The organism is Burkholderia sp. AU32262 (assembly GCF_020419985.1).
Lineage (GTDB): Bacteria > Pseudomonadota > Gammaproteobacteria > Burkholderiales > Burkholderiaceae > Burkholderia > Burkholderia semiarida.
Genome location: NZ_JAIZRS010000018.1, coordinates 115,344 through 168,656 on the forward strand (window position 1 = coordinate 115,344; position 53,313 = coordinate 168,656).

The 53,313-nt window shown below is 65.7% G+C and carries 48 protein-coding genes, 1 tRNA gene and 2 pseudogenes (1 of these 51 cut by a window edge); 38 read left to right on the forward strand and 13 right to left on the reverse strand.

The features are described from left to right. The 8 genes from lolD to ftsB form a co-directional block, all read left to right on the forward strand. On the forward strand, positions 1 to 389 hold the 3' portion of the coding sequence (lolD, locus tag LGN10_RS21945; protein ID WP_059583336.1) for a lipoprotein-releasing ABC transporter ATP-binding protein LolD. It extends 307 nt beyond the left edge of the window; 389 of the gene's 696 nt are visible here — the last part of the coding sequence; its start codon lies beyond the left edge, outside the window; it ends in the stop codon at positions 387 to 389. Positions 390 to 461: 72 nt separating this feature from the next. Next, a complete protein-coding gene (locus LGN10_RS21950; protein WP_099316558.1) occupies positions 462 to 1,250 on the forward strand; it encodes a TatD family hydrolase in 789 nt (262 codons plus the stop codon). Between the two features lie 57 nt (positions 1,251 to 1,307). Then, the gene (locus LGN10_RS21955; protein WP_226225019.1) at positions 1,308 to 3,815 is read left to right on the forward strand and encodes a DNA internalization-related competence protein ComEC/Rec2; all 2,508 of its coding nucleotides are present in this window, start codon (positions 1,308 to 1,310) and stop codon (positions 3,813 to 3,815) included. A gap of 191 nt (positions 3,816 to 4,006) precedes the next feature. Next, positions 4,007 to 4,864, forward strand: a complete 858-nt coding sequence (locus tag LGN10_RS21960) for an alpha/beta fold hydrolase (protein ID WP_226225020.1) — start codon at positions 4,007 to 4,009, stop codon at positions 4,862 to 4,864. Between the two features lie 178 nt (positions 4,865 to 5,042). Next, positions 5,043 to 6,701 carry a CTP synthase gene (locus LGN10_RS21965; protein WP_034207739.1) on the forward strand — a complete coding sequence of 553 codons (1,659 nt, stop codon included), beginning with the start codon at positions 5,043 to 5,045 and terminating at the stop codon, positions 6,699 to 6,701. After that, positions 6,698 to 7,552, forward strand: a complete 855-nt coding sequence (gene kdsA / locus LGN10_RS21970; protein WP_226225021.1) for a 3-deoxy-8-phosphooctulonate synthase — start codon at positions 6,698 to 6,700, stop codon at positions 7,550 to 7,552. The genes LGN10_RS21965 and kdsA overlap by 4 nt, the downstream gene beginning before the upstream one ends. 106 nt (positions 7,553 to 7,658) lie before the next feature. Beyond that, positions 7,659 to 8,942: a phosphopyruvate hydratase gene (gene eno, locus LGN10_RS21975; protein WP_006478406.1), complete on the forward strand. Its 1,284-nt coding sequence runs from the start codon at positions 7,659 to 7,661 to the stop codon at positions 8,940 to 8,942. Positions 8,943 to 9,023: 81 nt separating this feature from the next. Continuing rightward, entirely contained in the window at positions 9,024 to 9,449 is a 426-nt protein-coding gene (gene ftsB / locus LGN10_RS21980) for a cell division protein FtsB (protein WP_226225022.1), read from the forward strand. Positions 9,450 to 9,538: 89 nt separating this feature from the next. Here ftsB and LGN10_RS21985 read toward each other — a convergent pair whose 3' ends face one another. The 3 genes from LGN10_RS21985 to LGN10_RS21995 form a co-directional block, all read right to left on the reverse strand. After that, positions 9,539 to 9,904 (reverse strand): hypothetical protein, encoded by a 366-nt coding sequence (locus LGN10_RS21985; protein ID WP_226225023.1) that lies wholly within the window; start codon positions 9,902 to 9,904, stop codon positions 9,539 to 9,541. A 148-nt stretch (positions 9,905 to 10,052) separates the two neighbouring features. Beyond that, a complete protein-coding gene (hslO, locus tag LGN10_RS21990) occupies positions 10,053 to 11,003 on the reverse strand; it encodes an Hsp33 family molecular chaperone HslO (protein WP_226225024.1) in 951 nt (316 codons plus the stop codon). 25 nt (positions 11,004 to 11,028) lie between these two features. Continuing rightward, positions 11,029 to 11,553: a gamma carbonic anhydrase family protein gene (locus LGN10_RS21995; protein ID WP_034183575.1), complete on the reverse strand. Its 525-nt coding sequence runs from the start codon at positions 11,551 to 11,553 to the stop codon at positions 11,029 to 11,031. Positions 11,554 to 11,698: 145 nt separating this feature from the next. Here LGN10_RS21995 and LGN10_RS22000 point away from each other — a divergent pair, with 145 nt between their 5' ends. The 10 genes and pseudogenes from LGN10_RS22000 to LGN10_RS22045 all read left to right on the forward strand — a co-directional run bounded on the left by LGN10_RS22000 (position 11,699) and on the right by LGN10_RS22045 (position 20,760). Then, complete coding sequence (locus LGN10_RS22000) at positions 11,699 to 12,556, forward strand: ferritin-like domain-containing protein (RefSeq protein WP_226225025.1); 858 nt, start codon at positions 11,699 to 11,701, stop codon at positions 12,554 to 12,556. Between the two features lie 178 nt (positions 12,557 to 12,734). Continuing rightward, positions 12,735 to 13,625 carry an alpha/beta fold hydrolase gene (locus LGN10_RS22005; protein WP_059583355.1) on the forward strand — a complete coding sequence of 297 codons (891 nt, stop codon included), beginning with the start codon at positions 12,735 to 12,737 and terminating at the stop codon, positions 13,623 to 13,625. Positions 13,626 to 13,707: 82 nt separating this feature from the next. After that, a pseudogene (locus LGN10_RS22010) lies at positions 13,708 to 14,536 on the forward strand (3',5'-nucleoside bisphosphate phosphatase). 72 nt (positions 14,537 to 14,608) lie between these two features. Further along, complete coding sequence (locus LGN10_RS22015) at positions 14,609 to 15,241, forward strand: L-threonylcarbamoyladenylate synthase (RefSeq protein ID WP_226225026.1); 633 nt, start codon at positions 14,609 to 14,611, stop codon at positions 15,239 to 15,241. A 47-nt stretch (positions 15,242 to 15,288) separates the two neighbouring features. After that, on the forward strand, positions 15,289 to 15,951 hold the full coding sequence (locus tag LGN10_RS22020; RefSeq protein ID WP_059583358.1) for a site-2 protease family protein: 663 nt from the start codon (positions 15,289 to 15,291) through the stop codon (positions 15,949 to 15,951). Positions 15,952 to 15,959: 8 nt separating this feature from the next. Then, positions 15,960 to 17,162, forward strand: a complete 1,203-nt coding sequence (locus LGN10_RS22025) for a tryptophan--tRNA ligase (protein ID WP_006487046.1) — start codon at positions 15,960 to 15,962, stop codon at positions 17,160 to 17,162. An 8-nt stretch (positions 17,163 to 17,170) separates the two neighbouring features. After that, positions 17,171 to 17,773 (forward strand): class I SAM-dependent methyltransferase, encoded by a 603-nt coding sequence (locus LGN10_RS22030; RefSeq protein ID WP_226225027.1) that lies wholly within the window; start codon positions 17,171 to 17,173, stop codon positions 17,771 to 17,773. Positions 17,774 to 17,819: 46 nt separating this feature from the next. Continuing rightward, entirely contained in the window at positions 17,820 to 18,722 is a 903-nt protein-coding gene (gene dapA / locus LGN10_RS22035) for a 4-hydroxy-tetrahydrodipicolinate synthase (protein WP_059583362.1), read from the forward strand. 111 nt (positions 18,723 to 18,833) lie between these two features. Then, on the forward strand, positions 18,834 to 19,979 hold the full coding sequence (gene bamC, locus LGN10_RS22040; RefSeq protein WP_059643943.1) for an outer membrane protein assembly factor BamC: 1,146 nt from the start codon (positions 18,834 to 18,836) through the stop codon (positions 19,977 to 19,979). A 4-nt stretch (positions 19,980 to 19,983) separates the two neighbouring features. After that, a complete protein-coding gene (locus LGN10_RS22045; RefSeq protein ID WP_059583365.1) occupies positions 19,984 to 20,760 on the forward strand; it encodes an MBL fold metallo-hydrolase in 777 nt (258 codons plus the stop codon). Positions 20,761 to 21,067: 307 nt separating this feature from the next. On the opposite strand, the pseudogene LGN10_RS33735 reads toward LGN10_RS22045, so the two are convergent. Together LGN10_RS33735 and LGN10_RS22050 are read right to left on the reverse strand one after the other, a co-directional pair. Next, positions 21,068 to 21,314, reverse strand: a pseudogene (locus LGN10_RS33735) (hypothetical protein). Positions 21,315 to 21,370: 56 nt separating this feature from the next. Next, positions 21,371 to 22,483 (reverse strand): JmjC domain-containing protein, encoded by a 1,113-nt coding sequence (locus tag LGN10_RS22050; protein ID WP_413227157.1) that lies wholly within the window; start codon positions 22,481 to 22,483, stop codon positions 21,371 to 21,373. A gap of 145 nt (positions 22,484 to 22,628) precedes the next feature. Here LGN10_RS22050 and LGN10_RS22055 point away from each other — a divergent pair, with 145 nt between their 5' ends. Next, the gene (locus LGN10_RS22055) at positions 22,629 to 23,171 is read left to right on the forward strand and encodes an FKBP-type peptidyl-prolyl cis-trans isomerase (RefSeq protein ID WP_059643952.1); all 543 of its coding nucleotides are present in this window, start codon (positions 22,629 to 22,631) and stop codon (positions 23,169 to 23,171) included. Here the strand turns inward: LGN10_RS22055 and LGN10_RS22060 are convergent. From LGN10_RS22060 to LGN10_RS22075, 4 genes are all read right to left on the reverse strand, one after another. Beyond that, positions 23,151 to 24,422, reverse strand: a complete 1,272-nt coding sequence (locus LGN10_RS22060; RefSeq protein ID WP_226225028.1) for a hypothetical protein — start codon at positions 24,420 to 24,422, stop codon at positions 23,151 to 23,153. The two genes, LGN10_RS22055 and LGN10_RS22060, sit on opposite strands and share 21 nt — an antisense overlap. Then, entirely contained in the window at positions 24,403 to 27,060 is a 2,658-nt protein-coding gene (gene mutS, locus LGN10_RS22065; RefSeq protein WP_226225029.1) for a DNA mismatch repair protein MutS, read from the reverse strand. The genes LGN10_RS22060 and mutS overlap by 20 nt, the downstream gene beginning before the upstream one ends. A gap of 273 nt (positions 27,061 to 27,333) precedes the next feature. Next, positions 27,334 to 28,956, reverse strand: coding sequence for an NAD(P)/FAD-dependent oxidoreductase (locus LGN10_RS22070; RefSeq protein ID WP_226225030.1), 1,623 nt, complete (start codon positions 28,954 to 28,956; stop codon positions 27,334 to 27,336). A 304-nt stretch (positions 28,957 to 29,260) separates the two neighbouring features. Beyond that, positions 29,261 to 30,064, reverse strand: coding sequence for an inositol monophosphatase family protein (locus LGN10_RS22075; protein ID WP_059608913.1), 804 nt, complete (start codon positions 30,062 to 30,064; stop codon positions 29,261 to 29,263). A 281-nt stretch (positions 30,065 to 30,345) separates the two neighbouring features. Here LGN10_RS22075 and LGN10_RS22080 point away from each other — a divergent pair, with 281 nt between their 5' ends. Both LGN10_RS22080 and cysE read left to right on the forward strand, forming a co-directional pair. Beyond that, the gene (locus LGN10_RS22080; RefSeq protein WP_226225031.1) at positions 30,346 to 31,170 is read left to right on the forward strand and encodes an RNA methyltransferase; all 825 of its coding nucleotides are present in this window, start codon (positions 30,346 to 30,348) and stop codon (positions 31,168 to 31,170) included. A 283-nt stretch (positions 31,171 to 31,453) separates the two neighbouring features. Continuing rightward, positions 31,454 to 32,227 (forward strand): serine O-acetyltransferase, encoded by a 774-nt coding sequence (gene cysE, locus LGN10_RS22085; protein ID WP_059583378.1) that lies wholly within the window; start codon positions 31,454 to 31,456, stop codon positions 32,225 to 32,227. Between the two features lie 51 nt (positions 32,228 to 32,278). Here the strand turns inward: cysE and LGN10_RS22090 are convergent, their stop codons facing one another. The 4 genes from LGN10_RS22090 to LGN10_RS22105 form a co-directional block, all read right to left on the reverse strand. Beyond that, positions 32,279 to 33,079, reverse strand: a complete 801-nt coding sequence (locus tag LGN10_RS22090) for a UDP-2,3-diacylglucosamine diphosphatase (protein ID WP_226225032.1) — start codon at positions 33,077 to 33,079, stop codon at positions 32,279 to 32,281. A gap of 27 nt (positions 33,080 to 33,106) precedes the next feature. Beyond that, the gene (locus tag LGN10_RS22095) at positions 33,107 to 33,598 is read right to left on the reverse strand and encodes a peptidylprolyl isomerase (RefSeq protein WP_006483987.1); all 492 of its coding nucleotides are present in this window, start codon (positions 33,596 to 33,598) and stop codon (positions 33,107 to 33,109) included. An 88-nt stretch (positions 33,599 to 33,686) separates the two neighbouring features. After that, the gene (locus LGN10_RS22100; protein WP_059583382.1) at positions 33,687 to 34,262 is read right to left on the reverse strand and encodes a peptidylprolyl isomerase; all 576 of its coding nucleotides are present in this window, start codon (positions 34,260 to 34,262) and stop codon (positions 33,687 to 33,689) included. A 39-nt stretch (positions 34,263 to 34,301) separates the two neighbouring features. Then, entirely contained in the window at positions 34,302 to 35,024 is a 723-nt protein-coding gene (locus LGN10_RS22105) for a tetratricopeptide repeat protein (RefSeq protein ID WP_226225033.1), read from the reverse strand. A gap of 234 nt (positions 35,025 to 35,258) precedes the next feature. Between LGN10_RS22105 and cysS the strand changes: the two genes are divergently transcribed. The 17 genes from cysS (at position 35,259) to cyoD (ending at position 53,124) form a co-directional block, all read left to right on the forward strand. Then, on the forward strand, positions 35,259 to 36,656 hold the full coding sequence (cysS, locus tag LGN10_RS22110; protein WP_124864412.1) for a cysteine--tRNA ligase: 1,398 nt from the start codon (positions 35,259 to 35,261) through the stop codon (positions 36,654 to 36,656). Positions 36,657 to 36,699: 43 nt separating this feature from the next. Then, the gene (locus LGN10_RS22115) at positions 36,700 to 37,527 is read left to right on the forward strand and encodes a DNA-3-methyladenine glycosylase family protein (RefSeq protein ID WP_226225034.1); all 828 of its coding nucleotides are present in this window, start codon (positions 36,700 to 36,702) and stop codon (positions 37,525 to 37,527) included. 103 nt (positions 37,528 to 37,630) lie between these two features. Next, positions 37,631 to 38,602, forward strand: coding sequence for an acetyl-CoA carboxylase carboxyltransferase subunit alpha (locus LGN10_RS22120; RefSeq protein WP_006401892.1), 972 nt, complete (start codon positions 37,631 to 37,633; stop codon positions 38,600 to 38,602). 46 nt (positions 38,603 to 38,648) lie between these two features. After that, complete coding sequence (tilS, locus tag LGN10_RS22125) at positions 38,649 to 40,070, forward strand: tRNA lysidine(34) synthetase TilS (RefSeq protein WP_226225035.1); 1,422 nt, start codon at positions 38,649 to 38,651, stop codon at positions 40,068 to 40,070. A 342-nt stretch (positions 40,071 to 40,412) separates the two neighbouring features. Continuing rightward, positions 40,413 to 41,666: an aspartate kinase gene (locus LGN10_RS22130; RefSeq protein ID WP_012492698.1), complete on the forward strand. Its 1,254-nt coding sequence runs from the start codon at positions 40,413 to 40,415 to the stop codon at positions 41,664 to 41,666. Positions 41,667 to 41,776: 110 nt separating this feature from the next. Beyond that, positions 41,777 to 41,870, forward strand: a tRNA-Ser gene (locus tag LGN10_RS22135). A gap of 333 nt (positions 41,871 to 42,203) precedes the next feature. Next, entirely contained in the window at positions 42,204 to 42,518 is a 315-nt protein-coding gene (locus LGN10_RS22140; protein ID WP_413227159.1) for an IS30 family transposase, read from the forward strand. Between the two features lie 657 nt (positions 42,519 to 43,175). After that, positions 43,176 to 43,508, forward strand: a complete 333-nt coding sequence (locus LGN10_RS22145; protein ID WP_226225036.1) for a hypothetical protein — start codon at positions 43,176 to 43,178, stop codon at positions 43,506 to 43,508. Between the two features lie 244 nt (positions 43,509 to 43,752). Beyond that, positions 43,753 to 44,223: a hypothetical protein gene (locus LGN10_RS22150; protein WP_226225037.1), complete on the forward strand. Its 471-nt coding sequence runs from the start codon at positions 43,753 to 43,755 to the stop codon at positions 44,221 to 44,223. Between the two features lie 257 nt (positions 44,224 to 44,480). Then, the gene (locus LGN10_RS33820; protein ID WP_413227158.1) at positions 44,481 to 44,756 is read left to right on the forward strand and encodes a DNA/RNA non-specific endonuclease; all 276 of its coding nucleotides are present in this window, start codon (positions 44,481 to 44,483) and stop codon (positions 44,754 to 44,756) included. Further along, positions 44,737 to 45,057, forward strand: a complete 321-nt coding sequence (locus tag LGN10_RS22160; protein WP_226225038.1) for a hypothetical protein — start codon at positions 44,737 to 44,739, stop codon at positions 45,055 to 45,057. The genes LGN10_RS33820 and LGN10_RS22160 overlap by 20 nt, the downstream gene beginning before the upstream one ends. Before the next feature lie 65 nt (positions 45,058 to 45,122). Beyond that, complete coding sequence (locus LGN10_RS22165) at positions 45,123 to 46,874, forward strand: ShlB/FhaC/HecB family hemolysin secretion/activation protein (RefSeq protein WP_413227160.1); 1,752 nt, start codon at positions 45,123 to 45,125, stop codon at positions 46,872 to 46,874. Between the two features lie 595 nt (positions 46,875 to 47,469). Continuing rightward, positions 47,470 to 48,999: a complex I subunit 4 family protein gene (locus LGN10_RS22170; protein WP_226225040.1), complete on the forward strand. Its 1,530-nt coding sequence runs from the start codon at positions 47,470 to 47,472 to the stop codon at positions 48,997 to 48,999. A 286-nt stretch (positions 49,000 to 49,285) separates the two neighbouring features. Next, positions 49,286 to 50,173, forward strand: coding sequence for a ubiquinol oxidase subunit II (cyoA, locus tag LGN10_RS22175; RefSeq protein ID WP_226225041.1), 888 nt, complete (start codon positions 49,286 to 49,288; stop codon positions 50,171 to 50,173). A gap of 3 nt (positions 50,174 to 50,176) precedes the next feature. Further along, complete coding sequence (gene cyoB / locus LGN10_RS22180; protein WP_099316544.1) at positions 50,177 to 52,183, forward strand: cytochrome o ubiquinol oxidase subunit I; 2,007 nt, start codon at positions 50,177 to 50,179, stop codon at positions 52,181 to 52,183. Further along, complete coding sequence (gene cyoC / locus LGN10_RS22185; RefSeq protein WP_059573657.1) at positions 52,183 to 52,791, forward strand: cytochrome o ubiquinol oxidase subunit III; 609 nt, start codon at positions 52,183 to 52,185, stop codon at positions 52,789 to 52,791. The genes cyoB and cyoC overlap by 1 nt, the downstream gene beginning before the upstream one ends. Further along, complete coding sequence (cyoD, locus tag LGN10_RS22190; RefSeq protein ID WP_226225042.1) at positions 52,792 to 53,124, forward strand: cytochrome o ubiquinol oxidase subunit IV; 333 nt, start codon at positions 52,792 to 52,794, stop codon at positions 53,122 to 53,124. It begins immediately after the preceding gene. The last annotated feature ends 189 nt before the right edge of the window (positions 53,125 to 53,313 follow it).

The window sequence follows — 53,313 nt, forward strand, 5'->3', positions numbered from 1 at the left end:
CGGCGCTCGACAACGTCGCGATGCCGCTGCGCATCCGCCGGATGACGACCGAGGACGCACGCGGGCAGGCACAGGCGATGCTCGAACGCGTCGGTCTCGGCCCGCGTGCGAAGCACCGGCCGGGCGAGTTGTCGGGCGGCGAACGGCAGCGCGTCGCGATTGCGCGTGCGCTGGTCACGAAGCCCGCGTGCGTGCTCGCCGACGAGCCGACCGGCAACCTCGACGGCACGACGGCCGACACGGTGTTCAACCTGATGCTCGAACTGTCCGAGACGCTCGAAACGAGTTTCGTGATCGTCACGCACGACCCCGATCTCGCCGCGCGCTGCGACCGCATCATGCGGCTGCGCGACGGCGTGTTGCACGAGGAGCCGGCGCTGCCGGTGTAAAAAAGCCACGCCATTGGCCGTGCCGGCTCGCCGCGGCACGGCGCAACGGCGCAACGGCGCAGGACCGCTGCCATGTGGATCGACACGCATTGCCATCTCGATGCCGCCGAATTCGACGCCGACCGCGACGCGGTCGCGCACGCCGCGCGCGCGGCCGGCGTGTCGCGCGTCGTGATTCCGAGCATCGGGCGCGACAACTTCACGACGGTGCGCGAACTCGCGCAGCGCACGCCCGGCGCGGCGTACGCGCTCGGCATCCATCCGATGTATACGCCGCAGGCGCGCGACGCGGATCTCGACCGGCTGCGCATGGAGATCGAGGCGAGTCTCGACGATCCGCGTTTCGTCGCGATCGGCGAGATCGGGCTCGATTATTTCGTGCCGGGGCTCGATGAAGAGCGCCAACAGTTCTTCTACCAGGGCCAGCTCAGGCTCGCGCGGGAATTCGACTTGCCGGTGCTGTGTCACGTGCGCAAGTCGCAGGACCGCGTGCTGGCCGGGCTGCGCCGTTTCGGCGTGCGGCGCGGCATCGCGCATGCGTTCAACGGCAGTTTCCAGCAGGCCGAAGCGTATCTGGCGCAAGGCCTGCATCTCGGCTTCGGCGGCAACGTGACCTTCACGCGCGCGCGGCAGATCCGCCGGCTCGCCACCGAGTTGCCGCTCGACGCGCTCGTCGTCGAAACCGACGCGCCCGACATCGCGCCCGAATGGGCATACAAATCCCGCAACACACCCGACCAGGTGCCGCGCATCGGCGGCGTGCTCGCCGAATTGCGCGGGCTCGATACTGGCGAACTGGCCGTATGCACTTCGGCTAACGCGCTCGCCGCGCTGCCGCGACTCGCACTTTCGTCCGCATAATCGTTGCCGGAAGGCGCCGCCCGGGCAGGGCTGGCGCCGGGTCGACGAGGAGGCGGAATGCGCGTGTGGTGGATCGCGTTCGCGCTCGGCGTCGTCGTGCTGCAGCGGCAGGCGGCGTTGCCGGGGGCGATCGCATGGACGGTCGGAGCAGCCGTGCTCGCGGGCTGCGCGGCGCTGGGCGCGTGGTGCATGCGTCGACGGCGCACGCGTACGGTCGTGGCATGCGGCTGGATGCTGTGTGTGTTCGCGGCCTGCGTCGCGGGGTTCGGCTATGCGGCCGCGCGGGCCGAGTGGCGGCTCGACGACAGCCTCCCGCCGGAGTGGGAAGGGCGCGACATCGTCGTCACGGGTGTGATCCGCGGATTGCCGGTCGTCGACGAGACGGGGGCGCGGCTGCTGTTCGCGGTCGAATCGAACGATGCGGGGCTCGCCCGTTTTCCGCCATTGATCCGCTTGTCGTGGCGCGCATACGGCGCACCCGCGACACGCGATGCGCTTCCCGATTTGCGGGCGGCCCAGCGCTGGCGTTTCGTCGTGCGTCTCAAGCGTCCGCATGCCGAGGCCAATCCCGGCGTGCGCGACAGCGAGGCGACGTGGCTCGCGGCAGGCATTCGCGCGATCGGCTATGTCAGCGCGCCGCGTCGGGCCGTATTGCTCGATGCGCGCGCGGCGGGATGGCGCGCATCGATCGACCGGGTGCGCGACGCGCTGCGGGCACGCATCGGCGAGGTGCTCGGCACCGATGCGGCGCACCGCGGCATCGTCGCCGCGTTGGCGATCGGCGACCAGTCGGGCATCGGCGACGACGACTGGCGCGTCCTGCGCAATACGGGCACGAGCCATCTGGTCGCGATTTCGGGTCTCCATGTCGGGCTGGTCGGCGCGATTGCCGGCTGGCTCGTCTCGCTGGTCTGGCGCCGCGTGCGCTGGCGCGCGCGGGCCGCGACGCTCGTGTTGCCGGCGCCGTACGCGGCCGCGCTCGCCGCGCTGGCGGCCGCGGCGGGCTATGCCGCGCTCGCCGGCTTCAACGTACCGGCACAGCGCGCGTGGTGGATGATCGCGGGCGGCGGCATCGCGTATCTGGCCGGCCGCAGCGTGCCGACTTCCGCGGTGCTGTGTGCGGCGCTCGGCGGCGTGCTGCTCGCCGATCCGTGGGCCGTGCTGTCGGCCGGGTTCTGGCTGTCGTTCGGCGCGGTCGCCGTGATCCTGCTGGCCGTCGCCGGCTGGCGCGCGGTGCGGGAACTCGATGAGAACGACGGGATCGACGAGAACGACGAAACGGGCGCGGAAAGCCGCACGGCCGACTTGCGCAGGCGATTGCGCGAGTGGGCGACGCGCTGCCGGCGCCGCATCGCCGAGGCCACGCGCGTGCAGTACGCGGTGACGATCGGTCTCGCGCCGCTTACCGCCGCATGGTTCGCGCAGGTTTCCCTGTCGGGCCCGTTCGGCAATGCGTTCGCGATTCCGTGGGTCAGCTCGGTCGTCACGCCCGTCGTGCTGGCCGGCATCGCGTTGCCGGCGCCGTTCGATGCCGGTGCGTTCATGCTCGCCCATGCGGCGCTCGCACCGATGATGACGCTGCTCGGGCACTTGGCCGACTGGCCGGCCGGCGTGCTCTGGCTGCGCATGCCCGAGTGGCCGGTACTGGCGCTGGCATGCGTGGGCGTCGCGTGGGCGCTGATGCCGCGCGGCTGGCCGTTGCGCTGGGCGGCGCCGCTCACGTGGCTGCCGCTCGTCGCGCCGGCGCCCGACGCGCCGCCGGCGGGCGGCTTCCGGCTGACCGTGCTCGACGTCGGGCAGGGCGCGGCGGTGCTGGTCGAAACCGCGCGGCGGACCTTGCTGTTCGATGCGGGGCCCGGCGCGGAATCGACGCATGCCGGTACGCGGATCGTCGCGCCGGCGTTGCGGGCGCGCGGCATCGCGGCGATCGATTCGCTCGTGCTCAGTCATGCGGATGCCGATCATGCAGGCGGTGCTTCGGCCGTCTATGCGGCGACCGACGTGCGCCAGCTGCTGGCCGGCATCGCGCCGCGGCACCGGTTGTGGCGCGAGGCGCAGGCGGCCGGCGTGGCCGATCGGCTGCCGTGCGCGGCCGGGCAGCGCTGGACCTGGGACGGCGTCGTCTTTACGATGCTGTGGCCGCCGGACGGGGTGGGCACGGGTTCGTCGAACGGGCAATCGTGCGTACTGCGCATCGACGCGGGCGGCACGTCGGCCCTGTTGACGGGCGACATCGAGGCGGCCGCCGAGCGCCGGCTGGTGGCCGATGCGCGCGATGCGCTGCCCGCGCAGATCCTGGTCGTTCCGCATCACGGCAGCCGCACGTCGTCGGTCGAGCCTTTCCTCGATTCGGTCGGGCCGCGCGTCGCGGTATTTCCTGTAGGCTATCGCAATCGTTTCGGGCATCCGCACCGGACCGTGCTCGCCCGCTACGAGGCGCGCGGGATTCCGCTGCCGCGCACCGATCGCGACGGCGCCGTGCGGTTCGACGTCGCGCCGGCCGGCGGCGGGTTCGCATTCGCGCGCTATCGCGACGAACGGCGCCGGTACTGGATGGACCGGTAAGCGTGGCGACGGCCGGCGTATCGGGACGGGCGGCCCGGGGCCGGCGTGCCGTGCCGAAGCCCGGTTCCGACAGAAATATGACGCATGGGAATGGCACAAGCGCTGACGCACCCCCTCCCGTCGACCGCGAAGCATGGGACGAGAGTAGGCGCTAAAGCGCTAACTCTCGTCGACAAAGGAGACACCGGCATTTGAAGGACATCCTCCACTTCTCGCACGCGAACGGCTTCCCGGCGTCGACGTACCGGACGATCTTCGCCGAACTCGCCGACGACTACGAGCTGCGCTACATCGAACGGATCGGCCACGACCGCCGCTACCCGGTGACGCGCGACTGGCCGCATCTCGTCGAACAACTGCTCGACGATATCGGCAGCCGCTACGAGCGCCCGGTCTGGCTCGTCGGCCATTCGCTCGGCGGCTACCTGTCGCTGATGGCCGCGCTGAAGAAGCCGCAGTGGGTGCGCGGCGTCGTGATGATCGATTCGCCGATCATCGCGGGCTGGCGTGCCGGCGCGTTGCGCGCGAGCCAGTGGGCGGGGCTCGACGAGCGGCTGTCGCCGGCCGCGGCGACGCGCAACCGGCGCACGCGCTGGATGAGCCGCGACGAAGTCTGGCGGCACTTCCGCGAGAAGCCCGCGTTCGCGCGCTGGGACGAACGGATGCTCGCCGACTATATCGACTACGGCATCCCGCAGGCCGGCCCCGACGGCGCACGCGCGCTCGCGTTCGACCGGCAGGTCGAATACCTGATCTACCGGACGCTGCCGCACACGCTCGGCCCGCGGCTCGCGCACGGCGCGCCGGTGCCGCTCGGCTTTCTCGCCGGCACGCGCTCGCGCGAGGTGCGGCAGGTCGGGCTCGACGCGACGCGCCGTGCGACGCGCGGGCGCATCGAATGGCTGGAAGGCAGTCATCTGTTCCCGATGGAGCGGCCGATCGAGACCGCCCGCGCATTGCAGCGGATGCTGAATTCGCTGAAGGCGGAAGAGGACGGCGTTTCGGGCGGCATTTCGCAGGCCGGCGCGCCGCTCGCGAAGCGCGCCTGACGTTTCGTTCCGTGCGCCGAGCGCCCGCCGGCGCATGCGCGTGGCGCCACCGGCCGGCCGGTTCGCGCTGGCGCGCACCGCCGCGCGGGGCGGTACGAAAGGGCGCGATCATCGCGTCAATTGCTGAGAAAAGGGCGGGCTTTACGGTATAATCCGTTTTTCCCGCGAGCATCCAGCGATGACCAAATATGTTTTCGTCACCGGCGGCGTAGTTTCTTCCCTCGGCAAGGGTATTGCCGCCGCCTCTCTCGCCGCGATCCTCGAATCGCGCGGTCTGAAAGTCACCCTCCTCAAGCTCGATCCCTACATCAACGTCGACCCCGGCACGATGAGCCCGTTCCAGCACGGCGAAGTGTTCGTGACGGAAGACGGAGCGGAGACCGACCTCGACCTCGGCCACTATGAGCGCTTCATCAGCACGAAGATGCGCAAGGCCAACAACTTCACGACCGGCCAGATCTACGAATCGGTGATCCGCAAGGAACGCCGCGGCGACTATCTCGGCAAGACCGTGCAGGTCATTCCGCACATCACGAACGAAATCCAGGCGTTCATCGAGCGCGGGGCGGCATCGGCCACCTGCGGCGAGCCGGACGTCGCGATCGTCGAGATCGGAGGCACGGTCGGCGACATCGAGTCGCTGCCGTTCCTCGAGGCCGCACGCCAGATGAGCCTGCGCCTCGGCCGCAACAGCGCATGCTTCGTGCACCTGACGCTCGTGCCGTACGTCGCGACGGCCGGCGAGCTGAAGACGAAGCCGACCCAGCACAGCGTGCAGAAGCTGCGCGAGATCGGCATCCTGCCGCACGTGCTGCTGTGCCGTGCCGACCGCCGCATTCCCGACGACGAATCGAAGAAGATCTCGATGTTCTCGAACGTGCCGGAAGACGCCGTGATCTCGGTGTGGGACGCCGACAGCATCTACAAGATTCCGCAGATGCTGCACGACCAGGGCCTCGACCGGATCATCTGCGAGGAGCTGAAGCTGTCGCCGAAGGACGCCGACCTGAGCATGTGGTCGACGCTCGTCGAAAAGCTCGAGAACCCGCAGCACGAAGTGACGATCGGCATGGTCGGCAAGTACGTCGACCTGACCGAGTCGTACAAGTCGCTGATCGAGGCGCTGCGCCATGCGTCGATCCACACGTCGACCAAGGTCAACATCGAATACATCGACTCGGAAGAGCTCGAGACGAACGGCGTCGACAGCCTCAAGCATCTCGACGCCGTGCTGGTGCCGGGCGGTTTCGGCCGTCGCGGCACGGAAGGCAAGATCGCCGCGGTTCGCTACGCGCGCGAGTCGAAGGTGCCGTATCTCGGCATCTGTCTCGGCATGCAGCTCGCGGTGATCGAATTCGCGCGCGACGTCGTCGGCCTGAAGCAGGCGAACAGCACGGAATTCGATCCGGACACGCCCGAGCGCGTGGTCGCGCTGATCACCGAATGGTACGACCGCGAAGGCAAGGTCGAGACGCGCACCGAGGAATCCGACCTCGGCGGCACGATGCGTCTGGGTTCGCAGCGCTGCCCGATCAAGCCGGGCACGATGGCCGAGGAAATCTACGGCAAGGACGTGAACGAGCGCCATCGCCACCGTTATGAAGTCAATAACCGCTTCGTGCCCCAGCTCGAAGCCGGCGGCCTTATCATCAGCGCCCGTACCCCGAGCGAGGATCTGCCGGAGATGATGGAGCTGCCGCGTTCGATGCACCCGTGGTTCGTCGGCGTCCAGTTCCACCCGGAATTCACGTCCACGCCGCGTGACGGTCATCCGCTGTTCAAGTCGTTCGTCGAAGCCGCGCTCGCCAACAAGCAAGCGCGCGGAGTGCAAGCATGAAGCTGTGCGATTTCGAGGTCGGTCTCGACCAGCCGTTCTTCCTGATCGCGGGTACCTGCGTCGTCGAATCGGAGCAAATGACGATCGACACGGCCGGCCGCCTGAAGGAAATCTGCGAGAAGCTGAACGTTCCGTTCATCTACAAGTCGTCCTACGACAAGGCGAACCGCAGCTCGGGCAAGTCGTTTCGCGGCCTCGGAATGGACGAGGGGCTGCGGATCCTCGGCGAGGTGAAGCGCCAGCTCGGCCTGCCGGTGCTGACCGACGTGCATTCGATCGACGAGATCGAGCAGGTCGCGTCGGTCGTCGACGTGCTGCAGACGCCGGCGTTCCTGTGCCGCCAGACCGATTTCATCCATGCGTGCGCGCGCTCGGGCAAGCCCGTGAACATCAAGAAGGGCCAGTTCCTCGCGCCGCACGACATGAAGAACGTGATCGACAAGGCGCGCGACGCGGCGCGTGAAGCAGGGCTGTCGGAAGACCGCTTCATGGCGTGCGAGCGCGGCGTCTCGTTCGGCTACAACAACCTCGTGTCGGACATGCGTTCGCTCGCGATCATGCGCGAGACGAACGCGCCGGTCGTGTTCGATGCGACCCACTCGGTGCAACTGCCGGGCGGGCAGGGCACGAGCTCGGGCGGCCAGCGCGAATTCGTGCCGGTGCTCGCCCGTGCCGCGGTCGCGACGGGCGTCGCGGGCCTCTTCATGGAAACGCACCCGAATCCGGCCGAGGCGAAATCGGACGGCCCGAATGCGGTGCCGCTGAATCGGATGAGCGCGCTGCTGGAGACCCTCGTCACGCTCGACCAGGCGGTGAAGCGCCATCCGTTCCTGGAAAACGATTTCAATTAAAGATCGAATGAACCTTGCGACGGCTTCGCGCGTCTGTAGCGAAAGCGGTTCCGGCACGCACGCCGTCGCAGTTTGAAGAATCCATCGTCATTCTCAGAGGAAACCCATGAGTGCAATCGTAGATATCATCGGCCGCGAGATTCTGGATTCGCGCGGCAACCCCACCGTCGAATGCGACGTGCTGCTCGAATCGGGCACGATGGGCCGCGCGGCGGTGCCGTCGGGCGCGTCCACCGGCTCGCGTGAAGCGATCGAGCTGCGCGACGGCGAAGCCGGCCGCTACAACGGCAAGGGCGTACTGAAGGCGGTCGAGCACATCAACACCGAAATCTCCGAAGCCATCATGGGCCTCGACGCGTCGGAACAGGCGTTCCTCGACAAGACGCTGCTCGAGCTGGACGGCACCGACAACAAGTCGCGCCTCGGCGCGAACGCGATGCTGGCCGTGTCGATGGCCGTCGCGAAGGCCGCCGCCGAAGAGGCCGGCCTGCCGCTGTACCGCTACTTCGGCGGCTCGGGCGCGATGCAACTGCCGGTGCCGATGATGAACATCGTCAACGGCGGCGCGCACGCGAACAACAGCCTGGACATCCAGGAATTCATGATCGTCCCGGTCAGCCAGCCGACGTTCCGTGAAGCGCTGCGTTGCGGCGCCGAAGTGTTCCACGCGCTGAAGAAGATCCTCAGCGACCGCGGCATGAGCACGGCGGTCGGCGACGAAGGCGGTTTCGCGCCGAACTTCGGCAGCAACGACGAGTGCCTGTCGACGATCCTGCAGGCGATCGAGAAGGCCGGCTACCGTGCGGGCGAAGACGTGCTGCTCGCGCTCGACTGCGCGGCGTCCGAGTTCTACCACGACGGCAAGTACCAGCTCGCGGGCGAAGGCCTGCAACTGTCGTCGGCCGAATTCACCGACTACCTCGCGACGCTCGCCGACAAGTTCCCGATCGTGTCGATCGAGGACGGCATGCACGAAAGCGACTGGGACGGCTGGAAGCTGCTGACCGACCGCCTCGGCAAGAAGGTGCAGCTCGTTGGCGACGATCTCTTCGTCACGAACACGCGCATCCTGAAGGAAGGCATCGAGAAGGGCATCGCGAACTCGATCCTGATCAAGATCAACCAGATTGGTACGCTGACCGAAACGTTCGCGGCGATCGAAATGGCGAAGCGCGCGGGCTACACGGCCGTGATCTCGCATCGCTCGGGCGAAACCGAAGATTCGACGATCGCGGACATCGCGGTCGGCCTGAATGCCGGTCAGATCAAGACGGGTTCGCTGTCGCGCAGCGACCGTATCTCGAAGTACAACCAGCTGCTGCGCATCGAGGAAGACCTCGGCGACATCGCGAGCTACCCGGGTAAATCGGCTTTCTATAACCTGCGCTAACGCGCTACTATCGGGTTCGTCATCTCGACGCCGCTCTGTGCCTGTGCGCGGAGCGGCGCTTCTTATATCTGCGTCTCTTACATGCGGCTTGTCACTGTCGTCCTGATTGCCTTGCTGGCGCTCATTCAGTACCCCCTATGGTGGGGACGCGGCGGCTGGCTGCGGGTGCATGAATTGCGTCAGCAGCTCGACGACCAGCTCCGGAAGAACGCGGACGAGAAGCTGCGCAACGAGCGCACCGCCGGCGAAGTGCAGGATCTGCAGAGCGGCACCGCGGCGATCGAGGAGCGTGCGCGCTACGAGATGGGCATGGTCAAGGACGGCGAAGTATTCGTGCAGTTCGTATCGCCGAACGCGCCTGCGGGGCCGACGAACAACACGCCGGCGAATACGTCGACGCGCGGTACCGTCTCGGCGGCGCCCGTGCGGGTCGTGCCGAATCCGCAGTCGATCGCGAAGCCGTCGCGGCATCATGGCGGCGACAAGGGCAAGGCCGCGCATCACTGAGCGCGATACCTCGAACCCATTGAAAAAGCGCGGGAAATACCGCGCTTTTTTATTTCCTGGCAGTCGTCAATCGATCGGGCGATGCCTGCTCACCACCACCAGCCCGGGTACCCGTAGCTGATGCCCGAGCCCCAGCGATTGCCCCATCCGCCGCTGTAATATCCGCCGTAGACCGTCACGGGCGGCGGCGAGTAATAAGCCCACGCGCGCGCGGCCGCTTCCGCCGCCATCGCGCTGTTCTGCTCGCGCAGGACTTGCCGATCGATCTCGTCGTAGCGCTTGCGTTCGGCGCTCGACAGCACGGGCGGCTGACCACCCGACGCGCCCGGTTCGGGCAGGCGGCTCAGGATCGTGGAAGTCGGCGGCGGCATCGCGCAGCCGGCAAGCGCGAGCGTGCCGGCGGCCATGCTCGTCAGGACGATGGTGCGGATGGCGCAAAAGGGGCGGCGATTCATGTGTTTCTCCTGCGGTGCGCCGACCGTGGAAAGCGGCTTGTGCCGAAGGCCGAACCTCCGGCGCCTGAGCCGCGCATGCGGCGCTCGTGCGTCATTATGCGCCCGTGCCACGCCGGTGGCGGGCACGGGCGCTCGGCCCACGCGCGGCTCAGTGACGCTGGTCGGTCGCGGGCGCGATACCGGTTTCGACACCGGGCGCCGCGAACAGTTGCGCGACGTCGACCGGATCGAATTCATAGCGCTGGTTGCAGAATTCGCAGTGGATCTCGACGTGGCCGCGCTCGACGATCACGCTGTCGACTTCTTCACGACCGAGCATGCGCAGCATCGCACCGACCTTCTCGCGCGAACACGAGCACTGGAAGCGCGTGCTGGCCGGTTCGAAGTGCTGGACGTTTTCCTGCCAGAACAGCCGCCGGAACACCACTTCCGGTTCGACCTCGAGCAGTTCCTTCGCGGACAGCGTGCCGCCGAGCGTGCACACGCGTTCCCACGTGTCGATATCGGTTTCGGCGTTGCGCGGCACGATGCCGCCGTCGCCCGGCAGCTTCTGCAGCAGCATGCCGACCGCGCGGTCGCGATCGGCGGCGAGCCACAGCCGCGTGTCGAGCTGTTCCGAGTGGCGCATGTACTGCTCGAGCACCTGCGACACCGATTCGAGCGGGCCGTCGACGCCGTTCAGCGGCACGATGCCCTGATACGGCTGCTGACCCGGCAGCTTGTCGGCCGGGTCGAGCGTGATCACGCAGCGGCCGTGGCCGCTCGCGTTGACGAGCGACGCGAAGCGCGTGTCGTCGCCGATCGTCTGCGCGGCGTCACCCGAGAACTTCGCGGTCGCACGCATCGACAGATCGGACCCGCACTGGACGACCAGCATCTGGACCGGCCCGTCGCCGAAGATCTGCATGATCAGGGTGCCGTGAAATTTCAGGTTCGCCGACAGCAGCGCGCACGCGGCCATCATCTCGCCGAGCACCGTGCGCACGGGGGCAGGGTAGTCGCGGCGGGCGAGCACCTCCTGCCACGTGTTGCGCAGCGAAACGATCTCGCCGCGCACGGGCGCCGCATTGAACATGAATTTCTGTAACTGGTCGCTCACTCTTCTTCCTTGAAATCCGTGCGAATCACCCGATCCGCACGAGTTGCTCCTTGAAATGCGCGCGCCGCTCGACATACGTCTTCGCGTTTGCGCGCAGCCGCGCGATGTCTTCGGCCGACAGCTCGCGCACGACTTTCGCCGGTGCGCCGAGGATCAGCGAGTTGTCCGGGAACGTCTTGCCTTCCGTCACGACCGCGCCGGCACCAACCAGACAGTTGCGGCCGATGACCGCGCCATTCAAGACCACCGCCTGAATCCCGATCAGCGAACCTTCGCCGATCGTGCAGCCATGCAGCATCGCCTGGTGCCCGATCGTCACGTTCTCGGCAATCGTCAGCGGAAACCCCGGGTCGGTATGCAAAACGGCGCCTTCCTGGACGTTGCTGCCGGCGCCGACCGCAATCGTCTCGTTGTCGCCGCGAATCGTCGCGCCGAACCATACGCTCGCGTTTTCCTCGAGCACGACCTTGCCGATGATGGCCGCCGTATCGGCGACGAATACGCTTTCGTGGATCGTCGGGGCCGTATCGCCCAGCTTGTAGATCGTCACGGAGTCTCCTTGGTGATCTTCGATGACGGGCGCCGGTAGAATGGCGCGTCCGGTTTGCCCGGCGCCTGGCGCCGCGGAACAAACGCATATTGTAAACCGTCGCGTGCCTGTGCTCCCACGCCGCGTACGCAAGGTGTCCCTGTTTATGAGCATCGCGTCTTCTTCTTTCGGCACGGCGCCCGCCTGCGTGCGCAGCGTGGCGCTCGATGCGCTGCGAGCTGCCGAGCCGGCGGCGAAAGCCGCGCAGGTACGCGCGCTGCACGATGCGCTGCGGGCCGGGCAGGCCGCGATCGTGCCGTTGCTTCAACTGCGCGAACCGGCCGATCTGCCCGGGCGCCCGGCGCGGCCGCCGCTCGTCGAGCCGCGCGAGTTGCAGCGGCGCAGCATGCGATCGCCCGAAGGGCGCGCCGTGCTGCTGCACGCGCTGGCCCATATCGAATTCAATGCGATCAACCTGGCGCTCGACGCGGTCTGGCGCTTCGCGGGCATGCCCGACGCGTTCTACGCGGACTGGCTGAAGGTCGCGGCCGAGGAGGCCTATCACTTCACGCTGCTGTCCGATCGTCTCGCGGCATTCGGGCATGCATACGGCGATTTTCCCGCGCACAACGGGCTGTGGGAGATGTGCGAGCGGACCAAGGGCGACGTGCTGGCGCGCATGGCGCTCGTGCCGCGCACGCTCGAGGCCCGCGGGCTCGACGCGTCGCCGCCGATCCGCGCGCGACTCGTGCAGGCGGGCGACGATGCGTCGGCCGCGATCCTCGACGTGATCCTGCGCGACGAAATCGGCCATGTCGCGATCGGCAACCGCTGGTTCCGCCATCTGTGCGACGCAGCCGGGCGCGACCCCGTGCCGACCTATCGGCAGCTCGCCGAGCAGTACCACGCGCCGCGGCTGCGTGGCCCGTTCAATTTCGATGCGCGGCGCGATGCCGGCTTCGAGCAGGCCGAACTCGACGAACTGGCCGCGCAGGACGCGGCGGACGGGCGCCCCGCGCATTAGCCGGATCGCGTTCGGCCGCGTCCGGGTGGTCGTGGGCCGGCTCGCGCGTCTCGCCGATGGTGTCTGCCGGCCGGCCCTCGAACGACCTCGCCGCTAGAGCGGCACCTCGATTGCCGACCGCCGGAACCGGGGCGTCGCCGCTATAATCGAACGACCATTCTTTTTTTTGGCGGCTGCGATGAGTGCCTCGAGTTCTGTTTCCGATTTCGTCACGGTGCGCGGCGTCCGGCTGCATGTGCGGCGCTGGGGCCGGCCCGACGCGCCGACGCTGTTCATGCTGCACGGCTGGATGGACGTCGCGGCGTCGTTCCAGTTCGTCGTCGATGCGCTCGCGGGCGACTGGCAGGTGATCGCGCCCGACGCGCGCGGCTTCGGGCTGTCCGACTGGCCGGTCGCGAGGCAGGGCGGCGGTCACTACTGGTTCCACGAATACCTGGGCGACCTCGATGCGCTCGTCGACCGCTACGCACCGACCGGCGAGATCAACCTGGTCGGACACAGCATGGGCGCGAACGTCGTGTGCCTGTATGCCGGCGCGCGGCCGGAACGCGTGCGGCGCGTCGTCGACCTCGAAGGTTTCGGGCTCGCGCCGGCGCGAGCCGACCAGGCGCCGCGCCGGCTGCGCGGGTGGCTCGACGAACTGCGCGAGCCGCCCGCGCTGCGGCCGTACGCCTCGCTCGACGACGTGGCGGCGCGCCTGATCAAGACCAATCCGAGGCTCGACCCGCGCCGCGCCGCGTTTCTGGCCGCCCACTGGTCGAAACGCGGCGACGACGGCCTCTACCATCTGCTGGCGGACCCGGCGCACAAGATGCCGGGCCCGCTGTTGTACCGGCTCGACGAAGTCATGGCGATCTGGAAGCAGGTGCGTGCGAAGGTGCTGCACGTCGAGGCCGTCAATTCGCCGACGCTCGCGCACCTTGCCGGCGACATCCCGCTGCCCGAATTCAAGGCGCGCTTCAATGCGTTCCCCGACTGGCGCGAGAAGCTCGTCGAGGATGCCGGCCACATGGTGCATCACGACCAGCCCGAGCAGATCGCGGCGCTGATCGAGGCGTTCTGCGCGTAGGCGCGTGGCGCCGGCGGCAGGGCACGCGGGCGGCGCAATTGCGGCGTTGCAGTAGAATGAGGCCTTACCTGCGATGCTGATAATGAACGCCGATCTCCACTGCCATTCCAATGTTTCCGACGGGTTGCTGTCGCCTGCCGACGTCGCGCGCCGCGCGCATGCGGGCGGCGTGACCCTGTGGGCGCTGACCGACCACGACGAGATCGGCGGCCAGGCGGCGGCGCGCAGCGAGGCGGAAGCGCTCGGCATGCGCTACCTGAGCGGCGTCGAGATTTCGGTCACGTGGGCGTCGCGCACCGTGCACATCGTCGGTCTGAACATCGATCCCGCCCATCCGGCGCTGGTCGATGGCCTGTACCGCACGCGCCACGGCCGCGCGGCGCGCGCTGGCGATCGCGGAGCAGCTCGCGACGCTCGGCATTCCCGGCGCCTACGAAGGCGCGCTGAAATACGTGTCCAATCCCGACCTGATCTCGCGCACGCACTTCGCCCGCTTTCTCGTCGAAAACGGCCATGCCGAGTCGACGTCCGACGTGTTCGACCGCCTGCTGGGCGACGGCAAGCCCGGCTTCGTCCCGCATCGCTGGGCGTCGCTGTCCGACGCGGTCGGCTGGATCCGCGCGGCAGGCGGCGAAGCGGTGGTCGCGCATCCGGGCCGCTATCGCTATACGCCGGTCGAATTCGACGCGTTCTTCGGCGAGTTCATCGATCTCGGCGGCCGCGCGATCGAGGTCATCACGGGCAGCCACACGCTCGACCAGTACCGCGAATACGCGGACGTCGCGCGCCGCTTCGGCTTCGAAGTATCGCGCGGCTCGGATTTCCATGCGCCGGGCGAGGGCCGCATCGAGCTCGGCAGCCTGCCGCCGCTGCCGCCCGACCTGACGCCGGTCTGGGAGCGCTGGCTCTGACGCCGGGCGGCTTCGGGCCGCCCGTGTCGCCGCCGTTGCGCGCATCCGACTTCTCCCTCTTTACGTGTCCCCATGTCCCAGTTCTTCAGGATTCATCCGGATAATCCGCAGCCGCGCCTGATCAAGCAGGCGGTGGAGATCGTCAGCAAGGGCGGCGTGATCGCGATGCCCACCGATTCGAGCTATGCGCTCGCGTGCCATCTCGACGACAAGGACGCGGTCGAGCGCGTGCGCCGGATTCGCGGCCTCGACGAAAAGCAGCATCTGTCGCTGCTCGTGCGCGACCTGTCGGAGCTCGCCAATTTCGCGATGGTCGACAACCGCCAGTACCGGCAGATCAAGTCGGTGACGCCGGGCCCGTACGTGTTCATCCTGCAGGCGACGAAGGAAGTGCCGCGCCGGCTGTCGCACCCGTCGCGCAAGACGATCGGGCTGCGCGTGCCCGATCACGCGATCACGCTCGCGCTGCTGGAGTCGCTCGGCCAGCCGCTGCTCGGCACGACGCTGATCCTGCCGCCGGACGACGAACCGCTGAACGATCCCGAGGAAATCCGCACGCGGCTCGAGAAACAGATCGACCTCGTGATCGACGGCGGCGCGTGCCCGCGCGAGCCGTCGACGGTGATCGACCTGACCGGCGATGCGCCCGAACTCATCCGCGCGGGGCGCGGCTCCCTCGAACCCTTCGGGCTCTCGGCCGCATGACGCGCCGTGCCATTTTTGCGCGAGTGCGCTTGTTACAATAACGCGATATGGATGCTTCCCTGATACAGACCATCGCCGTCTACGCGCTACCCGTGATCTTCGCGATCACGCTGCACGAGGCCGCGCATGGCTATGCCGCGCGTCTGCTCGGCGACAATACCGCCTACGCGATGGGGCGCGTGTCGTTCAATCCGATGCGTCACATCGATCCGCTCGGCACGATCGCCATTCCGCTCGCGATGTACTTCCTCACCGGCGGCGCGTTCCTGTTCGGCTATGCGAAGCCGGTGCCGGTGTCGTTCGGCAACCTGCGCAATCCGCGCTGGGGCAGCCTGTGGGTTGCCCTCGCGGGCCCGGCCTGCAACTTCGTGCAGGCGCTCGTCTGGGGCGTGCTGACCCTCGTGCTGCCGGCCGTCGGCGTCGACGAGCCGTTCTTCACGCGCATGGCGTTGGCCGGCGTCAGCGCGAACCTCGTGCTCGGCGTGCTGAACCTGTTTCCGCTGCCGCCGCTCGACGGCGGCCGCATCCTGGCGGCGCTGCTGCCGACCCGGCAATCGATCGCGCTGTCGCGCATCGAGCCGTACGGTTTCATCATCGTCCTCGTGCTCGTCACGACGGGCGTGCTGACGAACTTCTGGCTGCGTCCGCTCGTCAATGTCGGCTATGCCGTGCTGAGCGCCATCCTGTCTCCCTTCGCCTCGCTTTTCTAACGACAATCATGTTCCCAGAACGTATTTTCTCCGGCATGCGACCCACCGGATCGCTGCACCTCGGTCATTACCACGGCGTGCTGAAAAACTGGGTGAAGCTGCAGTCCGAGTACCCGTGCTTCTTCTGCGTCGTCGACTGGCATGCGCTGACGACGCACTACGAGACGCCCGAGGTCATCGAGAAGAACGTATGGGACGTGCTGATCGACTGGCTCGCGTCCGGCATCGATCCGGCGCAGGCGACGCTGTTCATCCAGAGCAAGGTGCCCGAGCACGCGGAACTCGCGCTGCTGCTCGGCATGAGCACGCCGCTCGGCTGGCTCGAACGCGTGCCGACCTACAAGGAGCAGATGGAGAAGCTGAAGGACAAGGACCTGTCCACCTACGGCTTCCTCGGCTACCCGGTGCTGATGGCCGCCGACATCCTGCTGTATCGCGGCTCGCTCGTGCCGGTCGGCGAGGATCAGGTGCCGCACGTCGAGATGACGCGCGAGATCGCGCGCCGCTTCAACTACCTGTACGGCCGCGAGCCCGGTTTCGAGGAGAAGGCGCTCGAAGCCGCGAAGAAGCTCGGCGGCAAGCGCGCGAAGCTCTATCACGAGCTGCGCAACGCGTATCAGCAGGAAGGCGACGACGAGGCGCTCGAACAGGCGCGCGCGATGCTGCAGGAATCGCAAAGCCTGTCGATGAGCGACCGCGAGCGCCTGTTCGGCTATCTCGAAGGCGCGCGCAAGATCATCCTGGTCGAGCCGCAGGCGCTGCTGACCGAGGCGTCGCGGATGCCGGGCCTCGACGGGCAGAAGATGTCGAAGTCGTACGGCAACACGATCGGCCTGCGCGAAGACGCCGAGACGATCACGAAGAAGGTCCGCACGATGCCGACCGATCCCGCGCGCGTGCGCCGCACCGATCCGGGCGATCCCGACAAGTGCCCGGTGTGGCAGCTTCACCAGGTCTACACGGACGAAGCGACGCACGAGTGGGTGCAGAAGGGCTGCCGCTCGGCGGGCATCGGCTGTCTCGACTGCAAGCAGCCGGTCGTCGAGGGCATCCTGCGCGAACAGCAGCCGATGCTCGAGCGCGCGCAGAAGTACATGGACGACCCGTCGCTGCTGCGTGCGATCGTCGCGGACGGTTGCGACAAGGCGCGCAAGTACGCGACGGAAACGATGCGCGACGTGCGCGACGCGATGGGCCTGTCGTACAACTGATCCGGCGCATGAGCGAATCCGTCATCGCCGCCGCGGGCGGCCACGTCGGCCAGGCCGGGCCGTCGCGCTGGGTCGCGCAATGGGCGCGGCTCGTGCCGGCCGGCGGTGCGGTGCTCGACGTTGCCGCCGGCGGCGGCCGCCATGCACGCTGGTTCGCGTCGCGCGGCCATCCGGTCGTCGCGCTCGACCGCGATCCGGTCGCACTGGCCGCGTTGCGCGCGATTGCCGGCGTCGACGCCCGCGCGGCCGATCTCGAAGGCGCGCCATGGCCGCTGCCGGCCGACGAGCGGTTCGCGGCCGTGATCGTCACGAACTATCTGCATCGCCCGCTCTGGCCCCATCTATTCGATGCCGTGGCGCCGGGCGGTGTGCTGGTCTACGAAACCTTCGCGCAAGGAAACGAAACGGTCGGGAAGCCGTCCAACCCCGCGTTCCTGCTCGCCCCGGGCGAGTTGCTGGACGCCGTGCGCGGGCGCCTGCGGGTGGTCGCATACGAGGACGGTTTCGTCGCCGCGCCGCGCGAGGCGTTCGTCCAGCGTCTTTGCGCGGTGCGCGAGGGCGCGACCCCGAAGGCGGGGGCGGGAATTCCACGTTACGAACTGCCCGGCTAATCCGCTACAATCTCAACGTTTACCGGTACACAATCAATCGCGTTTCATGGCTAACGGCACCCAAGACGGCATTCAAATCCGCGGCAGCATCCCCGCGATCGTCACCCCGATGCTCGAAGACGGCAGTCTCGACCTGCCGGCGTTTCGCAAACTGATCGACTGGCACATCGCGGAAGGCACCGATGCGCTCGTCGTCGTCGGTACGAGCGGCGAGTCGGCAACGCTCAACGTCGAAGAGCACATCCTGATGATCCGCACTGCGGTCGAGCATGCGGCGAAACGCATCCCGATCATCGCGGGCGCGGGCGGCAATTCGACCGCCGAGGCGATCGAGCTGACGAAGCACGCGAAGGCCGTCGGCGCGGACGCGACGCTGCAGGTCGTGCCGTACTACAACAAGCCGACGCAGGAAGGCATGTACCGCCACTTCCGGACGATCGCCGAAGCGGTCGACCTGCCGGTGATCCTGTACAACGTGCCGGGCCGGACGGTCGCGGACATGGCGCACGAGACGACGCTGCGCCTCGCGGAAGTCCCCGGCATCATCGGCGTGAAGGAAGCGACCGGCAACATCGATCGCGCCGCGCACCTGATCAAGGCCGCGCCGAAGCATTTCGCGATCTACAGCGGCGACGATCCGACCGCGATCGCGCTGATGCTGCTCGGCGGCCACGGCAACATCTCGGTGACCGCGAACGTCGCGCCGCGCGCGATGAGCGAGCTGTGCCGCGCGGCGCTGGCCGGCGACGTGCAGACGGCCCGCACGCTGCACATGAAGCTGCTGTCGCTGCACAAGAACCTGTTCATCGAAGCGAACCCGATCCCGGTGAAGTGGGCGCTGCAGGCGATGGGCAAGATGCAGGGCGGTATCCGGCTGCCGCTCACGGCGCTCGACGAGCGCTGCCACGATGCCGTGCGTTCGGCCCTCGTCGAGGCCGGCGTTCTCTGATGGCAAGGCGGCCGCGTCCTGCGGCCGCCGGCTCGACCCCTGATCAACCCGCACCGGCCGGCTCCGTCCGGCGCCGCTCCTGACGAGCGTTCTAGCAAGACGAAGGATTTCATGAAACGTTTCGCCTTTTCCTCTCGCGCCATCCAGTTGTCGGTGGTGGCGCTGGCGCTGGGCGCGCTCGCTGGCTGCGATACGCTGAACGATTACCTGGCCCCCGATCGGGTCAACTACAAGAACACCGGTTCGGCGCCGCCGCTCGCGGTGCCGAGCGACCTGAAGCCGGTGCCGACGACGCAGCAGTTCGTCGCGCCGCCGACCAACGCCGGGCTCGGCACGCTGCCGCCGCGGGCCACGACGAAGGCCGGCAACGCGACCGACGGCATTCCGAGCGCGCAGGATCCGCTCGGCATGCACATCGAGCGCGACGGCGACCGCCGCTGGCTCGTCGTCGACGGCCGCACGCCCGAGCAGCTGTGGCCGATCCTGAAGGAGTTCTGGCAGGAGAACGGCTTCTCGCTGAAGACCGATGCGCCGTCGACGGGCATCATGGCCACCGACTGGGCCGAGAACCGCGCGAACATTCCGGACGACTGGTTCCGCCGCACGATCGGCAAGGTCATCGATTTCGCGTATTCGTCGGGTACGCGCGACCGCTTCCGCACGCTCGTGAACCGCACGTCCGACGGCAACACCGACATCTCGATCACGCACAGTGCGATGGAAGAAATGATGGTCGGCCCGCAGGGCGGCACGTCGTCGCGCTGGGAAGAGCGGCCGCGCAACCCGGTGCTCGAAGCCGTGTTCCTGTCGAAGCTGATGCAGAAGTTCGGCCTGACCGACGCGCAGGCAAAGCAGTTGCTGACCGATGCGCGCCCCGCGACGGCGCCGGCGCAGGTCAGCGACACGAGCGGCGGCGCGGCGACGCTGCAACTGGCCGAGTCGTTCGATCGCGCGTGGCTGCGCGTGGGCCTCGCGCTCGACCGGACCAACTTCACGGTCGACAATCGCGACCGCGAGAAGGGCGTGTACACCGTGCGCTATGCGAATTCGATGGAAGAGCTCAAGCGTGACGGCCTGTTCGGCAAGCTGTTCTACGGCGGCCCGTCGGCGGCGAAGCCGGGCAAGGAGTTCCTCGTCAACGTGCGCGCGCAAGGCACCGGCGGCACGCAGGTCGCGGTGATCGGCGCGAATGGCCAGATCGACAACTCGTCGGACGCGCAGCGGATCATCTCGCTGCTGCACGCGCAACTGAACTGAACGCGTGCGATTCGCCAGCCTCGGAAGCGGCAGCGAAGGCAACGCGCTGGTCGTCGAGGCCTCGAGCGGCACGACGACCACCCGCGTGCTGCTCGACTGCGGCTTTTCCGCCAAGGAGGTCGAGCGCCGGCTCGGCCGACTGAATCTCTGCATCGCCGATCTCGATGCGATCCTCATTACCCACGAACACAGCGACCACGTCGGCAGTGCGCTGACGCTCGCGCGCCGCGCGTCGCTGCCGCTCTACATGAGCTGGGGCACCGCGCGCGCGGTCGGCGCGGACGAGGCCGATGTCGATCTGCACGTGCTGTGGGGCGACGAGACGGCCGCGATACGCGATCTGGCCGTGATGCCCTATACGGTTCCCCACGATGCGCGGGAACCGCTCCAGTTCGTGTTCATGGACGGAAGCCGCCGGCTCGGCGTGCTGACGGACGTCGGGATGGCCACGCCGCACATCACGGCCGTTTTGAGCGGCTGTGACGCGCTCGTCCTCGAATCCAACCACGATACCGCGATGCTGGCCGCCAGCCGCTATCCGCAGTCGCTGAAGGCGCGGATCGGCGGCAACCACGGCCACCTGAGCAACGACGCGGCGGCCGACATCCTCGCGTCGCTCGAACGCAGCCGTCTCCAGCACCTGGTCGCGGCCCATCTGAGCCAGCAGAACAATCTGCCGGAACTGGCCCGCCAGGCGTTTGGCGGCGTGCTCGGGACGGACGGGGAAGACGTGATCGTGGCCTCGCAGGACGCGGGCTTCGACTGGCTGACGCTCGGATGAGCAGGGCGGGGCCGCCGCGGCGGCCCGAAGCGACTGCCGGGCGCTCGATTCGAAAGCGGCAGACGTAAAAAAACCGGCCCTCGGGCCGGTTTTTTTTCAGCTGACGCTGAAGGCTTACTGGCTTGCGCCCGAAGCCGGAGCAGCCGTCGCTGCCGAAGCAGCCGACGCCACTGCAGCAGCAGCGTCGCTCGCAGCAGCCGTTGCCGACGAAGCAGCAGCCGAAGCGTCGCTCGCAGCACCAGCAACTGCCGAAGCAGCCGACGAAGCAGCAGCAGCCGCGTCGCTTGCAGCCGACGAAGCAGCTTGATCAGCGCTCTTGTTGCAAGCAGCCAGTGCAACAGCAGCCAACAGGGAAGCTACGAGGAGGGATTTCTTCATGATCACGTCCTTTTATGGTTAAAGGTAAGCAACAGCGCGAAACAATACCGGTAATGTGCTCCAACACCGACCTGGGCCGCTGGTGGAGATGCACTTCTTAGAGCGTGAATCTTCCCTACGGCTTGGGCGGAAATTATATGCACTTTCCTATCGACCGTCGACAAATGCGGGGTCAATACGTTGTCTTTCCCATACAGAATTTGATCTGTACGGGCATACGGGGCGACTCACACTAATTCCGGCATCCGACCCGTATCCAGCCCGCACGATACCACTCGTGCAACAAGGCTGTCATCGAGGGAACCCGGGATAGTGTTACAAACCGTTTCGCCTCCATCTGGCGTTGATTGGCCAGTTCGGGCAGCCATTCATCGGCTTGCTCGAGTGGTCCTTCCTCGCCATTAATGAAGTACGAGCGCGCGTTATACATCAATGCGGCCCTTCTGTCGAGACGCACGCCACGGCGTGATGCCTGCGTGACGAACGCCGCCTCGGACAGCGGGCGCTCGGGCGGGTCGAAAACGACGTTCGATTTGGGCTCGCTCAGGTAGCAGCCGAGGAATTCGGCGACGTCGCGCTTGCGCCAGCGGATCGCGTCGACGATCTCGGCGACACGATCGACCATGGCCGGCGGCAGTTGCGCGGGCGCATCGACGGCCGGCTGCTTCGGATCGCGGTAGAGATCGTCGCCGCCCGCGTCGCGCAGGCCGCCGCGCTCCGCGAGGTAGTACAGGAACTGGGCGCCCAGCTCGCCCGCGGACGGGGCCCGGAAGCCGATCGAGCAGGTCATGCACTCGCCCTCGGCGACGCCGTCATGCGCGATGTGCGGCGGCAAATACAGCATGTCGCCGGGCTCCAGCACCCATTCGTCGCTCGGCTCGAAGTTTTCGAGAATCTTCAGCGGCACGTCCGGCTGCAGCGACAGATCCTTCTGCGCGCCGACCCGCCAGCGGCGCCGGCCCTCGACCTGCAGCAGGAATACGTCATACGAATCGAAATGCGGGCCGACGCCGCCGCCGTCCGTCGCATACGAGATCATCAGGTCGTCCAGCCGCGCGTCGGGGATGAAGCGGAAGCGGTCGAGCAGCGCGCGCGCCGCGTCGACGTGCAGATCGAGCCCCTGCACGAGCAGGGTCCAGGATTTGCGCGTAACGGCGGGCAGCGCGTCGGGTTCGAACGGGCCGTGCGCCAGTTGCCACTTGTTACGAAAATGGGTGATCAATCGCGATTCCGCGTCATAGTCGGCGGCGAGCTCGAACAATGCATCGCGCGTGACCGGCGACGCGACGCCGGGAATCGCCTGGCGGATCAACAGCGGCTTCTTCTTTTGCCAGTAGCCGCGCATGAATTGCGCCGGCGTAAGGCCGCCGAGCAGCGGCGTGGGAAGATCGGGGGGGGCGGCGCGCCGAGCGGGGCGGCAGCGGCTTGCCGCGGTTCGGCTTGAGACCGGTTGCGCATCGTATAATGAGACTTGTATTTGGGAGAATTGGATGAAAATCGCAAAAAACACCGTCGTGTCGGTCACTTACAAGCTGTCGGACACACAGGGCAACCTGATCGAGGAAAGCGACGAGCCGATGGTCTATCTGCACGGCGGCTATGATGGCACGTTCCCCAAGATCGAGGAACAGCTCGACGGCCACGAGGCTGGCTACCAGGCGCAGATCCAGCTCGAGCCGCAGGACGCGTTCGGCGACTACGATCCCGAACTCGTGAAGATCGAGCCGCGCGACCGTTTTCCCGAGCCGCTCGAAGTGGGCATGCAGTTCGAAGGCACGCCGGAAGACGGTGACGAGGAAGTCGACTCGCTGATCTATACGGTCACCGATATCGCCGAAGACAAGGTCGTGCTCGACGGCAACCACCCGCTGGCGGGCATGGCGCTGCGTTTCGCGCTGACCGTGAAGGACGTGCGCGAAGCCACCGAAGACGAAATCGAGCACGAGCACGCGCATGGCGCGGAAGGGCTCGAGATCCTCGACGAGGACGACGACGAAGACGGCGAAGCGCCGTCAGGGCGCACCCTGCACTGAGCTTGCCGGCAGGCCCGGCGCCGGCCCCGATGCAGGGGGCGGTGCCGGCCACGACGCGCCGCCCGGTGCGGCGCCGTCGCCCTGCAACGGCGGCGCGACCGACGACGCATCGGGCAGCGCCGGCAGCGCGGGGATTTCCGGCATCTGCGGCAGCGGCACGTCGTCGCGCGGCACGAGCGGCAGCGTGGGCGGCACCGGCAGATTCTTCGGTACTTCCTGCAGGCTCACGTTGAAGATCGTCTGCCGTGCCGGCGATACGCTCACCTTCACCCACTGATTCCCCGGATGGCGCGGTCCGATCGCGACGCGCGTCACGTTTCCTACCAGCTCACCGTCGTCGCCATGCAGCGGACGGTCGATCAGAAAGCCGTTCGCCAGCGGTTCGCCGCTCGCGTGCACCACCAGTATCGGGCCCCGGAACGCCCCCGCGGCCTTCACGAGCGTTCGTTTCAGCTCGCGGAAGCCGTCGCGTACGCGCGGCCGGTTGAAGCGCAGCCACGCGAAGCGCTCCGAGCGTTCATAACGTTCGAACTGCGGATCGCCTTCGAAAATCACGACCATCGCGCGCGCTTCGCGCCGCTTCGCATATTCGGCCGCGTGGTCGATCCAGAAGCTGTTCGCGATCACGCGGTCCTCGAATTCGCCGTTGCGGCCGCCCGCCGTCAAATAATGGTTGTTCGGCGCCGGCACGTTGAGCGCGACGTAGACGATGTCGTCGCGCATCCAGCGGGCGTTCTCGCGATACGGCCGGAACCGTGCGACTTCGCTCTCCCGCGTAATCTGCAGCGCACGGGGGGCGGGCAGCGCGGAATCGGCGAGCAGCGTCTGCCGCAGGAAATCGAGCCGCTCGACCGGGTCGTAGCCGCCTCCCGCCGCCGTGTTGCAGGCGATCCAGTCGTCGTGGCCGGGAATGAACACGAGCGGCACGCGCGCCGAATCCAGGATCGCGCCGCGCTGCGAATACAGCGTGTCGCGGCATGCTTCCTTCGAGCCTTTGAGATCGCCCGCATAGACGACGAACGCGAGGTTGCGCTCCCGTGCGATCGCATCGAGCAGCCGCTGCGCGGCCGGTTCGTCCGCCGGGGCGTTGATGACGCCCGACACGACCGCGAACGAGTAGGGCGCGGCGCTGCGCTTGGGCGGCGCGGCCAGCGCCCCGGCCTGCGCGAACGCAAGAACCGCCGCGACGAGCGCGGCGGCGGCGCGGGCCGGCAGGCCCCGCGCAATGCGCTTACGCGTGCCCGTCGGCATCGTGCAACCGGACCAGCGTGCGCAGTTCGTACAGCAGGTCGAGCGCCTCGCGCGGCTTGAGATCGTCGGGATCGATGTCGCGCAGTTTTTCGAGCGCCGGGTGCGGCGTGTCGGGCAGCGCCGGTGCGTCCGCGCATTCGAGATCGTCGACGGCCGCCGGCGGCGCGCTGAAGAGATCGAGTTGCGGCGTGTGCTGGGAGGCCGACTGCTGTTCGAGATACGCGAGGTGCTTGCGTGCGGCGCGGATCACCGGTGCCGGGACGCCCGCGAGCTGTGCGACCTGAAGACCGTAGCTCTGGTTCGCCGGGCCTTCGTTGACCGCGTGCAGGAACACGATGCCGTGGCCGTGCTCGACCGCCGACAGATGGACGTTGGCCGCTTGCGGGAATTCGGCCGGCAGTTGCGTCAGCTCGAAGTAGTGCGTCGCGAACAGCGTGTAGCACGCGTTGTGCGCCAGCAGGTGGCGCGCGATGGCCCAGGCGAGCGCGAGGCCGTCGAAGGTCGACGTACCGCGGCCGATCTCGTCCATCAGCACCAGGCTTTGCGGCGTCGCGTCGTTGAGAATCGCCGCGGCCTCGGTCATCTCGACCATGAAGGTCGAGCGGCCGCCTGCGAGATCGTCGGCCGCGCCGATGCGCGTGAAGATCCGGTCGATCGGGCCGAAGCACGCCGACTTCGCCGGTACGTAGCTGCCGACGTACGCCATCAGCGCGATCAGCGCGGTCTGCCGCATGAACGTCGACTTACCGCCCATGTTCGGCCCGGTGATCAACAGCAGCTTGCGCTCGGGGCCGAACCGGCAGTCGTTCGCGATGAACTGCTCGACCTGCGCTTCGACGACCGGATGGCGCCCCTGTTCGATTTCGATGCCGATCTCGTCGGTGAAGGTGGGCGCGACCCAGTCGAGCGCGCGTGCACGTTCGGCGAAGGCGGCGAGCAGGTCGAGCTCGGCGAGGGCCGAGGCGACGCGCTGGCATTCGGGGATGAACGGCAGCAGCGCCTGCAGCACGGAGTCGTACAGCGCGCGCTCGCGCGCCAATGCGCGTTCCTGCGCGGACAGCGCCTTATCCTCGAAGGTCTTCAGTTCCGGCGTGATGTAGCGCTCCGCGTTCTTCAGCGTCTGGCGGCGACGGTAGTCGTCGGGCACCTTGTCGGTCTGGCCGCGCGTGACCTCGATGTAGAAGCCGTGCACCTTGTTGTATTCGACGCGCAGGTTCGCGATGCCGGTGCGCGCGCGCTCGCGCGCTTCGAGGTCGATCAGGAACTGCCCGCAGTTCTCCGAAATGTCGCGCAGCTCGTCGAGCTCGGCATCGTAGCCGCGCGCGATCACGCCGCCGTCGCGCACCATCGCGGCCGGCTCGGTGGCGATCGCGCTCGTCAGCAGGTCGAGGCATTCGGCGGGCGGCGCGAGCGCCGCGTCGACGCGCGCGAGCGCATCCGCGTTCGCGACGATCGCGCCGATGCGCTCGCGCAGCGCCGGCAGCGCGGCGAACGTGTCGCGCAGGCTCGACAGGTCGCGCGGGCGCGCGGACAGCAGCGCGAGCCGCCCGGTGATCCGTTCGACGTCGGCGATCTGGCGCAGTGCGCTGCGCAGCGCATCGAGGCTCGCGCTGGCCGGCGCATCGAGCAGCGCGCCGATTGCCTGCTGGCGCGACTGCGCGGCGACCGATGCGCGCGGCGGATGATGCAGCCAGTGACGCAGCAGGCGGCTGCCCATCGTCGTGCAGCAGGTGTCGAGCAGCGAATACAGCGTGGGCGACTCGGTGCCGCGCAGCGTCTCGGTCAGTTCGAGATTGCGGCGCGTGGCCGGATCGAGCCCGATGTATTCGGTTTCGTTCTCGACCTTCAGGCTGCGCACGTGCCGCAGTTGCTGGCCTTGCGTGGCCGCGGCATAAAGCAGCAGCGCGCCGGCCGCGCCGCACGCACTCGTCAGCGAATGCGCACCGAAACCGTCGAGGCTCGCGACGTCGAGCTGGTCGCACAGACGCTGCGTGCCCGATGCGATGTCGAAGTGCCAGGCCGGCACGCGCTTGGTTGCGCCCGCGCCGGCGGGAATGGCGTCGGTTGCCCCGTCAGGCGTCAGGATTTCGGCCGGCCGGATGCGTTCGAGCGCGGCGGCGAGCTGCTCGGGCTCGATTTCGGCGAGCCGCAGCGCGCCGCTCGCGAGGTTCAGCCACGCGAGGCCGATGTTGACCGCGACGCCGCGCTTGTTGTGGCCGGTGCACATCGCGAGCAGGTAGACATCGTTCTTGTCGGACAGCAGCGCGGCATCGGTCAGCGTGCCGGGCGTGACGACGCGCACGACCTTGCGCTCCACCGGGCCCTTCGACGTGGCCGGATCGCCGATCTGCTCGCAGATCGCGACCGATTCGCCCATCTTCACGAGCTTCGCCAGATATTGCTCGACCGCGTGATGCGGGACGCCGGCCATCTTGATCGGCGTGCCGGCCGACGCGCCGCGCTGCGTGAGGGTCAGGTCGAGCAGGCGTGCCGCTTTTTCCGCATCCTCGAAGAACAGCTCGTAGAAGTCGCCCATCCGGTAGAAGACGAGCGTGTCCGGATGATCGGCCTTGATGCGCAGGTACTGCTGCATCATTGGAGTGTGGCCTGCGAAGGCTTCGGGCGACAGCGTGGTCATAGGTCAGGCATGAAGTTGTTGCTTGGGTTGCCCGAGTTTACCAGTGGCATCGACGTGAACGCGCGAAGTTGGCCGTTTGGTCGACTGCCGGCGCTGTCGTGCAGTGGCAGCCGAATTCGCGCGGTCGCTCGCGAGCGCTTGCCACGAGGCACCGAAGAAGGGCGCATGGCCGTGGGCGGCGCGTCTTTCGCCCTTCCGAAGCGTTGCAACGAGCGGGGCAGGCCCGGCGGCGCTCGGCTGGCGAGCCTGCGCGCGCCGACCCCGTGCCGCTAATCAGGACGCGTGCCCCGACGTCAGGCTGAGCGCGACCGCTTGCGCGACTTCGATACCGTCGATCGCCGCCGAATAGATGCCGCCGGCATAGCCGGCGCCTTCGCCGGCCGGATACAGGCCTTCGACGTTCATGCTCTGGTAGTCGTCCTTGCGCCGAATCCGGATCGGCGACGACGTGCGCGTCTCCACGCCGGTGAGCACGGCATCGTGCATCGCGAAGCCGGCGATCTTCTTGTCGATCTCGGGCAGCGCTTCGCGGATCGCTTCGATCACGTAGTCCGGCAGCGCGGTACTGAGATCGGTCGGCGTCACGCCGGGCTTGTACGACGGCTCCACCGCACCGAGCGACGTCGACGGCCGGCCCGCGATGAAGTCGCCGACCAGCTGGCCGGGCGCGCGGTAATCGCCGCCGCCGAGTTCGAACGCGCGCGTTTCCCATTTACGCTGGAACGCGATGCCGGCGAGCGGGCCGCCCGGATAGTCGTCCGGCGTGATGCCGACGACGATGCCCGCGTTCGCATTGCGCTCGGCGCGGGAATACTGGCTCATTCCGTTGGTGACCACGCGGCCGGGCTCCGAGGTCGCGGCGACCACCGTGCCGCCCGGGCACATGCAGAAGCTGTAGACCGCGCGCCCGTTGCTTGCGTGGTGGACCACCTTGTAGTCGGCCGCGCCGAGCTGCTTGTGGCCCGCGAACTTGCCGAAGCGGCTGCGATCGATCACGCCTTGCGGATGCTCGATCCGGAACCCGAGCGAGAACGGCTTGGCTTCGATATAGACGCCGCGGTCGTGCAGCATCTGGAACGTATCGCGCGCGCTGTGGCCCACGGCCAGCACCACGCGGTCGCACCGCAACGTTTCCCCGTTCGACAGCTTGAGCGCGCGCACCTTGCCCTGGTCGATTTCGATGTCGTCGACACGGGTTTCGAAGCGCACTTCGCCGCCGAGTTCGTGGATCGACGCGCGCATTTTTTCCACCATGCTGACGAGGCGGAACGTGCCGATGTGCGGGCGGCTCAGGTACAGGATGTCGTCGGGCGCGCCGGCCTTGACGAATTCGTCCAGCACCTTGCGGCCATAGTGGTTCGGATCCTTGATCTGGCTGTACAGCTTGCCGTCGGAAAACGTTCCCGCGCCGCCTTCGCCGAACTGCACGTTGGATTCGGGATTGAGCACGCTCTTGCGCCACAGGCCGAAGGTGTCCTTGGTGCGCTCGCGCACGGCCTTGCCGCGTTCGAGGATGATCGGACGGAACCCCATCTGCGCGAGGATCAGCCCCGCGAACAGCCCGCACGGGCCCATGCCGATGACGACCGGGCGCAGGAAATCGGCGTGTTCGGGCGCCTTGGTGACGAAGTGGTACGTCATGTCGGGCGTCACGCCGCAATGCGGCTTGCCGGCGATCCGCTCGAGCGCGGTCGCTTCGTCCTTGACTTCGACGTCGACGATATACGTGAGCTTGATGTCGGCACGCTTGCGCGCGTCGTGCGCGCGGCGGAACACGGTGTAACGGAGCAGCCCGTCTGGCGCCACGCCGAGCTCAGCGAGGCGCGCGCGAATCGCGGCCTCGAGTGCGCTCTCGGGGTGGTCGAGGGGGAGTTTGATTTCGCTTAGCCGTAACATGGGGACTCGGATGCGATTGCCACGGCGCCGTGGCGGTGTTGATACAGGCGGGGCCGGCATGCCGGCGGCCTCGTTCGCCGCGCGCGCATGCCGGACGCAAACCATTCGCGGTCGTTGCGGCAGAAGCGGAGCGAGCGGCAATACGCCGACCCGCACGCGCCGCGCGAGCAACTTCAGGATAGGCGCACGAAGCGATCCGTGTGCACGGAAGATTTATCCGTGCGCCAGACGATCGGCGCGCCATCGTGACGATGCCGCGCGAGCGGTTTGCGCGAAAGCCGCGCCACGCGGGCGCGGCCCGGGCTTACTCCGCTGCCGGATGCACGCGGCTGTAGCGGTTCAGGATCGGGATCATCTGTGCGTAGATCTTCGGGTTCGCGGCGACGATTTCATGGCGATGCAGGAAATCGGCGTCGCCCGTGTAGTTGCCGACGAGGCCGCCGGCCTCGGTGATCAGCAGGCTGCCCGCCGCCATGTCCCACACGTTGATGCCTTGCTCGAAGAACGCGTCGAGGCGGCCGGCCGCGACGTTCGCGAGATCGAGCGCCGCCGCGCCCGGGCGGCGCAGGCCCGTGCAGGCCTGCGTCATTTCGGTGAAGAGGCGCGCGTAGGCGTCGAGGCCGTCCTTCTCGCGGAACGGGAAGCCCGTGCCGACCAGCGCGTCTGACAGGCGGTCGCGGCGGCCGACGCGGATGCGGCGGTCGTTCAGGTACGCGCCGCGGCCGCGGGTGGCCGTGAACAGGTCGTTCTTGTTCGGATCGTAGACGACGGCCTGCGTGACGACGCCCTTGTGCTCGAGCGCGATCGAGACGCAGTAGTACGGGAAGCCGTGGATGAAGTTGGTCGTGCCGTCGAGCGGATCGATGATCCACTTGAATTCGGATTCGTTCTCCGATTCGCCCGATTCCTCCGCGAGGATCGCGTGATCGGGGTAGGCGGTCTTCAGCGTCTCGATGATCGCGTCTTCGGCGGCCTTGTCCACTTCGGTGACGAAGTCGTTCTGCTGCTTCTTGCGGATCTCGATCAGGTCGAGATCGAGGGACGCGCGATTGATGATCTGTCCGGCGCGGCGCGCAGCCTTGACAGCAATGTTGAGCATGGGATGCATGAGCCTGGATCCTGTAGCCGGCGGCACGGGCCGCCACGAAGTGGGACAACCGCCCGGAACGGCGCAAGCGTGCCGGGGCGAGGTGAGACGCGAATTGACAAAGAGCGGGGTACGACCCGCGCTGCGCCGGGCGCAACGCGTAAAGGCATGATTTTACCCGATTTTCGGCGGTTTCAGGCGACCGGCATGCGGGGAAACCCCCACTGGCCGTCCGGACGAGTGGGTTTGCGCGGGCGATGGCGATACCATACGGCCATTCTGATGAACCGAGTCGTATCGTAGTGGAAACCCCGCAGAACACCGCCGCGCCGTCCGAATCGGGCGCGGCCTCGTCCGCGCCGCCGTCCGGCGGCTTCACGTCCACCCGCTTCGTGCTCGTCGAGCCGAGCCATCCCGGCAACGTCGGGGCGGCTGCCCGCGCGCTGAAGACGATGGGCTTCTCGCGCCTCGTGCTGGTCGCGCCGCGCGTGCCGCACGTGCAGCGCGACCCCGACGCGATCGCGATGGCCAGCGGCGCGGACGACGTCCTCGCGTCCGCGCATGTCGTGCCGACGCTCGGCGAAGCGCTGTCCGGCGTTCACTGGTCGATCGCGCTGACCGCGCGCACGCGCGAATACGGGCCGCCGCGTCTTGCACCGCGCGCGGCCGCCGCGCAGGCGAGCGCGCAGGTCGGCGCGGGCGACATCGCGCTCGTGTTCGGCAACGAGCGCACCGGTCTCGCGAACGAGCATGTCGACCAGTGCAGCGCGCTCGCGCATATTCCGGCCAACCCGGCCTACAGTTCGCTGAACCTCGCGCAGGCCGTGCAGGTGCTCGCATACGAGTTGCGTGTCGCGTTTCTCGAACAGGCGAGCGAGCCGTCGGCGCAGCCGCCGGCCGAAGCCGGCACGCTCGCGCAGAGCGACGAGATCGAGCGGATGTACGTGCACCTCGAGAACGCATTGATCGCGCTCGACTTCCTCGATCCGCGCAATCCGAAGAAGCTGATGCCGCGGCTGCGGCGCCTGTTCGCGCGCACCGGCCTCGAGCGCGAGGAGGTCAACATCGTGCGCGGCATCGCGAAGCACATCCTGCTGAAGTCGGGCCAGCCGGGCGGCGACGCGTAAGCGGCCGACGCTCCGATTGCCGGGCGCGGGGAATCCGGTGGCGGGCCATGCTTCGACCCACCGGAAGCGTCGAAGCTTCTATTTCTCCGACCGACCCACCCTGCAAACGCCGCCACGGCAAGCGTCCCGGTCGAATACCCGCGCCGACGGCGGGGTGAACGCGCGGCCGCGTGCGGCCGCGCGCGACTGGCCCTACAATCGCCGGACATCATAAGCAAATGACCCGGTGCGATAACGGCCGGCATTGCCGGCGATGCGCGCCGGCCTTTTCCCAGACCACATCATGTTCACGAGACTGCGCGAAGACGTTGCAACGATTCGCGAGCGGGATCCCGCCGCTCGCAGTGCGTGGGAAGTGCTGACCTGTTATCCGGGGCTGCACGCGCTCGTGCTGCACCGATTCGCGCACGCATGCTGGCGCGCGAAACGCTACTGGCTCGCGCGGTTCGTGTCGCAGGCCGGCCGGTTCCTGACCGGAATCGAGATCCATCCCGGCGCGACGATCGGCCGGCGCGTGTTCATCGATCACGGCATGGGTGTCGTGATCGGCGAGACGGCGATCATCGGCGACGATTGCACGATCTATCAGGGCGTGACGCTGGGCGGTACGTCGCTCACGCGCGGCGCGAAGCGCCACCCGACGCTCGAGGCCGGCGTGATCGTCGGTGCCGGCGCGAAGGTGCTCGGCGGTTTCACGGTCGGCGCGGGCGCGAAGATCGGCTCGAACGCGGTGGTCGTCAAGCCGGTGCCGGCGGGGGGCACGGCGGTGGGCAACCCGGCGCGCATCGTGATGCCGGCGCAGCCGAAGCCGCAGGCCGAGCGTGCGGCGTTCAGCGCATACGGGATCACGCCGAACGCCGACGATCCGATGTCGCTCGCGATTCACGGTCTGATCGATCACGCGGCGAAGGAAAGCCGCCGCGTCGACGAGATCGTCGCGGCGCTCGAGCGGCTCGGCACGCATCTGGAAACGCTGCAGGGCGCCGACGCGGCGCGCCTCGACCTGCGCAGGCTGTCGGCGGTGCTCGAAGGCAAGACGGTCGAACGCCAGACGTAACGAACGCGATCGACGCCGGTCGCTGCCGTCAGTGCGACGGCAGCGGCGGCGTCAGTCGAGCGGCATCGCGTGGATGCCTTCCGCGTCGACGCGCAGGTAGCCGCCGCGCGGCGTGCCGTGATCGAGATCCCAGTCGGGCAGCACCCAGCGGATCCCGCCCGGCTCGGCGTGGCGCGCGGGGCGGTGCGTGTGGCCGTGAATGATCACGCTCGCGCGGCTCTTCCGGAACAGCGCGGCCACGCCTTCTTGCGTGACGTCGTAGACGGCCGACGCAGGGCGCATGCGGCCCGCTTCGCTGTTCGAGCGCATGCGCTGCGCGACCGCGCGGCGCCACCGGAACGGCCACGCGAGAAACAGCCATTGCGCGACGCGGTTGCGCGCGAAGCGACGGAACACCTGGTAGCCGCGGTCGGCCGTGCATTGCGCGTCGCCGTGCGCGAGCACGATGCGCTGGCCGAACGCCATGATCAGCGAAGGGTCGGGCAGCAGCATCGCGCCGGCGGCCTTCATGAAGCGCCGGCCGAGCAGGAAATCGCGGTTGCCGTGCATCACGTAGAGCGCGATGCCGCGTTCCGAGAACGTGTGCATCAGCGCGGCGATGCGTGCGGCGAACGGATCGTCGTCGAGGACGTCGTCGCCGATCCAGTATTCGAACAGGTCGCCGAGGATGAACACCGAATCGGCGCTGTCGGCGGTGTATTTGACGAAATGCTCGAACGCGGCGACCGTCTTCGGAATCGCCTCGCTCAGGTGCAGATCGGACAGAAACAGGAACGGGCGTGCGGCTTGCGCGTACTCGCGCTCGCCCGGCACGCCCGCGGAGACGCTTCGCGGCGGACTCTCCTGCAACATCGAAGTGCCTCCGTAACGGCGGGTGCGTCAGACCACCACGGCCTTTTCGATCACGACGTCGTCGGTCGGCACGTCCTGATGGAAGCCGGCGTTGCCCGTCTTGACGCCCTTGATCTTGTCGACCACGTCCTGGCCTTCGACGACCTTGCCGAACACCGCGTAGCCCCAGCCCTGCGGCGTCGGCGACGAGTGGTTCAGGAAGTCGTTGTCGTTCACGTTGATGAAGAACTGGGCGGTCGCCGAGTGCGGATCGTTCGTGCGCGCCATCGCGATCGTGTAGTTGTCGTTCTTCAGGCCGTTGTTCGCCTCGTTGTCGATCGGCGCGTCGGTCGGCTTCTGCTTCAGGCCCGGCTCGAAGCCGCCGCCCTGGATCATGAAGCCGTTGATCACGCGATGGAACACGGTGCCGTCGTAATGGCCCTTCTTCACGTAGTTCAGGAAGTTCTCGACCGTCTTCGGTGCCTTCGCGGCGTCGAGCTCGAGCTTGATCACGCCGTGGTTCGTATGCAGTTCAACCATGATGAATTCCTTCGGTGAGGCAGTTTAAATGGCACGCGGCCGGTCGTGCGACGCGGCCGCGTGAGGCGCCGGACGTGCCGGCAGGTGCTTACTTCGAGACGATGCTCGCCGATTCGATCACGACCGGTTGCGCCGGCACGTCCTGCATCGGGCCGCGCGAGGTCGTCGCCACGCCTTCGATCTTCTTCACGACGTCGAGACCCGACACGACCTTGCCGAACACCGCATAGCCGTTGCCGTCCGGGTTCGGGTAGTCGAGGCCGCCGTTGTCGACGGTATTGATGAAGAACTGCGCGGTGGCCGAATTCGGGTCGCTCGTGCGGGCCATCGCGATCGTGCCCGTCAGGTTCTTCAGACCATTGCGGCTCTCCAGCGGGATCGGCGCGCGGGTCGGCTTTTCCTCGAAGTTGGTCTTGTAGCCGCCGCCCTGGATCATGAAGCCCTTGATCACGCGATGGAAGATCGTGCCGTTGTACTGGCCGGCCTTCACGTAATCGAGGAAGTTGGCGACCGACTTCGGCGCCTTCTCCGGGTAGAGCTCGACGCGGATGTCGCCCTGCGAGGTCTTCAGCTGCACGACGGGGTGCGCGGTGGCCGATTGCGCGAATGCGGGCGCGGTCGCGAGAAGGGCGGCGCCGCCAAGCGCCAGCAACAGACGTTTCATTGCGATCCTCAGGTTGGGAGGGAAGGAAGGCCGCGCCGCTTAGCGCGACGGCGCGACGTACGGCGCCGCCAGTGCGCCCGACGGACCGCTGAACTGGAACGTCGGCGACATCGGCAGCGTGGTGGTGCTCACGTTCGCGGCGGCGCGCTCGGTGTAATCGCGCGTGGCGGGCGTCGTCGCGCGCGCGTTCGGCGCGGCTTTCGACGGCGACACGATTTTCTGCAGATCGGCGAGGCGCTGCGCGGTCGCGCCGCTCGTGCGGCCGAGCGATTGCGCGCGCTTGTACGATTCGGCCGCGAGGCGCAGGTAGAGATCGCCGAGGTTCTCGTACGCGAGCGTGTAGCTCGGGTTCGACTGCGTCGCGGTGACGAGCGCGGTGCGCGCTTCGTCATAGCGGCCGTGCTTCGCGTAGAGCGCCGCGAGGTTGTTGTACGGCTCGGGCAGCTCGGGGTACGCCTGCGCGATCGCGACGAACTGCTGGATCGCGTCGTCGTCGCGGTTCAGGCGGGCCAGCACGGTGCCGCGCTTGAACTGCGCCTGCACGTCGTGCGGGTTCGACGCGATGCGCGCGTCGAGCTGCGCGAGCGCCTGCTTCCACTGCTTGCCGGCGATCGACGCGTCGATTTCTGGCGTGCCGTCGGCGACCGCCGGGGCTTTCTGCGCATGCGCCGCGGGTGCCGCGAAAAGCGTCAGCGCGACGCCCATGACGGTGGTCGCAACGAGGGTCGCAGCGCTCGGCGCGCGGCCGCGATGAGGTTTCATAGGCGTAAATCGGAATGTTATACTCCGAGCCATTCTAACAAAACGTCTGCGCGTTCCGGCGAGCGGCAGACAGTCTTTCTTAGCCTCTCGTGGCCGTCACCGCTGTGCTTGCAGCCTGACCGCCCCATGTGATAACGAGGACGCGCGGCCCGGCGCCGCAGCAGATGGTCCGTCCGTTTCACATGCTGGGCGAGCTTCGCCAGGGCGGTTTCCTTCGGCTCACGGTTCATCTCTATGGAATCACTGCGCATCTACAACACGCTCGCGCGTGACAAGCAAGTCTTCGTGCCGCGCCAGTCCGGCGAAGTGCGGATGTACGTATGCGGGATCACCGTCTACGACTATTGTCACGTGGGCCACGCGCGCATGCTGGTCGTGTTCGACCTCGTCCAGCGCTGGCTGCGTGCGATCGGCTACCGGGTCACGTACGTGCGCAACATCACCGACATCGACGACAAGATCATCCGCCGCGCGGTCGAGAACGGCGAGACGATCAAGTCGCTGACCGACCGCTTCATCGGCGCGATGCACGAGGATGAAGCCGCGCTCGGCATCCAGCGGCCCGACATCGAGCCGCGCGCGACGCAGTTCATTGCGCAGATGCTCGGCATGATCGAGACGCTCGAGACGAACGGCTACGCGTATCAGGCGGCCGATGGCGACGTCAATTACTCGGTGCGCAAGTTCGCGAGCTACGGGAAGCTGTCGGGCAAGTCGCTCGACGACCTCCGCGCGGGCGAGCGCGTCGCCGCGAACGATGCGAAGCAGGATCCGCTCGACTTCGTGCTGTGGAAGCGCGCGAAGCCGGAAGATCCGGAAGGCGCGTCGTGGGCGTCGAAGTACGGGATGGGCCGTCCGGGCTGGCACATCGAATGCTCGGCGATGGGCTGCTCGCTGCTCGGCAATCATTTCGACATCCACGGCGGCGGGCAGGATCTGCAATTCCCGCACCACGAGAACGAGATCGCGCAGAGCGAGGGTGCGACCGGCGAGACGTTCGTCAATTACTGGATGCACAACGGCTTCGTGCAGGTCGACAACGAGAAGATGTCGAAATCGCTCGGCAACTTCTTCACGATCCGGGAAGTGCTCGAGCGTTACGACGCGGAAGTCATGCGCTTCTTCATCGTGCGCACGCATTACCGTTCGCCGCTCAATTACAGCGACGTGCATCTCGACGATGCGCGCGCATCGCTCACGCGTCTGTACACCGCGCTGAAGGACGTCGAGCCCGACACGCTCGCGCTCGACTGGAACGAGCCGCACGCACAGCGTTTCGCGGCCGCGATGAACGACGATTTCAACACGCCGGTCGCGGTGGCGACGCTGTTCGAGCTGGCGGGTGAAGTCAACCGCACGCGCGACGCGTCGCTCGCACGGCAACTGAAACAGCTGGCGGGCCTGCTCGGCCTGCTGGGCCGCGAACCGCGCGCGTTCCTGCAGCAGGCGTCCGGCGCCGCGCAGGCGGGCGGGCTCGCGGCCGACGAGATCGAAGCGAAGATCGCCGCGCGCGTCGCGGCGAAGCAAGCGAAGGACTATGCCGAAGCGGACCGGATCCGGGCGGAATTGCTCGAAGCCGGCATCGCACTTGAAGACAAACCGGGCGGATCGACCGAATGGCGTCGCGTATGAGCGCGGTGCGTTCCACTGACCGATCCGTCAGGTAGGAGGCAAGATGGCAACGGCCAGAAAAGCGCCGGTCAGGCGCGCGACCCCGGTCGCCGCGCGTCCGGCAGCCAAGCGCGTACCGGCGGCGAAGGCGGACGCGACGCGCGCCGTGCCGAACGGCGCGCTGAACGGTCATGCGCAGCCGGCGGCCGCGCCGCCGGCCGCCGACGCGGCCCGCAAGACACGTGCGTCCGAAGCGGATGGCGAGGAGGTCGTCGTGCGTCCCGCCTATTGGGACAAGGCATGCGCGGACCTCGTCAAGCGCGACCGGATCCTGAAGAAGCTGATTCCGAAGTTCGGTCCCGCGCATCTCGTGAAACGCGGCGACCCGTTCGTCACGCTCGCGCGCTCGGTCGTCGGCCAGCAGATTTCGGTGCCGTCCGCGCAGTCGCTGTGGGCGCGCATCGAGGACGCCTGCCCGAAGCTCGCGCCGCAACCGGTGATCCGGCTCGGCGCTGACAGGCTGATCGCGTGCGGGCTGTCGAAGCGCAAGACGGAATACATCCTCGATCTTGCGCAGCATTTCGTGTCGGGGGCGCTGCACGTCGACAAATGGACGTCGATGGACGACGAGGACGTGATCGCGGAACTCACGCAGATCCGCGGCATCAGCCGCTGGACCGCCGAGATGTTCCTGATCTTCAACCTGTCGCGGCCGGACGTGCTGCCGCTCGACGACCCGGGCCTGATCCGTGCGATCAGCGTCAATTACTTCAGCGGCGAACCCGTCACGCGCAGCGAGGCGCGCGAGGTCGCGGCCAACTGGGAGCCGTGGCGCACCGTCGCGACCTGGTACATGTGGCGCAGCCTCGATGCGCCCGACGTCGACGCCTGAGTGCAGGCTATCGAGTTTTGAACATCAATAGTTGAGAGCTGGTTTTGCGCGCCGCCCGCGCGGGTAGAATACGCGCTGCCGCAAGACCCAAGGATTCGAACACATGAAGACCACGTTTCTGGATTTCGAACAGCCGATCGCCGAACTCGAGGCCAAGATCGAAGAGCTGCGATTCGTGCAGGACGACTCGGCTGTCGATATTTCGGAAGAAATCGAGCGGCTGTCGAAGAAAAGCCAGCAACTGACGAAGGACCTCTACGCGAACCTGACGCCGTGGCAGGTTTCGCAGATCGCGCGGCACCCGCAGCGTCCGTACACGCTCGATTACGTCGCGGAACTGTTTACCGATTTTCACGAACTGCATGGCGATCGCGCGTTCGCGGACGACCTGTCGATCGTCGGCGGTCTCGCGCGCTTCGGCGGCCATCCGTGCATGGTGATCGGTCACCAGAAGGGCCGCGACACGAAGGAGCGCGCCGCGCGCAACTTCGGGATGCCGCGTCCGGAAGGCTATCGGAAGGCCGAGCGCCTGATGCGTCTGGCCGAGAAGTTCGGGCTGCCGATCTTCACGTTCGTCGACACGCCGGGCGCGTACCCGGGCATCGGCGCGGAAGAGCGCGGCCAGTCGGAGGCGATCGGTCGCAACCTGTACGTGATGGCCGAGCTGAAGACGCCGATCATCACGACGGTGATCGGCGAGGGCGGTTCGGGCGGCGCGCTGGCGATCGCCGTGGCCGATACCGTGATGATGCTGCAGTTCTCGACCTACTCGGTGATCTCGCCGGAAGGCTGTGCGTCGATCCTGTGGAAGAGCGCCGCGAAGGCGCCGGAAGCCGCGGAAGCGCTGGGCCTGACCGCGCACCGCCTGAAGGCGCTCGGCCTGATCGACAAGATCATCAACGAGCCGCTCGGCGGCGCGCATCGCGATCCGAAGGGCATGGCCGCGCTGCTGCGCCGTGCGCTGGCCGATTCGCTGCGCCAGTTCCAGGGCATGAGCATCGATGCGCTGCGCGAGCGCCGCTTCGAGCGCCTGATGGCCTACGGCAAGTTCAAGGAAACCACGCCGGGCGCATGACCGGCCGTGTATTCAATGCGCGCGCCGCGGCGCGCGCGTCCCGCTCGTGATCCCGCCCACCGAATTCTCCGCCGACCGTGTCGTCCTCGACGCGGTCGGCGTTGCGCTTTCCGGCCTGCCGCCGGATGCGCGCATCGCGATCGCCTACAGCGGCGGCCTCGATTCGACGGTGCTGCTCGATGCGGCCGTGCGCGTCGCGGGCGCATCGCGCTGCGTCGCGTTGCACGTGCATCACGGCCTGAGCGCGAATGCCGACGCATGGGTCGCGCATGCCGAAGCGGAGGCGGCGCGGCTCGGCGTCGCATTCGAATCGATGCGCGTCGACGTGCCGCGCGACAGCGGGCTCGGTATCGAGGCGACGGCGCGCGAGCGTCGCTACGCGGCGCTCGACGCGATGGGCGAACGCCACGGCGTGGCGGCGCTGTGGCTCGCGCAACATGCGGACGACCAGGCCGAGACCGTGCTGCTGCAACTGTTGCGCGGTGCGGGAATCGCGGGGCTTGCCGCGATGGCGCCGCGTTATCGCCCCGACGGCGTGAGCATCGAGCGCGTGCGCCCATTGTTGCGACTGTTGCGCGCGCAACTTGAGCGCTATGCGGAGCAGCACGCGCTCGCGTGGATCGACGACGAATCGAACGGTGACACGCGCTATGCGCGCAATGCGCTGCGCGTCGACGTGCTGCCGGCGCTGGCCGTGCATTTCCCGGGCTTTCGCGATGCGCTCGGTCGCGCGGCGCAGCACGCGGCGGCGGCTCAGCGGCTGCTCGACGATCTGGCCGAGCTGGATTTCGCCGTCGCCGCGCGCGATGACGGGCAGGCGCTGTCGCGCGACGCGCTGATCGGATTCGACGACACGCGCGGCGCGAACCTGCTGCGCTTCTGGATGCGCCGGCTCGGTTTGCCGGGCGCGTCGGCCGCCCGGCTCGCCAACATGATGCGACAACTGCGCGCGGCGCACGACGCGCATGCGCTGCGCGTCGATCACGCGGGGCAGTGCCTGCGGCTCTATCGCGATGTCGTCTACTGGGAAGCCGGCGACAGCAGCGAACCGGCCGACGACGGTACGGGTACGCCGCAACCGGAGGCGGCGCTCGCATGGGACGGACAGCAAGTGTGGCACCTGCCGGGATGGCGCGGCACGTTCGTGTTTGCGCCCGCCGACGCGGGCAGCGCCGACGCGGTGCCGGAGGAGCTGCTGCGCGGTGCGCGGCTGGCGGTGCGCCCCCGGGCCGGTGGCGAACGGATGCGGACGTCGCCGGGCGGCCCGGGCCGAACGCTGAAGAACCTGTTCCAGGAGCGCGGGGTGCCGGCCTGGCAACGCGACGTGCCGCTGCTGTTCGCGGGCGACCGGCTGATCTACGTGCCGCGGCTGGGTGTCAATCGCGACATCGGCATGCCTGACGGGGCGGCGCCCGGCGCCGCCGCATGGCGCCGGATCGAGTGGCGTCCCGACCTGCTGATCGCGTAACGGCGGCAGGCTTCCGGCGGCGCGATGGCGCGCCCATTTTCACCATTTGGTAAACAGCGCCGGAACGGCCGCCGCCACGGCGCGCGGCTTGTCAAGCGGGCTTCTATCGGGTACGCTCGGTCGTTTGCTCGGCTCGATTTTTGAGCGTTTTGTGCAGGTTTTCCGCGTGACGTACCCGGTTTGCGCGGCCTGATCGGCCTTCCGGGCAAAATCCGTCACGCTTGCGTGTTGCGTCCCAGCCGTCCCCCTTGTCGTCCGTCCACAGCCACAAGCCGCGTGACCGAACGGCTATGCGGCCTGCCCAGCGCGCCCGTGCGGCTTCTCCTCCAGTTCAGAACGACAATGGCACTCATCGTACACAAATACGGCGGCACTTCGATGGGCTCGGTCGAGCGCATCAAGAACGTCGCGAAACGCGTCGCAAAATGGCATCAGGCCGGGCACCAGATGGTGGTCGTGCCTTCGGCGATGTCCGGCGAAACCAACCGTCTGCTCGGTCTTGCGAAAGAGATTTCGAGCCAGCCGAGCCCGCGTGAGCTCGACATGATTGCGTCGACCGGCGAGCAGGTCAGCGTCGGCCTGCTGTCGATCGCGCTGCAGGAAATCGGTGTCGAGGCCGTGAGCTATGCCGGCTGGCAAGTGCCGATCAAGACCGACAGCGCGTTTACGAAAGCACGCATCCACTCGATCGACGACGAGCGCGTGAAGGACGACCTGAACGCGGGCAAGGTCGTGATCATCACGGGCTTCCAGGGCGTCGATCCGGACGGTCACATCACGACGCTGGGCCGTGGCGGCTCGGACACGTCGGCGGTGGCGGTGGCGGCTGCGCTCGGTGCCGAAGAGTGTCTGATCTATACCGACGTCGACGGCGTCTACACGACCGATCCGCGTGTCGTCGAAGAGGCGCGCCGCCTCGACCGCGTGACGTTCGAGGAGATGCTGGAAATGGCCAGCCTCGGCTCGAAGGTCCTGCAGATCCGCTCGGTCGAATTCGCCGGCAAATACCAGGTGAAGACGCGTGTGCTGTCGAGCCTGACCGATCCGCTGATTGCGCTCGACGAAGAAATGCGCTCGGGCACCCTGATTACTTTTGAAGAAGACGAGACCATGGAAAAGGCAGTCATTTCCGGCATCGCGTTCCAGCGCGACGAAGCACGCATTGCGGTGATGGGCGTGCCCGACAAGCCGGGCATCGCATATCAGATCCTCGGCCCGGTGGCCGATGCGAACGTCGACGTCGACATGATCATCCAGAACCAGAGCGTCGAAGGCAAAACCGACTTCACGTTCACGGTCGGTCGCGGCGACTACCAGAAGGCGATGGACATCCTCACCAACCAGGTGCAGGGCCATGTGAGCGCCGAGCGCGTGCAGGGCGATCCGAAGGTGTCGAAGGTGTCGGTCGTCGGCGTCGGCATGCGTTCGCACGTGGGCGTCGCGAGCAAGATGTTCCGCACGCTGTCGGAAGAGGGCATCAACATCCAGATGATCTCGACGTCCGAAATCAAGATCTCGGTGCTGATCGACGAGAAATACATGGAGCTGGCCGTCCGCGCGCTGCACAAGGCTTTCGAACTCGACCAGGCATCGTGAATTTTTCGTGATGCATTGAAGAAAATGCATCACGGAATTTGACGTACGGTTCGAAACCCTATATTATTTCGTTCTCGTCGCACTGCCTCCCTGGTGCGAGCGAAAGTTTGGGAGACGTGGCCGAGAGGTCGAAGGCACTCCCCTGCTAAGGGAGCATCTGGGCCAAAACCTGGATCGAGGGTTCGAATCCCTCCGTCTCCGCCAAAAGCGGTGACAAAGCCCCGCAAGTTCTCGGACTTGCGGGGCTTTTTCTTTTTCAGCCCCTCACTAGGCCCATCAGCAAGAATGTGCTGGGCGGAGCTGATCGTTGGCGCCGCATGGAGTTGCGCGCTGTCTCCGAGCGTGAAGGCAACGCTCGATGATTGCTCGTCCCGTATACTCCCGGGAAAAGACGGATCGTCCAACGAGGTCCAAGCGCAAGTCCGCGTAAAACTTCCATCCGATTCACTGCTCGAATTTTGGCACTTCTGCAACGCAATTGCGGAAACCTGGGGCCATGTGTCGTCCGGGAACTACTGCTGAAAGCTCCCGGCCTTTCTGCGTGAGAGCCTGACGTACGATCGTGGATCGGAAATGACTTGCCATGTCGAGTTGGCTGAACGACTGAATCTGGACATCTGGTTCGCAGATCCCTACGCCCTTTGGCAACGGGGCAGCAACGAAAATACCAACGGCCTGCTGCGCCAGTTTCTGCCCAAGGGGGCCGACCTGTCAGGCGTCACCCAGATGCAATTGAACGACATTGCCAAACTGATGAACGGCCGCCCTCGCCAAACCCTCAACTGGAAAACCCCTGAAGAGGCTATGGCGATGGAATTGGCTGCCGCCGGATTGGCTAAACGTTGCACTTGATTCTTGAGACCGCCCAGGGTATGAGGGCGAGACAGCAGGCAAGGGCGATGGTGTGATTGCTGATCCGGCCACGGAGCTCGATCCGAGTATCAAACCGGGTTCGTTGATTTCGCCGTTGCCTGATGCCAAGAAGATCAGTGACTGGATCGCGGAAATCATTCCGGATCAGGCAAAGGGCTCGTGGACTATATTCTTCATTCGAATGGATCATCGCCATCGGGTAAGGAAGGATTGAATTTTGACGCGAAAGTTGAAGCCAAGGATGGCGGTTATGTAGATGTCGAGTTATCCGCGAGATAGAAGTTTGATAAAAATGGCTCTGTTGTGGATAGCAAGTTTGCGCAAAGCGATCTGATTGGTCGTTACTCCCCAGATGGGAATTTCCACATAGACTGGTACGGGACTACGGTGTCTGGGCGAGGTGTTGGAGTAGATATGATTTCCAAGGCGGTAGAATCCGTTTGGGCAGACAAGGTGAAAGCGGTGTCTGCTCAGTTGGGTAATGTAAACTGTGATTCTTACAATTCGGCAATCTCTTCTGGGATTTCACCGGTTCAAGCAGTTTGGGCTACTCCACTAGGGGAAACGATGATTTCTCTCGGATTTAAAGGTGTTGAGGTCAATGCGTATAACGTTAAATTATATCAGTAGATGATCATGGGAAAGGTTGAAATTATAAGGCTAATGCTGAGAGCTGGAAGGGCGAAGGATATGTTGGACTTTGTTGAGGGCGAGTCGCGCTATCTTTCGGAGGCGTCTGGCGGTGTGCCGCAAGATCCTGGGCTCAAGCGAATTTGGATTATGGTGGTACATCATCTACGTTTTTTGGCGGAATTCGGGAGTGATGTATCGGTTCAGTCGTCTGGCGGGAGGGTGTATAGATCATATCCCGATGAATTCGATAGGTGGCTAAGCGCGGGTGCGCCTGGAATTTCAGAAGTTGATATTAAAAGATATGTGGAGGAAAATCCTTTTGATGAGAGTGAGTAGGGCATGATATGAGGTAAATGATGGCTGAGTGCCTTGCAGTAGGGGGTGATTTTAAGGTCATGTTTTTATTTTCGGAATCGATACTCCAGTAGAGGTGGTGGAGAGCTGAACAATATCTTGAATGACATTCCGATCGAACTGAGTCACGAGCCCGTCCCCGCCCGTGATGGTGGGAAGGAATTCGTGCCTCGGTGGCCGCAAGACCATGCAAAGGTAGATCCGTATCGCAAACCGGGATATTGATATGACGAACATCTCATTGGCGCAACGCTTCCAAGAAGCTAGAGCCCCCAAAATCGTGGTTGACGGCCGGGAAATATATGGTTTGTATGAGGTCGACGTATCTTCGGGGGAAACAGTACTGTTCCTTGATTTTGTATCATTTAAAAAGTCGACGGTCCAAGGCGTTAACATAAAGGCGGTGAATTGCAATGTTGAGGTTAATAATCAGATTTTGACGGATTTTCTTATATGGTCGGATCATGGTCCGAAACATATTCCGCTGAATGTCACGATTAAGAAGGGTGGGAGGGTCGCCCTTAAAGTTTGGAATGTTTGGAAATATGATGGCATTTCGCATGCATGGATTGGAAATGCCGGCATGTTGGTGAAAAAAGACGATCGTCATATCTCATTCCATTGCAGCGACGGCATGGGTAATCCAGATTTCGAAGACCTTGTGTTTACGATTGAGGTCGGCAAAGTGGCTAAATAGCCACGCGGTATCGGGCCAGCATAAGAACTAACCATCAAATGACAATAACCAAACAACTGGCGGCCCTGCCGTTCGCCGCGTTGATTTCGGTCGGGCCGCCGAAGCGGTCGCGAGCACCAATCGCGATACGTCGAACACCGGCGTGCACTCGCGCCGATCTTCGACAAGGCCAAGATCCAGGCCGGCTTTGACATCACAAGCCAGTTCATCAATCCAAGGCGGGGCGCGAAGGAGATAGTGGAGATGATGGCGGTCATTTGATCGCGTCCATATTGAACGGGCCTGGAGAGAAGCTAAACATAGTTCCAATGGATTCAAACTTGAATCGCGGAGCATGGAAGCAATTGGAGAATAGTTGGACCGACGCGCTGAATGCGGGAAAGCAAGTGAAGGTTTCGATCGAACCGCAATACCAAGGGGATAGTCGAAGACCTGAAGGGTTTAACATCACGTACGTAGTGGCAATGGTCGACCGGCGCAGCAGTATTTTAGGAATTCGCCTGGAGGAAGGTAATGGACAGCCGAGATGTTGATATATGCAAGGAGATTGGCCAACTGCTTTATGACGCCACTCCGGCGGGATCGCATTCGATCGTTATGCGAGCGCAACTTGCGGATGACGACGATCAGGCGAAATTCGAGTTTGATGCCGTCGCGGAAAATGGAGATTCTTCATGGTTTTTGGGTAGTGCTAGTCTTAACAGTAGGCTATTGGAATTGTTGGTTGAGCATCGTCGATTTTTTATCTCACAAAATCAACTAAAATGGAAATTGTTCATCCTTGTTGTTGATGTGAATAAAGGAAGATTTTCATTGGAATTGAAATACGACTAGAGCAGAATGCCCGTATAGGTTGTATGGAGATTAGGCAGAATCAGGGATAGATACAAATGAAGATAATGAAGGGCCTGCCGGCGCTGTCGATCACAACGTTGATGTCGGTTGCTGTGTCGGCTCAGCAGGCCCCGCTGCCTGCTGATCAGGCGGCCGCCGCGCGGGCGAACGCGGAGCAGGACCGGCAAGCACAGCAGCAACGCGATGCGCAGCAACGCGACGCGGCGGTGCGCGCGCCTTCAATTCGTTCTGAATTGCCGCGCACTGAAGCATATCCAGCACTTCCTACCGAAACGCCATGTTTCCCGATCGACCGCTTTACGCTCGACGTGCCTGGCTCATTGTCCGATGCAGCGAAGGCCCAAGGGGCATCCGCCTTACCGATGGATCGCTTTGCGTTCGCACGTGAATGGCTGAACCACTACGCAGGGCAATGCGTCGGCAAACAAGGTATTGACGTACTGATCAAGGGACTGTCGCAGGCGATTTTGGCGAAGGGCTACGTCACTACGCGGGTGCTCGTTCCAGAGCAAGACTTATCGACCGGTACGCTCAAACTCTCGCTGATCCCCGGCATGATCCGCCACGTCCGCTTCGCCGACGAAAAGCTCCGTGGCACCTGGAAAACCGCGTTCCCGACCCGCGACGGCAACCTGCTGAACCTGCGCGACCTCGAACAAGGCCTCGAGCAAATGAAACGCGTATCGAGTCAGGATGTCTCGATGCAACTTGTTCCGGGTGATCTTCCCGGCGAAAGCGACGTCGTGCTCGACGTGAAGCGCGGCAAGCCATGGACGGTCGTCGCATCGATCGACAACTCCGGCACGCGCGCTACCGGCAAACTGCAAGGCAACCTCTCGCTCGGCATCGACAACCCGCTCGGCCTGAACGACGTGTTCAACGTCGGCGTCAGCCAGGATCTCGAATTCGGCGACAAGCGTCTCGGCTCGCACGGCTGGAACAGCTTCTATTCGATTCCATGGGGCTACTGGACGGCAACGCTCTCGGCTTACACGAACACGTACTACCAGCAGATCGCCGGCGTGAACCAGACATTCATCGCGAGCGGCAACTCGAAGACGATCGACTTCAAGCTGGCCCGCGTGCTGTCGCGCAGTCAGAATGATGTATTGGGTGCGTACGTTCGCCTGTCGCGCCGTTTCGGGCAAAGCTTTATCGAAGACACCGAGATCTCGCAGCAGCGCCGCAACAACACGATGATCGAACTCGGCCTGACCGATCGCCACTACCTCGGCGGCGCGCAGTTCGATGGCTCACTTGCATATCGTCAAGGTGTCGGTGGGTTGGGTGCTCAGGACGATACGATGGCAGCGGGTGGTGGACCGACCTATCGCTTCAAGATGGCGGTGCTCGACGCGAACCTGTCGGCGCCGTTCGCGATCGGCAAACAGCCATTCCGCTATGTCGGCACATTCCACGGTCAGTACACCGGAAACACGCTTTACTACATCGACGACTTGACGATTGGCAGTCGCTACACAGTGCGTGGTTTCGATGGCGAAACGATGCTCGCCGCGGCACGTGGCTTCTACTGGCGCAACGAGCTGCAGGCGCCGATCGGGCAGACGGGACAGGCAATTTATGCGGGGCTCGACTACGGTCGCGTATGGGGCCCGCAGCCTGTCGCCCTCGTCGGGACGCAATTGGCCGGCGCTGTGATCGGCATAAAAGGTAGCGTGGGCACGCGATTCGGAGCGTATGCGTACGATCTCTTCGCGGGTACGCCTGTCTACAAGCCGTCGGGTTTTCCGACTGCGCGAGTGACGCTCGGTTTTCAGGTGACTGCTCAGTTCTGAAGACAATGAGCCAAGGTACTTCTTCGACACGCACACGTCGCAGGCCCGATGTGGCATATGTTCGTCTGATCGAGATTGCCGCCGAGCGGGCGCTTATGGGACCGCTTGAGTTATTAGGGCGCGGCCGCACGAGAAGGGGCGGGCGAGGGCACCTCATCGCCCGATATGCGCTGCACCAAATCGAATGAAATAAGAATGAAAGCATTTCTGTAAGGCAGGGAGTGCCGGGCGATCGCAAGATCGCGGAATGCCGACCTTGTCATTCCGGCCCTTCGAAACGAACGGTCGACATCAAAAATGCGGCGCTGCGTCTATTCTTGCCGTGTAGAGTGCCCGGCAATACAAAAAATTACTCATAAAAATCAGCGAACTACGCCGACACCAAAAAACAACGTTCTGCTGCGCTGCAGAAAATAATCAATCGCCTTATGCTGGTTAACCCGATCGCGTTTGAGCGGCATCAAGTTTTCCGCTGATGTCGCTTTACATTTAGCCAACATTGGCGATTCACGAAATCTACCTGTCGATTTGATTTCGTTCCTTTCGTCGCGCCTGTCCCCGATGCAGGGTGCGACTTCCTCAAGGCGTTGTTGACATGCATGATTTTCCCTTCCTGAGCCTGGCCATCTGGGTTCCGATACTGTTCGGCGCGGGCCTGCTGCGCGCCGGTTCCGATCAGCATTCACGGCGAATACGGCTGATCGCGCTGGTCGGCGCGATCGCCGGACTGGCGCCCGTCGTGCCGCTGGTTGCCGGCTTCGACGCGCATTCGGCTGCGATGCAGTTCGTCGAAAGACGCGACTGGCTCGCGGCATTCAATGCCGGATGGCGGGTCGGCATCGATGGCGCGTCGCTGTGGCTCGTCGTGCTGACCGCGTTCACGACGCTCGTGGTGGTGGTCGCGTCGTGGGAATCGGTCACGGTGCGCGTCGCGCAGTACTACGCGTCGTTCCTGATCCTGTCGGGGCTGATGGTCGGCGTGTTCGTCGCGCAGGACGGGCTGCTGTTCTTCATCTTCTTCGAGGCGACGCTGATCCCGCTGTACCTGCTGATCGGCACGTGGGGGCGCGAGCGCCGCGTGTATGCGGCCGTGAAGTTCTTCTTCATCTCGTTCGCCGGCTCGCTGTTGTTGCTGATGGCGATGCTGTACCTGTACGCGCAGTCGCATACGTTCGACATGGCCGTATGGCGCACGCTGCAGCTCGGCTTCGCGCCGCAGTTGCTGGTGTTCGTCGGCTTTTTCGCCGCGTTTGCGGTCAAGGTGCCGATGTGGCCGGTCCACACGTGGCTGAGCGACGTGTACACCGACGGCCCGACGGGCGCCGCGCTGATGCTCGCGATGCTCAAGCTCGGCGGGTACGGGTTCCTGCGCTTCGCGCTGCCGATCACGCCCGACGCGAGCCATTTCTTCGCGCCGGCCGTGATCGCGCTGTCGCTGTTCGCGATCGTCTACGCGAGCCTGATCGCGCTCGCGCAGACCGATCTCGGCAAGCTGCTCGCGTATTCGACGGTCGCGCACATGGGAATCGTCACGCTCGGGCTGTTCCTGTTCAACCGGATCGGCGTCGAAGGCGCGATCGTGCAGCTCGTGTCGTACGGCTTCGTGGCGGGCGCGATGCTGTTGTGCGTGAACGTGCTCGTGGACCGCACCCGCCAGCGCGAGATCGCCGCGTACGGCGGCGTGGCGGGCGTGATGCCGCGTTTCGCGACCTTCACGCTGCTGTTCGCGATGGCCAACGTCGGCCTGCCGGGCACGTCGGGGTTCGTCGGCGAGTTCATGGTGATCATGGGCGCGATCCGCTTCAACTTCTGGATCGGCGCGATCGCGGCGCTCACGCTGATCCTCAGCGCGTCGTACACGCTGTGGATGCTCAAGCGCGTCGTGTTCGGCACGGTCGCGAGCCAGCAGATCGCGAAGCTCGCCGACCTGAACCGTCGCGAGATCGTGATGTTCGCGTCGCTCGCGCTGATCGTGCTGGCGGTCGGCATCGATCCGAAGCCGTTCACCGATGCGATCGATCCGACCGTCGGCAAGCTGATCCAGGAAGCGAGCCATTCGAAAGTGCCGGCAGGGGACGCCCCCGCGCCGGCGCTGCCGTCGTACATGGCGTCGACGCACGACTGATCGCGGCACGTCGAGCCGCGCCACGCCGCGCCAGCCCGCCGCATCGCGCGGCGCGCATGGTTGCGCGCGCATCGATCCGCAGCCCGGCACGGCAAGGTGCCGGGCCCGCTTCCGGCTGCGTGAAATTGCCCCGCGACAATGTGACTCACGGCAGATTTTGCAATGATGATTTGCCGCATGCACCGGTTTTTCATCGCACTCGCGCGACGTATGATTCGGCCAATTTCGTGAATCGGATGCGCATCGGGCATACGCAAACGGATTCAATGACCCGCGGGGCTGTGTGATGAGAAGAAGAGCTTCAAGAGGCTGGGCGGCGCTGATGTCAATCGGCGCGGCGTTGAGCCTGTCAGGTTGTAATTTAGATGTACTAAATCCGAAAGGAAACGTGGGCGCGGCAGAAAAGGCGTTGATCGCGACGTCCACCTGGGCGATGCTGATCGTCGTCGTGCCGGTGATTCTGCTCACGTTGTGGTTCGCGTGGCGTTACCGCGCGTCGAACCGCAACGCCGCGTACGCGCCGAACTGGTCGCACTCGACCGCGATCGAGGTCGTGATTTGGACGGTGCCGACGCTGATCATCCTGTTCCTGGGCGTGCTCACGTGGAAGACCACGCACGAGCTCGATCCGTACAAGCCGCTCGAATCGGCCGTGAAGCCGATCGACGTCGAGGTGGTCGCGCTCGACTGGAAGTGGCTGTTCATCTATCCGGAGCTTGGCATCGCGTCGGTGAACCAGCTCGCGATTCCGGTCGGCACGCCGGTGAACTTCCGCATCACGTCGGATTCGGTGATGAATTCGTTCTTCATCCCGCAGCTCGGCGGCCAGGTGTATGCGATGGCCGGCATGCAGACGCGCCTGCACCTGATCGCCGACGAGCCGGGCAACTACGCGGGCACGTCCGCCAACTTCAGCGGCCGCGGTTTCTCCGACATGAAGTTCCGCACGCTCGCCGAGCCGCGCGAGCAGTTCGATGCGTGGGTGCAGAAGGTGAAGGCGTCGCCGGAACGGCTCGACGCGACGGTGTACGGCACCGTCGCGCAGCCGAGCGAGAAGGCGCCGGTGCGCTATTTCTCGCCGGTCGATCCGCGGCTCTTCCACAACATCATCGCGAAATACAACGATGGCCACGTCCTCGACCTGAAGGACGCCGCCTGCGGCACGAAGGGGTAACGCATGTTCGGCAAACTCACACTTTCGGCGATCCCGTTCGATCAGCCCATCATCATGGGGGCCGGCGCCTTCATGGGGCTGGTCGTGCTGGGCATTCTCGCCGCGCTGACGATCACCGGCCGCTGGAAATGGCTGTGGACGGAATGGCTGACCACGGTCGACCACAAGAGACTCGGCGTGATGTACATCATCGTCGCGCTGATCATGCTGCTGCGCGGCTTCGCGGACGCGATCATGATGCGCATGCAGCTCGCGCTCGCGTACAACGCGCCCGGCTATCTGCCGCCGCACCACTATGACCAGATCTTCACGGCACACGGCGTGATCATGATCTTCTTCATGGCGATGGTGTTCATGGTCGGCCTGATGAACCTGGTCGTGCCGCTGCAGATCGGTGCGCGCGACGTCGCGTTCCCGTTCATCAACTCGCTGTCGTTCTGGATGACGGCGGTCAGCGCGATCCTGATCAACGTGTCGCTCGTGATCGGCGAGTTCGCGCAGACGGGCTGGCTCGCGTACCCGCCGCTGTCGGAGCTGCAGTTCAGCCCGGGGGTAGGGGTCGACTACTACCTGTGGGCGCTGCAGATCTCCGGCGTCGGCACGCTGCTGACCGGCGTGAACTTCTTCGTGACGATCATCAAGATGCGCGCGCCGGGCATGACGCTGATGAAGATGCCGGTGTTCACGTGGACGGCCCTCTGCACGAACGTGCTGATCATGGCATCGTTCCCGATCCTGACCGCGACGCTCGCGCTGCTCGGCCTCGACCGTTACCTCGGCATGCACTTCTTCACGAACGAAGCCGGCGGCAACGCGATGCTGTACCTGAACCTGATCTGGGCGTGGGGCCATCCGGAGGTGTACATCCTGATCCTGCCGGCGTTCGGGATCTTCTCGGAGGTCATCGCGACGTTCGCGAAGAAGCCGCTGTTCGGCTACAAGACGATGGTGTACGCGACCTGCGCGATCATGGTGCTGTCGTTCCTCGTGTGGCTGCATCACTTCTTCACGATGGGCTCGGGCGCGAACGTGAACGCGTTCTTCGGGATCATGACGATGATCATCGCGATCCCGACCGGCGTGAAGGTATTCAACTGGCTGTTCACGATGTATCGCGGCCGGATCGAGTTCACGACGCCCGTGCTGTGGACGATCGGCTTCATGGTCACGTTCACGCTCGGCGGCATGACCGGCGTGATGATGGCGATTCCGGGCGCGGACTTCGTGTTGCACAACAGCCTGTTCCTGATCGCGCACTTCCACAACGTGATCATCGGCGGCGTGCTGTTCGGCTATCTCGCGGGCTTCAACTACTGGTTCCCGAAGGCGTTCGGCTTCAAGCTGAACGAGAAGCTCGGCAAGGCCGCGTTCTGGTTCTGGCAGGTCGGCTTCTACGTCGCGTTCGTGCCGCTCTACGTGCTCGGTTTCATGGGCATGACGCGCCGCCTGAACCACTACGACAACCCGGCATGGCATCCGTGGCTGCTGGTCGCCGCGTTCGGCGCCGTGCTGATCGCGATCGGCATCGCGTGCCAGCTGCTGCAACTGGTGGTCAGCATCCGCAATCGCAACCTGCCCGCGTACCGCGACACGACGGGCGACCCGTGGGGCGGCCGCACGCTGGAGTGGGCGACGTCGTCGCCGCCGGCCGACTACAACTTCGCGGTGATCCCGCAGGTGCGCACGCTCGACGCGTACGCGGACATGAAGGCGCGCGGCGAAGGCCGGCCGAACCCGGCGGCGATTCGCGACATCCACATGCCGTCGAATACGTGTGCGGGCCTCGTGATCGCGATCTTCAGCCTGGTGCTCGGCTTCGCGCTGGTGTGGCACATCTGGTGGATGGCGATCGGCGGGCTCGTGGGCATCATCGCGACGCTCGTGATCTACAGCTCGCGCGATAACGACGGCTATTACATCCCTGCGTCGACGGTACGCAAGACCGAAGACAAGCAGCCGACGCGGCGCACGGTCGCGCGCGTCGACGACGTGGAACTGGAGGCCAACTGATGTTGCAGAAAACCTTGAGCGCGACCCTGCTCGAGCACGACGACCATCCGCCGTCGCATTCGGTGTTCGGGTTCTGGCTGTACCTGATGACCGACTGCGTGATCTTCGCGGCGCTGTTCGCGACGTTCGCGGTGCTGGGCAATCAGTACGCGGGCGGTCCGACCGCGAAGGACCTGTTCGACATTCCGGGCGTCGCGGTGGAAACCGCCGCGCTGCTGCTGTCGAGCATCACGTACGGCTTCGCGATGCTCGCGGCGTACAAGCAGCGGCGCGGCGCGCTGCTCGCCTGGCTCGCGGTGACGTTCGTGCTCGGCGCGGCGTTTCTCGCGATGGAGCTGCGCGAGTTCTCGCACCTGATCGCGGAAGGCGCCGGCCCGCAGCGGAGCGCGTTCCTGTCGGCGTTCTTCACGCTGGTCGGCACGCACGGGCTGCACGTGACGGCGGGCCTGTTGTGGATGATCGTGCTCGCCGCGCAGATCATGTCGCGCGGCGGCGACCTGACCGATCGCGACCTGCGGCGCCTGACGTGCCTGAGCCTGTTCTGGCACTTCCTCGACATCGTGTGGATCTGCGTGTTTTCCTTTGTCTATCTCGCGAGCGTGATCTAAATGGCCCATTCGCATTCGTCTCAACTCGAAGAAGGGCACGGCAGCGTCGGCGGCTATGTCGCCGGTTTCATCCTGTCGGTGCTGCTCACGGCCGCGTCGTTCGGCCTCGTGATGGGCGGCGTACTGTCGCCGCATGCGTCGCTGACCGGGCTCGCCGTGCTCGCGTTCGTGCAGATCGTCGTGCACCTCGTGTACTTCCTGCACATGAACGGCTCGTCGGGCCAGCGCTGGAACGTGATGGCGTTCAGCTATACGGTGCTGACCGCGGCGATCCTGATCGTCGGCACGCTGTGGGTGATGCACAACGTCAGCATGAACATGATGTCGCGTTGAGCGCCGGCGTGGCGCGTCGCGTCCACGTCGATGCGCGTTCATGAAGAAAGGCGGCACGCGTGTGAATTGCACCCCAAAAGTTGGACACCCGTCCAACCTTTGGGGTGTTTTTCATGACGAAGTACAACGAGCAGTTCAAGCAACGCATCGTTGACGAGTATTTTTCCGGTGGAATTGGCATCCAGTCCC

Coding starts and splice junctions, on each gene's coding strand:
- LGN10_RS21950 (WP_099316558.1), top strand. CDS start 462: ATGTGGATCGACACGCATTGCCATCTCGATGCCGCCGAATTCGACGCC.
- LGN10_RS21955 (WP_226225019.1), top strand. CDS start 1,308: ATGCGCGTGTGGTGGATCGCGTTCGCGCTCGGCGTCGTCGTGCTGCAG.
- LGN10_RS21965 (WP_034207739.1), top strand. CDS start 5,043: ATGACCAAATATGTTTTCGTCACCGGCGGCGTAGTTTCTTCCCTCGGC.
- kdsA (WP_226225021.1), top strand. CDS start 6,698: ATGAAGCTGTGCGATTTCGAGGTCGGTCTCGACCAGCCGTTCTTCCTG.
- eno (WP_006478406.1), top strand. CDS start 7,659: ATGAGTGCAATCGTAGATATCATCGGCCGCGAGATTCTGGATTCGCGC.
- ftsB (WP_226225022.1), top strand. CDS start 9,024: ATGCGGCTTGTCACTGTCGTCCTGATTGCCTTGCTGGCGCTCATTCAG.
- LGN10_RS21985 (WP_226225023.1), bottom strand. CDS start 9,904: ATGAATCGCCGCCCCTTTTGCGCCATCCGCACCATCGTCCTGACGAGC.
- LGN10_RS22000 (WP_226225025.1), top strand. CDS start 11,699: ATGAGCATCGCGTCTTCTTCTTTCGGCACGGCGCCCGCCTGCGTGCGC.
- LGN10_RS22005 (WP_059583355.1), top strand. CDS start 12,735: ATGAGTGCCTCGAGTTCTGTTTCCGATTTCGTCACGGTGCGCGGCGTC.
- LGN10_RS22015 (WP_226225026.1), top strand. CDS start 14,609: ATGTCCCAGTTCTTCAGGATTCATCCGGATAATCCGCAGCCGCGCCTG.
- LGN10_RS22020 (WP_059583358.1), top strand. CDS start 15,289: ATGGATGCTTCCCTGATACAGACCATCGCCGTCTACGCGCTACCCGTG.
- LGN10_RS22025 (WP_006487046.1), top strand. CDS start 15,960: ATGTTCCCAGAACGTATTTTCTCCGGCATGCGACCCACCGGATCGCTG.
- LGN10_RS22030 (WP_226225027.1), top strand. CDS start 17,171: ATGAGCGAATCCGTCATCGCCGCCGCGGGCGGCCACGTCGGCCAGGCC.
- dapA (WP_059583362.1), top strand. CDS start 17,820: ATGGCTAACGGCACCCAAGACGGCATTCAAATCCGCGGCAGCATCCCC.
- bamC (WP_059643943.1), top strand. CDS start 18,834: ATGAAACGTTTCGCCTTTTCCTCTCGCGCCATCCAGTTGTCGGTGGTG.
- LGN10_RS22050 (WP_413227157.1), bottom strand. CDS start 22,483: ATGCGCGGCTACTGGCAAAAGAAGAAGCCGCTGTTGATCCGCCAGGCG.
- LGN10_RS22055 (WP_059643952.1), top strand. CDS start 22,629: ATGAAAATCGCAAAAAACACCGTCGTGTCGGTCACTTACAAGCTGTCG.
- LGN10_RS22060 (WP_226225028.1), bottom strand. CDS start 24,422: ATGCCGACGGGCACGCGTAAGCGCATTGCGCGGGGCCTGCCGGCCCGC.
- mutS (WP_226225029.1), bottom strand. CDS start 27,060: ATGACCACGCTGTCGCCCGAAGCCTTCGCAGGCCACACTCCAATGATG.
- LGN10_RS22070 (WP_226225030.1), bottom strand. CDS start 28,956: ATGTTACGGCTAAGCGAAATCAAACTCCCCCTCGACCACCCCGAGAGC.
- LGN10_RS22075 (WP_059608913.1), bottom strand. CDS start 30,064: ATGCATCCCATGCTCAACATTGCTGTCAAGGCTGCGCGCCGCGCCGGA.
- cysE (WP_059583378.1), top strand. CDS start 31,454: ATGTTCACGAGACTGCGCGAAGACGTTGCAACGATTCGCGAGCGGGAT.
- LGN10_RS22090 (WP_226225032.1), bottom strand. CDS start 33,079: ATGTTGCAGGAGAGTCCGCCGCGAAGCGTCTCCGCGGGCGTGCCGGGC.
- LGN10_RS22095 (WP_006483987.1), bottom strand. CDS start 33,598: ATGGTTGAACTGCATACGAACCACGGCGTGATCAAGCTCGAGCTCGAC.
- LGN10_RS22100 (WP_059583382.1), bottom strand. CDS start 34,262: ATGAAACGTCTGTTGCTGGCGCTTGGCGGCGCCGCCCTTCTCGCGACC.
- LGN10_RS22105 (WP_226225033.1), bottom strand. CDS start 35,024: ATGAAACCTCATCGCGGCCGCGCGCCGAGCGCTGCGACCCTCGTTGCG.
- cysS (WP_124864412.1), top strand. CDS start 35,259: ATGGAATCACTGCGCATCTACAACACGCTCGCGCGTGACAAGCAAGTC.
- LGN10_RS22115 (WP_226225034.1), top strand. CDS start 36,700: ATGGCAACGGCCAGAAAAGCGCCGGTCAGGCGCGCGACCCCGGTCGCC.
- LGN10_RS22120 (WP_006401892.1), top strand. CDS start 37,631: ATGAAGACCACGTTTCTGGATTTCGAACAGCCGATCGCCGAACTCGAG.
- LGN10_RS22130 (WP_012492698.1), top strand. CDS start 40,413: ATGGCACTCATCGTACACAAATACGGCGGCACTTCGATGGGCTCGGTC.
- LGN10_RS22145 (WP_226225036.1), top strand. CDS start 43,176: ATGGGAAAGGTTGAAATTATAAGGCTAATGCTGAGAGCTGGAAGGGCG.
- LGN10_RS22150 (WP_226225037.1), top strand. CDS start 43,753: ATGACGAACATCTCATTGGCGCAACGCTTCCAAGAAGCTAGAGCCCCC.
- LGN10_RS22160 (WP_226225038.1), top strand. CDS start 44,737: ATGGACAGCCGAGATGTTGATATATGCAAGGAGATTGGCCAACTGCTT.
- LGN10_RS22165 (WP_413227160.1), top strand. CDS start 45,123: ATGAAGGGCCTGCCGGCGCTGTCGATCACAACGTTGATGTCGGTTGCT.
- LGN10_RS22170 (WP_226225040.1), top strand. CDS start 47,470: ATGCATGATTTTCCCTTCCTGAGCCTGGCCATCTGGGTTCCGATACTG.
- cyoA (WP_226225041.1), top strand. CDS start 49,286: ATGAGAAGAAGAGCTTCAAGAGGCTGGGCGGCGCTGATGTCAATCGGC.
- cyoB (WP_099316544.1), top strand. CDS start 50,177: ATGTTCGGCAAACTCACACTTTCGGCGATCCCGTTCGATCAGCCCATC.
- cyoC (WP_059573657.1), top strand. CDS start 52,183: ATGTTGCAGAAAACCTTGAGCGCGACCCTGCTCGAGCACGACGACCAT.
- cyoD (WP_226225042.1), top strand. CDS start 52,792: ATGGCCCATTCGCATTCGTCTCAACTCGAAGAAGGGCACGGCAGCGTC.